We start from the raw sequence: 57671 nt of genomic DNA, 5'->3' as shown, positions 1-57671 counted from the left end.
GGCAAAACGCTGCGGGTCCAGTGCGCTGTTGATGCGGTAGCGATCCTGCATGTAGTACAGGCCGGTGCCCGGCTCCAGCAGGGTATGCAACAGCATGCCTTCCTGCATGGGCGTCAACGGGTAGACGTCTTCGATCTGCGCGGACGGCACCGGCAGGCTGTCGAGCTGGCCCTGGGTCAACTTCGCCAGGGGGAAGTCCGATGGCGTCAGCCCGCCCGCCTCGTCCGTCAGGCAGTGTTCGATGAGGCGTTGCAACTCATCGAGGTAAGCCTCGGCCAAGGCGGCGATGGCCTGGCGCTCATGGCGCTGGGCACTGAAGGTCCAGCGCAGCACCAGTTCGCCGCCGCTGACCTGGCTGTCGACGCTCAACGCGTTGGGTAGCGGCGCATCGGGATCGTGGATGGCACCCAGCGGCGCGTCCAGCGGCTGGAACAGCGCCTCCTGACCCAGAGTCTGGTCAAGCTGGCCCAGGTAGTTGAAGGTGATCGCCGCGTGCGGCAGGCCGGCCATCGCCTCACGTGTCGGCGCGTCCGCCAGGTAACGCAGCACACCATAACCGAGGCCCTTGTGGGGCACCGCGCGCAGTTGCTCCTTGATGGCCTTGATCGAGACGCTGAAATCTTCAACCGCAGGACTCAGGCGCACGGGATAGACGCTGGTGAACCAGCCGACGGTGCGGGTCAGGTCGAGGTCGTCGAACAGCGCTTCGCGGCCGTGGCCTTCGAGCTGGACCAAGGCCGAATCATGGCCGCTCCAACGGCACAGCACCCGGGCCAACGCCGTGAGCAGCAGGTCATTGACCTGGGTGCGGTAGGCACTTGGCGCCTGTTGCAGCAGTTGCCGGGTACGCTCGGCGTCCAGGCGCACGCTGACGGTTTGCCCGTGACGCTCCTGAAGCCCGCCGTCAGGATTCGCGCACGGCAGTTGCACTGGCGCACCGCTCAATTGCGCTTGCCACCAACCCAACTCCTCGCGCAGGGACTCGCTGCCGGCGTAGGCCTGCAAGCGCGCGGCCCAGTCGCGCAACGGGCTGGTCTTGGCCGGCAGTTGCGCCGCCTGCCCGGCGACGAGCTGGCGATAGACGGTTTGCAGATCGTCCATCAGCACCCGCCACGACACACCGTCCACCACCAGGTGATGAATGACGATCAACAACCGTTGCCGGCCATCCGGCAACTGCGCCAGCACGGCACGCAGCAACGGCCCGGTGGCTAGATTGAAACGGCTCTGCGCCTCGGCAAACAACGCTTCGCATGCCTGGGCAGTGTCCACGCAGACCTGCTGCAGCAGCACAGCATCAGCCAGCGACTGGTGCTCGGCGCGCCAATGTCCGGCGCTTTCGTCGAAGCCCAGGCGCAAGGCATCGTGGTGCTGGAAGACGCTACGCAGCGCCTGCTCCAGCCGTTGCGGGTCCAGGGCCGTGGTCGGTTCCAGCAGCAATGCCTGGTTCCAGTGATGGCGGTTGGGGATCGGGCGGTCGAAAAACCAGTGCTGGATCGGCGTCAACCCGGACTCGCCCTGCAACAGGCCCTGCTCGGCATGCACTTGCTGGCTGCGCGTGGCAACGGCGGCCAGAGTCTGTACGGTCTGGTGCTGGAACAAGTCCCGGGGCGTGAAATGAATGCCCTGTTGCCGGGCACGGCTGACCACCTGGATGGACAGGATCGAATCCCCGCCCAACTCGAAGAAATTATCGTTGAGGCCCACCTGCGCCACGTTCAGCACGTCGCACCAGATCGCCGCCAAGGTCTGTTCCAGGGCATTGCTCGGCGCCACGTAATGTTGGCGATTGAGTTCAGGATCGGGCAGCGGCAAGGCGCGGCGGTCGAGCTTGCCGTTGGCGGTCAGCGGCATGCTCGCCAGCAGGATCAGGTGCGTGGGCACCATGTAGTCCGGCAGCTGGGCCTTGAGGTGGTTTTTCAAGGCGTCGCGCAGGGCCGCTTGTCGCTCGTCATCCTGGCTGGCGATGTCGCTCACCAGGTAGCCGGCCAGTTGCTTGCCGCCAGGCGTGTCGAGGGCCAGGACCACGGCCTCGCGCACCGCCTCATGTTCCAGCAGGCGGGTTTCGATTTCCCCCAGTTCGATGCGGAAACCACGGATTTTCACCTGATGGTCGATCCGTCCCAGGTACTCCACCAGCCCGTCGGCACGCTGGCGCACCAGGTCGCCGGTGCGATAGAGGCGTCCACCGTCGGTGGCGAACGGGTCGGCGACGAAACGCTCGGCGGTCATCCCCGGACGCTGGTGATACCCCTGGGCCAGACCGGCGCCGCCCACATACAACTCGCCCGTGGCACCCGGCGGCACCAACGCCAGGTCGGCGTCGAGGATGTACGCCACCCGGGCACCGATCACGCTGCCAATCGGCACACTGGCCGCGCCCTCCTCCAATTGCTCGGGGGCCAGGCTCGCCAGGGGCATGACCACGGTTTCGGTCGGGCCATAGGCATTGAAGAACAGGCTCGGGCTGAACGCCGCGCGAATGCGCTGCAAGTGCTCGCCCGTCAGGGCTTCGCCGCCGGTGATGCACATGCGCACCGGCAAGGTCTGGCCCTGGGTCGCCAACCACTGCGCCAACTGGCTGCCGTAGCTGGGGGTGAACCCCAGGATGTTGATGCGATGCTGGCGAATCAGCCCGCAGATTTCCTCGGCGTCCCACTGGCCCTGGGCCCGCAACACCACGTGGGCACCACTGAGCAACGGCACCAACAAGCGTTCGGTGGCCGCATCGAAGTTGATGGAATAGAAATGCAGCTCGCAGTCGTCCGGGCGCATGCCAAAGCGCTGGATCACCGCCTGGCAATGCATGGCGATTTCACCGTGGGACACCACCACGCCCTTGGGCTTGCCGGTGGAACCGGAGGTATAGATCAGATAGGCCTGGTGTTGCGGCAGGTTGATCAGCGGCAGCGAGTGATCCGGGTACTGCGCCAAGGCCGGCGAATCATCTTCCAGGCACCAGCACTCCACACCCTCGGGCAGTGCACCGAGGGCCTGGAGCATCGCCCGGTCGCTGAGCAGCAGGCTGATGCCACTGTCTTCGATCATGTAGTGCAGGCGATCCAGCGGGTATTCCGGGTCCAGCGGCACGTAGGCGCCGCCGGCCTTGAGGATCGCCAGCAGGCCGATGACCATTTCCAGCGAGCGCTCCAGGGCCAGGCCGACCCGCACCTGCGGCCCGACGCCTGCCTCGCGCAGGCGCCAGGCCAGGCGATTGGCGCGGCTGTCCAGTTGCGCATACGTCAGGGTCTGCCCGGCGAAGGTCAGGGCCGGTGCGTCGGGACGCGCCCGAGCCTGTTCGGCGAACAGTGGGTGAATGCATTGGTCCAGGCGATGCTCACCGGGCTCGACACCCAGGCTGTCGAGCAGTTGTTGCTGCTCGCCGGCATCGAGCAACGGCAGTTCGCTCAGGCGTCGGGCCGGATCGTCCAGCAGCGCTTGCAACAGATTGCGCCAGTGCCCGGCCATGCGCGCGATGCGCGGCTCGTCGAACAGGTCGGAGCTGTAGGTCAGGCAGCAACCCAGGCGCTGATCCAGGTCGGTGACTTCCAGGTTGAGGTCGAACTTGGTGGCCCGGGCATCGTTGACCAGGTATTCGACGGTCATGCCGGCCAGCGTGCGGCTCTGCTGGAATTCCCAGCGCTGCACGTTGCACATCACCTGGAACAACGGGTTGTAGGCCGCACTGCGCGGTGGTTGCAGGGCTTCCACCAGATGATCGAACGGCAAGTCCTGGTGGGACTGGCCTTCGATGACGGTGTGGCGCACCTGTTCGAACAGTTCGCCCACCGACATCTGCCCGTCGAGCTGGCAACGCAGCACTTGGGTGTTGAGGAACGCACCGATCAGCCCTTCACTTTCCGGGCGGATGCGGTTGGCCACCGGCGCGCCGATGCGCAGGTCGGTCTGGCCGCTGTAACGGTAGAGCAGCACGGCCAGGGCGGCGGTCATGGTCATGAACAGGGTCAGGCCCTGTTGCGCGTTGAAGGCGCGGACCCGCGCGGCCAGCTCATCACTGAGATCGAAACGGAACAGTTCACCGCGATGGCTCTGCACCGACGGACGCGGGCGGTCGCCGGGCAGCTCCAGCAGCGGATGCTCGCGGCCCAGTTGCGCGGTCCAGTAGTCCAGCTGCCGTTGGCGCTCACCGGATTCCAGCCACTGGCGCTGCCAGACGCTGTAGTCCAGGTACTGCACCGGCAAGGGTTCCAGGGGTGATTCACGGTCGTCGACAAAGGCTTCGTACAGCGCGCTCAGTTCACGGGCGAAAATGTCCATCGCCCAGCCTTCGGTGACGATGTGGTGCAGCGTCAGCACAAAGTAATGCTCATGCTCGGCGGTCTTGACCAGGCAGGCCCGCAGCAGCGGTCCGGTTTCCAGGTCGAAGGGCTTGTGCGCCTCGCTGTCGGCCAGTTGCTGCACCCGCTGCTGACGAATGTCAGCGGCCAGCATCGAGAAGTCCTTCCAGTCCATGCGCAGGCCCGTCTCGCCGTGCACCTGTTGGCAGGCCACGCCGTCGACGCTCGGGAACGTGGTGCGCAGGGTTTCGTGGCGCAGGATTAACGCCTGCAAGGCCGCCTCGAAGCGCCCGACATCCAGCACCCCGCGCAACCGCGCCATACCGCCGACGTTGTAGGCCGGGCTGTCCGGCTCCATCTGCCAGAGGAACCACATGCGCTGCTGGGAATACGACAGCGGCACCGGTTGGCTGCGGTCGACCTTCTCGATGGGCGGCTGGCGATTGGTCTGGCCGCTGGCCTGGATCAAGCGCACTTGCTCGGCGAAAGCACCCAGTTCACTCGCCTCGAACAGCGCTCGCAACGGCAGTTCCACGTCACAGGCCTGGCGAGTGCGGGAAATGATCTGGGTCGCCAGCAGCGAATGACCGCCGAGGGCAAAAAAATCGTCCCGCAGGCCGATGCGCGCCAGTCCCAGCACGTCGCGCCAGATGCCGGCGATTTGCTGTTGGAGGGCGCTGACCGGCTCGACATGCTCGCGCACCTGCCATTGCGGTTCAGGCAAGGCGCGGCGATCGAGCTTGCCGCTCGGGCTCAAGGGCATGGCGTCCAGGCGCAGCAGTTGGGCGGGCACCATGTAGTCCGGTAGTTCGGCGGCCAGGGCGGCCTTGAGCCGGGTGTTCAATTCGTCCTGGCCGTGGGTGACCTCCGGCGCGGTGTAATAACCGATCAACTGCGGGCCGGCCGAGGTGTCGCGCACCAGCACCGCCACTTGGGCGACGCCGTCCTGGGCCAGCAGGCGCGCTTCGATTTCCTGCGGTTCGACCCGGAAGCCGCGCAGCTTGACCTGCTGGTCGAGGCGGCCGAGGTATTCGATCACGCCGTCGGCGCCCCAACGCGCCCGGTCGCCGGTGCGGTACAACCGCGCACCGGCCGGCCCCATTGGGTCGGCGACGAAACGCTCGGCGCTCAGGCCCGGACGCCCGAGGTAACCCCGGGCCAGGCCCAGGCCGCCAATGCACAGCTCGCCCGGCACACCGGCAGGCACGGGATTGAGGTCGCTGTCGAGCACCCGGCACAGCACGTTGCCCAGGGGACGACCGATGGGCGAGCGCTCGCCATCAGCTTCGGTGCAATGCCAATGGGTGACGTTGATCGCGGTTTCGGTCGGGCCGTAGCGGTTGTGCAATTGCGCCGACGGCAGTTGCACCAACACCCGGTTGCGCAACTCGGCCGACAAGGCTTCGCCACCGCAGAACAGCCGGCGCAGGCTGGTGCAGCGGGCGCTCAGCGGCTCTTCGACAAACAGGCTGAGCAGCGGCGGTACGAAGTGCAGCGTGGTGACGCCAAACTGCTGCACCAACTGGGCGATGCGGTGCGGGTCACGGTGCTCGCCGGGGCCAGCCAGGAGCAGTTGACTGCCGGTGATCAGCGGCCAGAAGCACTCCCAGACCGACACGTCGAAACTGATGGGGGCCTTTTGCATCAGCACATCGGTGGCATCCAGCCCATAGGTCGCTTGCATCCATTGCAGGCGCTCGGCCAGGGCCGCGTGGGTGTTGCCGACGCCTTTGGGCTGGCCGGTGGAGCCGGAGGTGTAGATCACGTAGGCCAGGTGATCGCCGTGCAGGTGCAGGCCCGGCGGGTTGCTCGGCCATTGTTCCAGGTGCAAGGCGTCCATGGCGATGACACTGACGCCGTCGCAGGCTGGCAAACGCTCCAGCAACGCGGTCTGGGTCAGCAGTAGGTCGACGCCGCTGTCGTCGAGCATGTAGGCCAGGCGTTCGGCCGGGTAGTCCGCATCCAGCGGCACATAGGCACCGCCGGCCTTGATGATGGCCAACACGCCGATAAGCAACTGTGGCGAACGCTCGGCGGCAATCGCCACGCACACGTCCGGGCCAACGCCCTTGTCCCGCAGGTAATGGGCCAGGCGGTTGGCCTGGGCGTGCAGCTCGGCATAATCGAGTTGACCACCGTCCCAGCGCAGGGCGATCCGTTGCGGCGTGCTGCGGGCCTGCTCGTTCAACAGCTCCGGCAGCCATTGGCTGGCCGGCGCGCACGGGGCCGCGCTCCAGTGCTGCTGTTGGCTGTGTTCATCGGCGGTCAATAACGGTACATCGCCGATGGCTTGCTGCGGATCGGCACAGACCGCCCGCAACAGGTTGCAGTAATGCGCTGCCAGCCGCTCGATGGTCGCCGCCTCGAACAGTTCGTCGGCGTAGTCGAACGACAGGGTCAACCGGCCGTTGCGATCTTCTTCGCTGTGCAATTGCAGGTCGAACTTGGCTTCGCGGCTGTGCCACGGCAACTCCTCGGCCAGCAGCCCCGGCAGACGGCGCAAGGCACTCAGGTCACGCTGCTGGTGGTTGAACATCACCTGGAACAGACCTTGCTCGCGCGCCTCGGGAAACGCTTCGAGCAGTTGCTCGAATGGCAGGTCCTGGTGGGCCTGGGCCCCGAGCGTGGCTTCCCGGGCCTGGGCCAGCAACGCGGCAAACGGTTGACGGGAATCGACCTGCCCGCGCAGGACCTGGGTGTTGATGAAGAAGCCGATCAGCCCCTGGGTTTCCAGGCGCGGACGGTTGGCGTTGGGTACACCGACGCGGATGTCGGATTGCCCGGTGTAACGCTGCAACAGCGCCTGGAAAGCCGCCAGCAACAGCATGAACGGCGTCGCGTCATGGGCCTGGGCTACGTGGCGCAGGGCCTCGCCGAGGTCCTTGTCCAGGCGCAGGCTGTGCCGCGCGGCGCTGCGCTGGCGTTGAGCGCTGCGTGGATGATCCGTGCCCAGCACCAGGGCCGATTGTTCAGCGCCCAGTTGCTGCTTCCAGTAGCTCAGTTGGCGCTCGGCCTCGCCCTGGGCGAGCCACTGGCGTTGCCAACTGCCGTAGTCGGCGTATTGCAAAGGCAATGGCGCCAGTTCAGCAACCTGGCCTTGGGAGGCGGCGGCGTACACGCGGGAGAATTCTTCGATCAATACATTCATCGACCAGCCGTCGGCGATGATGTGGTGCAGCGTCACCAGCAGTTGATGGTCATCCTCGTCGAGGCGCAACAGGGTGACCCGCAGCAGCGGCCCCTTCTCCAGATCGAACCGCGTGGCCGCTTCGTCTTCTCGAACCTGCCGCGCCCGGGCTTCGCGCCGGTTGGCAGGTTCGTCACTGAGATCGATCACCTGCAGCTTGAATTCGCCGGCCGGATCGACCTGTTGCAAGGCCACCCCATCCCGCTCCAGGAACCGCGTGCGCAAGGACTCGTGACGCTCGATCAGTTGCTGGAAACCGGCCCGCAGCGCGTCTTCGTCCAGCTCACCGCGCAGGTGCAAAGCGCCGGGAATGTTGTAGGCACGGCTCGCCGGGTCGAGCTGCCAGGTGATCCACAAACGGTTCTGCGCCAGGGATTGCGGCAGTGGCGCATGGCGCGGCAATGGGCTGATCGCGCCCTGGGCCTGGCCGCCGTCCCGCTGCTGGTTCGCCACCGTCGCCGCGAACGCAGCCAGGGTCGGCGCTTCGAACAGCAGGCGCAGGTTGAGCGCCAGCCCGAGGGTTTCGCTCAAGCGTGCGATCACCTGGGTGGCGGCGATGGAGTTACCGCCCAGCAGGAAGAAATGATCGTCGGCCCGGACCTGCCCGACCTGCAATTGCTCCCGCCAGACCTGGCCGATGAGGGCTTGCAACGCGGAGGACGGCGCGGATTCGTCAGCCACATCTGCTGCGGCTGACGGGAACTGTGCGTAACTGTCCAAACTGCCGTCGGCCAACCGGATGCGGCAGGCCGAGCGCTGCAACTTGCCGCTGGAGGTCTTGGGCAGCGCGCCGGGATTGAGCAGCACCACCACGCTCGGGGCTTGCTGGCAGGCCTCGGCCACGGCCTGGCGAATGGCGTTGATCACGGCTTCGGGCGGCAGGATTTTCTGCACGCTGCGGCTGATTTCCGCGGCGATGCCGATGCCCTCCTCGCCGCTGTCGTTGACCGCGAACGCCGCCACCCGGCCCTTGCGCACCACCTCCACTTCGCGCTCGATGGTTTGCTCGATGTCCTGGGGATAGAGATTGTGCCCGCGCACGATCAGCAGGTCTTTCAGGCGACCGGTGATGAAAAGTTCGCCGTCGCACCGGAAACCCAGGTCGCCGGTGCGCAGCCAGGTCTGGCCGTCGTGCTGGACAAAGGTTTTGGCGCTGGCTTCAGGGTTGCGCCAGTAACCCAGGGCGATGCTCGGCCCGGCGGCCCAGACTTCACCGACCTGATTGTCGGCCAACGGCTGCAACGTGGTGGGCTCGACGATCAGCACCGCGTGCCCGGGCTGGCTGACACCGCAACTCATCACCGCGCTGCCCTGCCCCGGCTCGGCCCGGTTTTGTGCCAACGCCGCGTCATCCACTCGCAACGAAGGAATGCCGTGGCGGCGCGGCGTGCCGGCGACGAACAAAGTCGCTTCGGCCAGGCCATAGGAGGCCATGAAATTGTCCGGCGTGAAGCCGCACGGAGCGAATTTCTCGGCAAAACGCTCCAGGGTGTCGAGGCGGATCGGCTCGGAGCCGGAATAAGCCACGCGCCAGCCGCTCAGGTCGAGACGTTCCAGGGCCGAATCACTGACCCGCTCGCTGCACAACCGATAGGCGAAATCCGGACCGCCGCTGATGGTGCCGCCGTACTCGCTGATCGCTTCGAGCCAACGCACGGGGCGGGCCAGGAAATAAGCCGGGGACATCAATACGCAGGGGACGCCGCTGAACACCGGCTGCAACAGACCGCCGATCAGGCCCATGTCGTGGTACAGCGGCAGCCAACTGACGATGACATCGTCGGGGTTCAGATCGATGCCAAAGCCGTGGCGAATCAACAATTCGTTGGCCACCAGGTTGCCGTGGCTGACCTGCACACCCTTGGGCAGCGCAGTGGAACCGGAGGTGTATTGCAGGAAGGCAATGTCATCGCCCTGCAGCGTCGGCATCCGCCATTGCCCGGCGTGGGCCGGGTCGAGGGTATCGACGCACAACACCGGCGGCGCCGACTCGATGGCTTGCAACGGCTCGCGCAGATCGCTGCTGGTGAGCAGCAGGCGCGGTTCGGCGTCGGCGATGATCGACAGCAGGCGCTCCTGATGGTGGCGACGGGCGGACTCCGGCGGATAGGCCGGCACCGCGATCACCCCGGCGTAGAGGCAGCCAAAGAACGCCGCGACGTAATCCGGACCACTGGGGAACAACAGCACGGCGCGATCACCCAGCGCCGCTTCGCCCTGCAAGGCGCCGGCGATGGTCCGGGCGCGCAGGTCCAGGTCGCGATAACTCAACACCACACCCTGCCCTGGGGTGTCGGCAAGGAAGCGCAGGGCCACCCGGTCCGGCGTCAACGCGGCGCGGCGCTGGAGGGCATGAGCCAGGGTGCTGGGGAGTTCGAACGCGTCGGTCATGGGGGTTTCCTGCCTGAATTCGGCTTGCAAGTTGTCCCCCATGGAACGGATAGCCGCGGCAAATAATTAGTCCGGCAGCCGACTCACCGAGGCATGCAGCCAAGCAGCCAGCTACCAGGCACCGCGACAATGGGTCGCGGCGCCGAAGCTGGACTTTATTACATCAATAATTCTTTTTCTCAATTGACAATCATTATCATTAAGCCTAATTTGGCGCTCGATGTGTAGGACGGGTCCGGCATCCGGACGTCCCGCTAACTTTTTGCAGCAAGGTGAATTCCATGACGGAACAAGTATCCACAAGCAGGTGCGACTCACCGTTACTCCAGGCGTTCGTCGATAACCGACTGATCCTGGTCAAGATCGCGGCGCGCATTACCGGTTGCCGGTCCCGCGCGGAAGATGTGGTGCAGGACGCCTTTTTCCGGCTGCAATCGGCACCACAGATCACCTCCTCGTTCAAGGCGCAACTCAGTTATCTGTTCCAGATCGTGCGCAACCTGGCGATCGACCACTACCGCAAGCAGGCGCTGGAACAGAAATACTCGGGGCCGGAGGAGGAAGGGTTGAACGTGGTGATCCAGGGTGCTTCGCCAGAAACCTCCCATATCAACTTCTCCACGCTGGAGCACATCGCCGACGCGCTGACCGAACTGCCCAGCCGCACCCGCTATGCCTTCGAGATGTACCGCCTGCACGGCGTGCCACAGAAGGACATCGCCAAGGAACTGGGGGTCTCGCCGACCCTGGTGAACTTCATGATCCGCGACGCACTGGTGCATTGCCGCAAGGTGTCGGGGGTTCGGGGGGATACTTTCGCCCGGCGGTGATAGGGGGTGTTAGTTGCGGCCCCATCGCGGGCAAGCCTTGCTCCCACAGTTTTTTCTGGCAGGCAGATAGTTTGTGAAGCCCGGAGCCTGTGGGAGCAAGGCTTGCCCGCGATGGCGGCCTGATGACCGCCCCTCCCCTTACATCAACCCACACCGATCAAAAAACCGCTCACGCCCCAGGATCATCAGCGCCGCGCGCTTGTGAGGGAAATCGAATTCCTTTTCACAATGGAAGCACTGGTTGTGCAGGTGCCCGATCATCCGCGCATTGTCGGCCCGGGGCTCGGCGACCACGCGCTGGGTGCGCGGGTCGTCCAGGAACAGGTAATGCACCAGCGCCGACAACCAGCTCGCCACCTTGTGCGGCCCGCGGTGCTGCTCTTCGCCCACCAGCATGTGGATGCCGCGATCGTAGTGGTCGGCTTCATAGAACGGCGCGATCCGATCCTCCTTGGCCCAATAGGCTTCGAAGTAAGCGAACGGCTGGTCATCGAAGCAACCGATCAAGGTCAAGACTCGGGGATCGGCCTGCAGCTTGCCCAGGTACTCGCGATGCTGTTCCAGACTGCCCTCCTCCTGCCAGAAGCTCGCCACTCGCGGGCTGTTCTGCCAGCGGTTGAAACGCTCCAGGTCCTGCTCGATTTCCAGGGTGCGCAACGACACCCAGGCCCCCAGCCGCGCATCGAAACGTCGATACACCTCGCCACGCGGCTTCATGGGCCGGCGTGGATGGCGGCGGCCATCGGTGATGACCATCTGTTGCGGGTAACTGCCGCTGAACGACTCCCCCAGCCAGGGCTGCGGCAATTGCCAGAACATCGTGCGCTCGCAGCGGTATTCACCGGCACGCTCCGTGACCGTCAATAAACCGCTGAGCAAGGCTTCGCCGGGGCGCTCGTCGAGGTGCCAGGTCAGGTGCTGACACTCGGGATCGCGGGCAAACAGCCAATAGCAGGCCGCCCACAGCGCCGGCCCCACCGGGCGGTCGTTGATTTCCTGCAAATGCACATGCAACTCGGGGCCACGCACAAGGCGCAGCCGGATCAGCGGCGCGCCTTCAAGCATCAGGCTCAGGTGGCGTTCGGTTTCATCGGCGCCGAGGCGACGACCACCGGGCAAAGGCAGTGTCGTCGGGTGGTTGAGGTTGGACATGGGAGCGGCTCGCGTATTCGTCGGTAGTCAACGTGTGACGTGAGCCGGGGCGGGAAATTTAGGGTCGCCTTCAATGGGAATGCATGGAGACCAGTTGGATCTGATAAGGCTGGAAAATCTTCAGCATCTGACCGTTATCCCGCAGCGTTTGCAGCAACTGTGCGAACGCTTCACTGGAAATGGGCGCCTGTGGCCGGATCAGCGCGTAATGGTGGTAAACCTGATCGATGCGCTCAGACACCAGCAGCTGCGGGCCGACTTCGGGATTGCGCAGCACGTAATCGTTGAGGTACGAACGGGTCACCAGGGCGATATCCGCCCGCCCACGCAAGACCATCAGCAGATTGCTGTCGTGGGAATACGTCAGCGTGGCGTTGTATTGACCGGCGAGAAACTTGGGGTCGGCGTTGAATTCGGCAAAGGCGTAGTGATAGCCGCTGAACAACGCCAGGCGCTTGCCCCTGAGGTCGGCGAAATAACTTTGCTGGCGCTCCGGCTGGCGCTGGGCGACGAAGACTTCCGCATCTTCCAGGCCCATGTCCACCGACGTGTGTGGCACATCCTGCCAACCCCATTCGGGGTTCTCGAAAATGGCCATGTCGACCCGGCCCTGCTTGAAATCATTGAACCGGCGCGGGATCGACGTCGGCACCAGGACGAACTGGTAGTCGCTTTGCGACTGGTTCAAGGCCTCCACCATCTGCGGCAGCAGGCCGGTGTCGGCACCGTTCTCGGGACGAACGGTATAGGGTGGAAAGTGTGCCGCGCCGATCCGCACCAGTTGCGCCGCCTCGATCGGCAACGCCAGGAAAACGGCCAGGGTGGCCAGCAGTACACGGGAGGTCATCCCCATCGGCGAAAACGTCAAGATAACCCACTCCCCAAAAGTCCCCATCACTACAATCAAGCTAGGCGGTTTCAGCCGCTTAGCCAGCCATGCGGCCATTTAAAGCGCCGTTCGATTATTGTTTTTCTTCAAGCACCAGGATCAGGGCCTGCTCGGCCAGTTCATCGAGGCTCAGGCTGCCTTCGGCGCGAAACCAGGTGGTGGTCCAGGACAACGCCCCCGTGAGGAACCGCCGGGTAATGGGCACGTCCCCGCGAATATACCCGGCCTCCTTGGCCTGGCCCAAGACCTCGAGCCACAAGTCTTCATATGTATCACGCAGGGCCAGCACGTGCCGCTGTCCGTCCGGCGAGAGCGAACGCCATTCATAGACCAGCACCGCCATGGCCTCGCCAGTGCCACCCATGATCGACTGCAATTCGCAGCGAATCAGCGCCAGCACCCGTTCGCGCACGTTGTCGGCCTCGGCCAGGGCAGCGCGCATCAATGCGGTGTTGTAGCGGATGGTTTCTTCCATCACCGCCCGCAGGATGTCGTCCTTGCTCTTGAAATGGTGAAAGATGCTGCCCGACTGGATGCCCACGGCGCTGGCCAGGTCGCGCACCGTGGTGCGCTCGAAGCCCTTGTTGCGAAACAGGTGGGCGGCAGTCTGGAGCAGTTTGCCGCGCGCACTGTCCGGGTCGGTCAGTTGCCCGTTGTCGACCAGCTCACGCATCACGCCCTGGGCTTTTTGCTCGTCCACCCATTCTCTCCTACAGTCGATCAACCAACGCATCGCCACTGCACAGCAAACCATCGGTGGCGCGGGCAATTTAAGCCGAGCGAAGCAACCAAGCAAGCGCTCGGCCAGAAGAACCGGCAACCGTTTACAAACCAAGCGCTTGCTTGGTAGTCTCGAGCCACCTTTGCCGGAGGGAACGCCATGCCCAAAACGATCCGAATCGGTTGCGCCAGCGCCTTTTGGGGCGACACCTGCACCGCGGCGGCGCAACTGGTCGAGGGCGGTGCGCTGGATTACCTGGTGTTCGACTATCTGGCCGAAGTCACGATGTCGATCATGGCCGGGACGCGCCTGAAAGATGCTTCGAGCGGCTATGCCACGGACTTCATCGAGGTCCTCACCCCGCTGCTCCAGCGTTTGCATGACGACAGGATCCGAGTCATCAGCAACGCCGGCGGGGTCAATCCCCAGGCCTGTGCGAAGGCTCTGCAAGCAGCCTGCGATCAGGCCGGCGTAGCGCTGAAGATTGCCGTGCTGCTGGGCGATGACCTGCAACCGCAACACGAACGGCTCGCCGCCCAGGGCATCGACGAGATGTTCAGCGGCGAGCCCCTGCCTCCCGCGTGTGTGTCCATCAACGCCTACCTCGGCGCACCCGGCATCGTCGAGGCGTTGCGCCTGGGCGCCGATGTAGTGATCACCGGCCGCGTGGTGGACAGTGCCGTGGTCAGCGCCGCCCTGGTGCATGAGTTCGGCTGGGCCTGGGACGATTACGACAGATTGGCCCAGGCCGCGCTCGCGGGCCATCTCATCGAGTGTGGCGCCCAGTGCACGGGCGGTAATTTTACCGACTGGCGGGCTGTGCCGGATTACGAGCACATCGGCTTTCCCATCGTCGAGGTCAGCGCCGATGGCCAGTTCATTGTCACCAAGACCGAAGGCAGCGGCGGGCTGGTCACGCCGTTGACCGTCGGCGAGCAGTTGCTCTACGAAATCGGCGACCCGCAAGGTTACCTGCTGCCCGACGTGATCTGCGATTTCAGCCAGGTCAGGTTGATCCAGCAGGGCAAGCACGCCGTGCGCGTCCACGGGGCCAGGGGCCTGCCGCCCAGCGACCGGTACAAGGTCTGCGCCACCTGGCTGGACGGCTGGCGCTGCACCGCCACCTGCCTGATCGCCGGCATCGATGCGGTGGCCAAGGCTGAACGGGTCAGCCAGGCGATCGTCGCCAAGACCTCACAGCTGTTGCGCCAACGTGGCTGGGCGCCCTACAGCGACGTGAACATCGAACTGCTGGGCAGCGAAGCCACTTATGGCCAGCACGGCCAGCGCCGGGACAGCCGTGAGGTGGTGATCAAGCTGGCGGTACGGCACCCGGATAAACAGCCGCTGGTGCTGTTTTCCAGGGAAATCGCCCAGGCCGCCACTGGCATGGCGCCGGGACTGACCGGCCTGGTCGGTGGCCGGCCGACGGTGTCGCCGTTGATTCGCCTGTTCTCGTTCCTGATCGACAAAACCACCTGTCGGCTCGCCATCGAACTCGACGGCCAGCACCACCCTTGCTCCCTGCCCGCTTTCGAACCGCTGCACACCACCGATCTGCCGATCGCCCCGGCCCCGCCCAAACCCCAGGGTCAGGCCGACGCCAGCGTGCCGCTGATCAAACTGGCGGTGGCGCGCTCCGGCGACAAAGGCAACCACAGCAACATTGGCGTGATCGCCCGGGAACCCGAATACCTGCCCTGGATCGCCGAGGCGCTGACCCCGGAGGTGATGGTCGACTGGATGAGCCACGTGCTCGACCCGCTGCTGGGCCGGGTCGAACGCTGGTACCTGCCAGGCACCCACAGTTTGAATTTCCTGCTGGAAAACGCCCTCGGTGGCGGCGGTGTCGCCAGCCTGCGCATCGATCCCCAGGGCAAGGCGTTCGCCCAGCAGTTGCTGGAGATTCAGATACCGGTGCCGCAAAGCATTGCCGATCAGGTCGGCTAAGGGCGGTCGCCATGGCAAATAAACGATCAGCAGCCCCTGTGGCGAGGGAGCTTGCTCCCGCTGGGTTGCGCAGCGACCCCGGCTTTTGCGATTGCGGCGCAATCGAGCGGGAGCAAGCTCCCTTGCCACAGGGCTTCGCTGATCCGTTCCAACACGAGGAGTCTGCATGCCGGTCATCGAATCGCACCTGGATCCCCACAGCGCTGACTTCGCACGCAACCACGCGGCGATGCTGGCCGGTGTCGAACAACTGCGCCAACTCGAACGGGCCGTGCTGGCGAAAGCCGCCCAGGCCCAGGACAAGTTCGACCAGCGCGGCCAACTGTTGCCACGCCAGCGCCTGAACCTGCTGCTGGACCCCGGCGCACCGTTCCTCGAGTTGGCGAGCCTGGCCGGCTACAAACTCCATGACGACAAGGACGGCAGCCAGGCCGGCGGCGGCCTGATCGCCGGGATCGGCTACGTGTCCGGGGTGCGGGCACTGGTGGTGGCCAACAACAGCGCGATCAAGGGCGGCACGATTTCCCCCAGCGGTTTGCACAAGACCCTGCGCCTGCAACAGATCGCCATGGAAAACAAACTGCCGGTCATCACCCTCGCCGAAAGTGGCGGCGCCAATCTCAATTACGCGGCGCGGATTTTCGTCGAAGGCGCGCGCTGCTTCGCCAATCAGGCACGTATGTCGGCCATGGGCCTGCCGCAGATCACCGTAGTGCATGGCTCGGCCACGGCCGGCGGCGCTTATCAGCCGGGTTTGTCGGATTACGTGGTGGTGGTGCGCGACAAGGCGCGGCTGTTCCTGGCCGGGCCGCCGTTGCTCAAGGCCGCGACCGGCGAAGTGGCCAGCGAAGAGGAACTGGGCGGTGCGCTGATGCACGTGCAGGTGGCCGGCACTGCCGAATACCTGGCGGAGAACGACGCCGATGGCATACGCCTGGCCCGGGAAATCCTCGACTTGCTGCCCTGGAATGCACAATTGCCGCCACAGCCCGAACGGACCTGGACGGAGCCGCTCTACCCCGCCGACGAATTATTGGGACTGGTGCCCGACGACCCGAAGAAACCCTATGACGTGGGGGAAATCATCGCCCGCATCGCCGACGGCTCGTATTTCCTGGCCTTCAAAAGCGAATTCGACACCCAGACGATTTGCGGTCACCTGCACATTCGCGGCCATGCCTGCGGCCTGATCGGCAACAACGGCCCCATCACGCCACAGGGAGCGGCCAAGGCGGCGCAGTTCATCCAGTTGTGCGATCAGAGCCGCACGCCGTTGCTGTTTTTGCACAACACCACCGGGTTCATGGTCGGCACCGAGTCGGAGCGACAAGGGGTGATCAAGCATGGCGCCAAGATGATCCAGGCCGTGGCCAATGCCCGAGTGCCCAAGCTGACCGTCGTGGTAGGCGGCTCCTATGGTGCTGGCAACTACGCCATGTGCGGCCGCGGGCTTGACCCGCGCTTCATCTTCGCCTGGCCCAACAGTCACACCGCCGTGATGGGCGGCGCCCAGGCCGGCAAGGTCCTGCGGATGGTCACCGAGGCCACGCAACTCAAGAACGGCCTGAGCCCCGACCCGAAGATGCTGGACCTGCTCGAGCAAACCACCGCGCAGAAACTCGACAGCCAATCCACCGCCCTCTACGGCAGCGCCAGCCTGTGGGACGACGGGCTCATCGACCCGCGCGACACCCGCACCTTGCTGGGCTTGCTACTGGACATCTGTCACGAGTCCGAGCAGCGGCCACTGCAAGCCAACAGCTTCGGCGTGGCCCGCTTCTGAGCGCAACCTCCAGGAGAACAATAAAAATGATCTTCACCCAGGAACACGAAGCGCTGCGGCGCACCGTCCGCCAGTTTGTCGACCACGACATCAATCCCTACGTCGACGAATGGGAGCGGGCCGGACGTTTTCCCATCCACGAGATTTTCCGCAAGGCCGGCGAGTTGGGCCTGCTGGGTATTTCCAAGCTGCAGGCCTTCGGCGGCATGGGCCTGGACTACAGCTATTCGATCGTCGCGGCCGAGGAATTCGGCACTATTCATTGCGGCGGCGTGCCAATGTCCATCGGCGTGCAGACCGACATGTGCACCCCGGCCCTGGCCCGTTTCGGCTCCGACGAGTTGCGCGAAGCGTTCCTGCGCCCGGCTATTCGCGGCGAACAGGTGGGCTGCATCGGCGTCTCGGAAGTCGGTGCCGGCTCCGACGTCGCCGGCCTCAAGACCACGGCGCGCAAGGACGGCGACGACTACGTCATCAACGGCAGCAAGATGTGGATCACCAATGCGCCGAGCGCTGACTTCATTTGCCTGTTGGCGAATACCTCGGACGACAAGCCCCACATCAACAAATCGCTGATCATGGTGCCGATGCGCAGCGCCGGCATCAGCCTCGGCCAGCATCTGGACAAACTCGGCATGCGCAGCTCGGAAACCGCCCAGGTGTTTTTCGACGACGTGCGGGTGCCACAACGCAATCGCATCGGCCAGGAAGGTGCCGGGTTCATGATGCAGATGCTGCAATTCCAGGAAGAACGCCTGTTCGGCGCGGCCAACATGCTCAAGGGCCTGGAGCATTGCATCGACAGCACCATCGAGTACTGCAAGGAGCGCAAGACCTTCGGCACGGCCCTGATCGACAACCAGGTGATCCACTTCCGCCTGGCGGAACTGGCCAGCGAAATCGAATCCCTGCGGGCGCTGGTCTACCAGGCCACCGAGCAGTACATCCACGGCCAGGATGTCACGCGACTGGCCTCGATGGCCAAGCTCAAGGCCGGACGCCTGGCCCGGGAAACCACCGACAGTTGCCTGCAATACTGGGGCGGCATGGGCTTCATGTGGGACAACCCGGTCGCCCGCGCCTATCGCGACGTACGGCTGGTGTCCATCGGCGCCGGCGCGGACGAAATCATGCTGGGCATCATCTGCAAGCTCATGGGCATTTTGCCAGGGAAGAAAAACTGAGTACATCGCCTGTCAGACCGCCATCGCGAGCAAGCTTTGCTCCCACAGGCTAATGCACTCACTGGGTATTGTGGGAGCAAAGCTTGCTCGCGATGAGGCCCAAACAGACACCACAAGACTCCAGGAATGCCCCCATGCCCGCCTTCAGCAAAATCCTCATCGCCAACCGCGGCGAAATCGCCTGTCGCATCCAGCGCACCGCCCAGGCCCAGGGTTATCGCACGGTGGCGGTGTTCAGCGAGGCCGACGCCGATGCGCTGCACGTGCGCATGGCCGATGAAGCCGTGCTGATCGGCCCGGCCCCGGTGCAGCAGTCCTACCTCGACCCCTTGGCCATTCTCGAGGCGGCCCGGCGCAGCGGCGCCGATGCGATCCACCCCGGCTACGGCTTTCTTTCGGAAAATGCGCGGTTCGCCCACGCCTGCGCGCAGGCTAGCCTGGTTTTCATCGGCCCCAGCCCCGAGGCCATCGAACTGATGGGCAGCAAGCGCCGGGCAAAAATCGCCATGATCCAGGCCGGTGTTCCCTGCATCGCCGGTTACCAGGGCGCCGCCCAGGACGACGACACGCTGCAGCGCGAAGCCGGGCGCATCGGCTACCCGCTGATGATCAAGGCCAGTGCCGGTGGCGGCGGCCGCGGCATGCGCCTGGTCCAGCGCGCCGAGGACCTGCTGGAGCAGTTGCGCAGCGCACGCTCGGAAGCCCTGCACGGCTTCGGCAGCGACGAGTTGATCCTCGAACAAGCCTTGATCGATCCGCGGCATGTGGAAGTGCAGATCTTCGGCGACCACCACGGCCAGTTGATCCACCTGGGTGAACGGGACTGCTCGATCCAGCGGCGCCACCAGAAAATCATCGAGGAAGCGCCCTGCCCGGTCATGACCGCCGACCTGCGCCGGGCCATGGGCGAGGCGGCACTCAAGGCGGGGCGCGCAGTGCATTACGTCGGTGCCGGGACCGTGGAGTTCCTGCTCGCGGCGGACGGTCGGTTTTACTTCCTGGAGATGAACACGCGCCTGCAGGTCGAGCACCCGGTCACCGAGTTGATCACCGGCCTGGACCTGGTGGCCTGGCAATTGGACGTCGCCGCCGGCAGGCCGCTGCCCCTGTGCCAGGAGCAGGTGACGCTCAGCGGCCATGCCCTGCAAGTGCGGTTGTACGCCGAGGACCCAGCGGCGGATTTCCTGCCCCAGACCGGGCGCTTGGTTGGCTGGGAGCCCCCCATCCGCGACGGTGTACGAGTCGACCATGGCCTGCAGCAGGGCCAGGCCATCACGCCGTTCTACGATTCGATGCTGGGCAAACTCATCGTCCACGGCGCCACCCGCGACGAAGCACGCCGCAAACTGTTGCGAGCGGTGGAGGATTGCGTGCTGCTTGGGGTCCAGAGCAACCAGCGCTTGCTCGCCGGCTTGCTGGCGCATCCGCGGTTCATCGACGGCGACTTCAACACCGGCTTCATCGGCCAGCATTTTGCCAATCATGCGGCGCTTCTACCCCTTGAGCCCTCGGTCGAACAACTGGCCATCGCCACCGCGGCGTTTTATCAGGCATCGCAGGCACGGCATGCACCCGGCCTGGGCGGGTGGCGCAACAGCATCGGCACGGCGCTGCATTATCGGATCGGCGTCGGGGAGCGCGACTGGGTGCTGAGCCTTGAAACCGAAACCGACGGGACACTGAACATCCGCAGCGCCGGGCGCTTGATCGAGCTGAGGCTGCTCGACGTTGATGCGCAGGGCGCAACGCTGGTCATCGACGGGATTGGCCAGCGCCATGCCTGGCGCCTCGAAGGCCACGATCTCTGGCTGTCCACCCGCCCCGGCGGCCTGCACCTGCAAGACCGGACCCTGGCCCCCGTCGCCAGCAAGGCCAGTGCCAGTGCCAGTACGCTCCTGGCGCCCATGGACGGTGCCATTGTCGAGGTACTGGTCAGCGAAGGCAGCCCGGTGCGCCAAGGCCAACTGCTGATGGTGCTCGAAGCGATGAAAATGGAGCACCCACTCAAGGCAGGCATCGACGGGGTGGTCAGGCAATTGCAGGTCACACAAGGTGATCAGGTGAGAAAACGCCAGCTTTTGTTGCGCGTTGAAACAGCCCACTAGTCGGATGCCTGGGGTTTGACTACGCTCAAACCCATCAGCACGCCGATACCGGGAACCCTGCAATGCCTCACTGGCTGGTGATTGATCTGGAGGCCACCACCGATGAGGGTGGCTGGCCGGTAACCGAAATGGAAATTATCGAAATCGGCGCCACGCTGGTGAATCGTGACGGCCGCGAAGTGGATCACTTCCAGCGCTTCGTGCGGCCCCTGAGACGACCGCTGCTCACGCCTTTCTGTCGCGAACTGACCCACATCACCCAGGCCAATATCGACGGCGCCGCGCCCTTGACCGAGGTCTGGCCGGCGTTCGAGCGCTGGCTGGCGCCGTATCATCCGAAGCTGGAAAGCTGGGTCAGTTGGGGCGACTACGACCGCAAGCAACTGCTTCAGGAATGGCAGCGCCAGCAGTTGCACAGTGTCCTCGCCCAGGTGTCGCACATGAACCTCAAGCAACGCTTCGCCAAGGCCCGTCGACTGGAACGACCGCTGGGCCTCAATGGCGCGCTGCAACTGGCGGGCCTGCAATTTTGCGGGCAACAGCACCGCGCCCTGGAAGATGCCCGCAATACCGCGCGATTGTTGCCCCTGGTGCTTCCGGGTTGAGCGGCGTCCACTTCCCGGCGCGGCAGATGACGAATGTTGCAGCCTTGTGCATACTGGCCGGCCTTTTTCAGCCCCTTTTTCGAGGAATCGCCCATGTTTAAAGTCAACGAGTACTTCGACGGCACCGTCAAGTCGATCGCTTTTGGCACTGCCGAAGGCCCCGCGACCATCGGCGTCATGGCACCGGGCGAATATGAGTTCGGCACGGCCCAACGGGAAATCATGCACGTCGTCTCCGGCGCCCTGACCGTGAAGCTGCCCGACAGCACCGATTGGGAAACCTTCGCGGCCGGCAGCCAGTTCAATGTACCGGCCAACAGCAAGTTCCAGCTCAAAGTGGCCGTCGACACCGCTTACCTGTGTGAGTATCGCGGCTGATTAAGCGCACTACAAAGCGGGGACACAGTTCCCTCGCCACAAAAGCCAGAAAAGCTGTTACCTGATAAACAAAAATGCCCGGGTCATTGGACACGGGCATTTTTGTTCACGGTTCTTTTTATTCGAGCACTTCAACCGGCATGCCGACTTCAAGCCGACCGTTGCTGTCGTTGACCAGGTTCTGGCCGAACATCGCACCGTCCGGCGTCGAACGGTATTGCTGCAACGTGGCAAAGGGTTCGCGATTCGGATCGCGTTCGCCGGTGTGCGGATCGACCGTGGTCATGATGCAACGCGAGCAGGGCTTGACCAGCCGGAACTCCACCTCGCCGATACGAATACGCTTCCAACCGTCCTCGGCAAACGCCTCGCCGCCCTCCACCACCAGGTTGGGACGAAAGCGCAACATCTCCAGCGAGCGGCCGACCCGGGTCGACAGGTCCTGCAATGAGGCCTGGCCAATCAGCAGCAGGGGGAAACCATCGGCAAAGGCGACCTTGTCGTCATCCTTGCCATAACCGGCGGCGGTGGTGCGCGCCAATTCCACCGGCACATGCACCAACCGCGTGGGGCTGCCGATGAATTCGCTGACCCAGGCCGCCGCCTCATCACCGGCATCCGGTACACGCAAGGTGTCACGCCAGATGATCACGCCGCGCCGTCGCTCTTGCTGGGTGGGTGGCAGCGGCACGTCGATGGCACCATGGCCCGGTGCGCTGAGCGTCAGGCCACCCGCCTCGTTCCACAAGGCCGAAAGCTGACTCATCTTCGCCACGGCGCGCTGGGTCAGGAACCGCCCCGTGCCCTCATCCACCAGCATCCAGCGCCGATCACCGTCCAGCCCTAGCTTGTCCAGGCCAATCTGCTGCAGGGGCTGGCCCTTGCCGGACTTCAACGGATACCGATACAGCGCGCTCAGCCGCAACATGGTCAACTTCCCCGGTGGCAAAAAAATGCCACCTTATACGAGCCGGCCATTGAAGCAAACCACCATCGGTTTCAGTCGAGCATCAGCCGCTGGCGCACCACGTCGACCAGTTTGTCCGGCTGGAATTTGGAGAGGAAGTTGTCGCAACCGACCTTCTTGACCATCGAATCGTTGAAGCTACCGGACAGCGAGGTGTGCAACACGACATAGAGCCCACGCAGACGCGGGTCGTTGCGGATTTCGGTGGTCAAGCGGTAGCCGTCCATTTCCGGCATTTCGGCATCGGTGAAGATCATCAGCAATTTGTCGGTCATGACCTCGCCGGTATCGGCCCAGGCCTTGAGCATGTTCAGGGCCTTCAGGCCGTCGCTGGCGATGTGCATTTTCACACCCAGTTGACCCAGGGTGTCGCGCAATTGCGAGAGCGCAACGTTGGAGTCGTCCACCAGCAGCACTTCGCGGCCACGGGCGCGTTCCAGCACCGGGTCTTCGAGTTTGTCCCGGGAGACCTTGGCGTTGTACGGCACGATTTCGGCCAGGACTTTTTCCACGTCGATGATTTCCACCAACTGATCGTCCACCTTGCTGATGGCGGTCAGGTAGTGCTCGCGGCCGGCGCTGGTCGGCGGTGGCAGGATGGCTTCCCAGTTCATGTTGACGATGCGGTCGACGCCGCCCACCAGGAACGCCTGAACCGAACGGTTGTATTCGGTCACGATGATGGTGCTGTTGGCACCCGGCACCAGCGGCCGCATGCCAATGGCCTGGGACAGGTCAATCACCGGCAGCGTCTGGCCTCGCAGATTGACCACGCCGCACACGAACGGGTGGCGTTGCGGCATCAGGGTCAACTTCGGCAGTTGCAGGACTTCCTGGACCTTGAATACGTTAATGGCAAACAACTGCCGACCCGCCAGGCGAAACATGAGAATTTCCAGGCGATTCTCACCCACCAGTTGGGTTCGTTGATCTACTGTGTCGAGAATGCCGGCCATCGATGACTCCTGGGCTTGTTCGGATGAATCCAATAAAACCGATATCGGCTGCACAAGCCGAATCTTGACCCCGGATAAAATACAGCACGGGAATTGATATCACATTAACATCATGCTTTACTGGCTTCACGATTTCATCTGCTGTTTATCCCGCTGCGCGACTCCGGTTTGCGCACTAAGTTCCCCTGTCTAAGGGATTCCCCTAGGCACAATCAGGTCCAACCTGATATTCCCGTTATCCAATAGCCATTAATGTGACGCCATTCTCATTGCTGAACGGAGTCAGGCTTTTGTGCGCGACCACAGGACATCGGACCTGCAGCCTTTCGGCCGATCCCACCCGTGCAATCGTTTACGAATTCACCTTCGCTAAACGGCACGGGCGTGTCGTCGCACGTCCGTCCGCGGTCGACCTTGAGATCCAGCCGTTCGCCATACGCGGTTTCCTTTCGCCTGACATGATGTTGTGGAGATAAGCATGCCGAACGATCGTAGGAACTGGAGTCAACGTCTTCCCGAACTTCTGATCGAGGCCGAGACACTGCTGGCCAAGTCGGAGGAATGCCTGAGCCATCTGCAATTGATCAACAATGACAAGGACGCCATCGATTGCATGCTCAGCACCTTGCTGAAACTGGCAAACAAGACCAATGCCCTGGCGCTGGAAGCCGTTTCGGAGTTTTCCCTGCATATCCATGGCTTGCTCAGCCATGCGCAAAACCACATGGAATTGCATGACCAGGCCCTGGATGCCTTGAAGGATTGCTTCACCCTGATGGCCTGGCAATTGGAACTGGTCGATCACACCACCGGCCAGTTGAGCCTGGACAACAGCGAACAAACGTCCTTGATCGAGGCATTCGCTTTCCAGGTCGGCCAGAGTCCCGACCAGGCATTGGCCGCGTCACGTCCGCTGGCGTTGGTGTCTTATCCCCAGAAACAAGCCTGATACGATGGCAATACGCCTGCTCTCTAGTGCTTTCACCGCACCATCCCGAGCGCGACCAACGATAGGCGAAGTGGTACTATCTCCCGCGTCAGCCACTTCCAGGCAGTGCCGTAATAGCCGCCAACCGAAGCTGCCTTCGACCTGAAACGTTTACCCGACCCGGCCTGTCAGATGAGCTGACCGGCCTGCCCGCAGCGAACATTCATTGGCTCCATCCGCTATGCACGCCAGCCTCAAGTCATTCATCACCTGGCCTCCCTCCCGAGAAAACGCCCGTCGCTTCACATTATTATTGTGCATGTGCTCGACCCTCGGCTGCCTGCTGACCTACCTGTACGCCCACACGGTGCCGCTGGGCCTGCTGGCCGTGAATGTCGCGGCCTTGAGCTGTGTCTGGATCCATCATCGATTGTCACGCAAGTCCATCAAGTTCCAGCCCCAGGAGCTGGCCGAGCGGTTGCTCGAGGTCCAGGAGAATGAGCGCCATCGGCTCAGCCGCGAATTGCACGACGACATTGGCCAATTGCTGACCGCAGCGAAACTGCAAGGCGAATGGCTCAAGCGGCGGATGCCGGAAGAATTGCAAGGTCAGTGCGCACTCCTGTGCGAAACCCTGGACGAAACCCTCAACAAGGTCCGCGACGTATCGGCGATCCTCAACCCCAGGGAACTGACCAGCCTCGGGCTTGAGGCCAGCCTGCGGGCGCACCTGCTCAAGACCCTGGCCAACGTCCCGGTGAAGTGGAGCCTCGATTGCCAGCAGCGTATGACGGGTATCCCGGAGGAGATGTCGGTCGCGGTGTTCCGGATCACCCAGGAAGCGGTCACCAATATCTTGCGCCATGCCCGGGCGACGAATCTGCTGGTACGCCTGCAACGCCAGCCCGACGGCCTGACCCTGCTGATCAGCGACGACGGCCAGGGATTTGTCCCGGCCAGCCACCCCGCTCGCGAAGGTCAACGGGGCATGGCCGGCATGTCGGAGCGGGTCGAACAACTGGGCGGCACCCTCAAGGTCGTGAGCGAGGCCGGCAAAGGCACGCACATCGAAGCACGCTTTCCCTGGGCGCCACGTGCCCTGGAGCGAGCCAGTAAGAATAAGGTTCTCCTTTGATTTGTAATTTGCTCCTGGTAGATGACCACTCCCTGATCAGGGCCGGCGTACGAGCTCTGGTCATGGATATCCCGGACTATGCCGTGATCGGCGAAGCCAATGACGGCACACAATTGGTGGAGCTGGTAGAACGACTGAACCCCGACATCGTGCTGCTGGACATTTCCATGAAGGACACCAGCGGCCTGGATGCCTTGCAACAGCTCAAGCGGGTGCGCCCCCACAGCAAGGTGCTGATCCTGTCGATGCATACGGATCCTGCGCTGATCATGCAGGCGCTGGAATCAGGCGCCCATGGCTACCTGCTCAAGGACACCACCGCCACCGAGCTGAAACACGCCCTGGAAGCGCTGCGCAATGACGAACGCTACCTGAGCCCGGCCATCGCCCACACGGTGATCAACCAGGCGCTGACCCGCGTCCAGAAACACCAGCAGGACCCTGCCCAGGCCCATAACCTGACGGCACGCCAGCTAGAAATTCTGCGACTGATCGTACGCGGCAAGTCCACTCGGGAAATTGCCAATGGGCTGAACCTGAGCGTCAAGACCGTGGAAACCCACCGGGCGCAAGTCATGAAGCGCTTGCAGATCCATGACGTGGCCGGCCTTGTGCTGTTCGCGGTGCGTGAGCAAATCATCAGCCTGGATGACTGAGCGCCGTCGCGCCGCCCAACAGCGGCGAATCGGACGGCAGGTGCAGCCGCAGCGCCTTCGGGCGGACAGTGAAGCGCAGGGTATCGACCTGCAACGGCTCGCCATCGAGATTGATGTCCAGGCCTTGCGCGACCTTGATTTCCACCCATGGCAAGCGCGCGCGGACAAACATGTTGTCGATGCCCAGGCCGCCTGCCAGCAAGTCCTTCAACGTACTGACCACTTCCTGGGGCGCCGGCAGGATGCTGATGTCCAGCAACCCATCATCAGCCAACGCTTGCGGGCACAGCACATGGCCTCCCCCCGCCTGCCGGCCATTACCGATGCCCAGCGCGAGCAAATCGCCCTGCCAGTAAAAATCGGGGCCCTGCAACTCACCATAGGCGGTACTCAGTTCACTGAATCGAGACAGGCCCGTGAACAGGTAGGCGGCGCCGCCCAAGACCTTCTTGAGATCCTCGGAGGTGTTCGCCGTCACCTGGCTGCCAAAACCGCCGGTGGCCATGTTCAGGAAAATCCGCCCGCCGACGTCACCCACATCAACGGCCTGGGGCGCAACGTCCAATAGATCCAGGGCCTGCGCGGGTTCCAACGGAACACCAGCCGCCCGGGCGAAATCATTGGCCGTGCCCAGCGGCAGCAGTACCAGGCTGGCATCGCTGGACTTGTGGACGATCGCCTCGGCGATATCACGCAAGGTTCCATCACCGCCGCCGGCGATCAGTCGCGTATAACCGGCATCCAGGGCTTCATCGACGCATCGCTGGGCATCACCGGCTTCCCAGGTCAACCGTACCGCCAGCTCCCAGCCCTGTTCGCGCTTGAGCATCACTGCCGAGCGAACCTCTTCGTTGAGCGCTTGCTTGCCATGCAGAATCAACAGCGCCTTGCCTTTGCTCATCGTGGTCTCCGTCATTGGAAGGTTCAGGCATGGGACCGCTCATTGGCGCGAAAAAGCCCGGCGCGTCTCAATTTATTAAACGAGCAGGACGACTGGTCCGATCGACACGCCCTGATTCGAAGAGTTTTCTTACAAGATCTGGCGAATCAGCTCAATTGACCCTCTAGCGGTATTGAGACACCTTGGCTTCATGTTTTGCTGGATCGCTTAAACCCTCATCACACAAGGAAGCATTCTCCCATGGATGGATACGTCACGGCCCGCAGGGGCCGGATCAGTCGCTCGAACAGTTATGGCCAAGGGGATGGACCGTCCCATGCATAACCGTGAATACAAGCTGTCGCCCCGGCAGCTCGCGTCCTTTGGAAGCGGGCGGGCCGATACTCGAAACGAATGCAAAAGTTGCAGTAATCCCGTTGGAGGAATTGATTTGGAACCGCGCGTCGTTGAACTGGAAACCCACCTCAAATACATCCGCAAAGACATGGATGAAATACGCACCGACGTCAAGGTGATCCGCCACAGGCTGGCCTATTCGGCTGGCGCCGCGGCGGTGGTGCTCGGTTTGCTGGGCTGGATTGCCAACAATCGATTCGATCAGTTGGTGACGCTGCTCACGCGATAAAGGTGAGGCGCGCAAAGGCCCGGGCGTCCAACCCGGGCCGGAGAACACCTGCCAGGTGCTAGCCCAGGACTTCGCTCAAGGGAATGAAGCCCACTTCGTCGCCCTCCACCAGCGTCTGCCCTTCGAGCACCTCGACCAACCCATCGGCCCAGGCCGCGCTGCGCAGGACACCCGAGCTCTGGTTTCGGTAGATGATCGCTCGACCATTCTCCATACGGCCTCGCAGGTATTCTCGGCGACTACCCGCCTTTGGCCAGGCGAAACCGGCCGGCACCTTGAACTTGAGTGGCGCCACCGACTGAACGCCTTGGCGTCTCAATAGGTAAGGCCTTGCCAGCAGGGCAAACGTCACGAGGGTCGAAGCGGGGTTTCCAGGCAGGCCTATGACCGGCACGCCACGGTAATGCCCGAACGTCAGCGGCTTACCCGGTTTGATGGCGAGTTTCCACAGCGCCAGCTCGCCGTCCTCGCGCAAGGCGATCCCCAGGAAGTCCGCCTCTCCCACCGATACCCCCCCGGTGGACAGGATCAGATCGACATCCGATAACTGTGCCAGGCGCTCGCGGGTGGCCGACAAATCGTCGGGCAGGATACCCGCGTCAACCACTTCACAGCCCATGCGTTGCAGCCAGCCACACAACAGCACGCGGTTGCTGTTGTAGATCTGGCCAGGACCCAACGCCTGACCGGGCTCGACCAGTTCATCGCCCGTGGACAGGACGGCGACGCGGGCCTTGCGCACCACGTCCAGCGATGCACAGCCCAAGGATGCCGCCAAGCCCAGCTCGATCGGCCCCAGGCGAGTCCCGGCAGAAAGGACTTGCTCGCCAACGGTGGTCTCCTGTCCCTGGGGACGAATGTTCTGCCCACTGACCATGGGCTCGGTAAACCGCACCCGCTGGTCGCCTTCAACCACGGCGTTTTCCTGCATCTCGACGCAATCGGCTCCGGCAGGGACTGGCGCCCCCGTGAAGATCCGCGCGCAGGTACCAACGGCCAACGGCTCCGGAGCCTGGCCGGCGAAAATCCGCTGGCTGACCACCAACGGCTCGCCATTCCAGTCCGCCAGCCGCAAGGCATAACCATCCATGGCGCTGTTGGGCCATGGCGGCAAATCAAGGGTCGATACCAGGTCCTCGGCGAGCACTCGCCCTGACGCCGCGGCCAAAGGCAAATGTTCGCGCTGAGCGATCGGTGTGGCCGCAGCCATCTCGAGCAGCCGCTCCAACGCCACCTCAACGGCCATCAAGGCGCCGGCCTTGCCCGGTTTACCCACGGGATTCACAAGGGGCTGCCTGTTTCAAATGGGCCACGAAGTTGCACGGACGATGCCGCACATCCAATTGTTCGGCCAGGATCCCATCCCATCCGGTACGCACCGCGTTGGTCGACCCCGGCAGGCAACATACCAGCGTGCCATTGGCCAGGCCCGCCAGCGCGCGGGACTGCACAGTGGAAGTACCGATGTCGGCCACTGATATTTGCCGGAACAACTCGCCAAACCCATCGACCTGCTTGTCCAGCAGACACGTGACGGCTTCCGGCGTGCTATCACGCCCCGTGAAGCCGGTGCCGCCGGTGATCAGCACCACTTGCACCACGTCTTCGGCAATCCAGGTCGCGACTTGCGCCCGGATCTTGTACAAATCATCTTTGAGCAGGACCCGCGCCGCCAGGTTGTGGCCGGCCGCCGTGAGCCGATCGACGAAGACCTGCCCGGACGTATCGGTTTCCAGGGTACGGGTGTCACTGACTGTCAGCACCGCGATATTGAGCGGCACGAAAGGTACATCAGCCTTGGCTTTCATAGGCTCGTCCAGTTGTGGAGGAAACAGCCCGGTGTTATATCACAGCGCTTCATTTTTTCGCCCGTGCGGAGACACGCCATGACCTCGATTACGCCGCTGCCATCCTGCTCCATTCTGCTCTTGGCGGGTGGCCGCGGGCAACGCATGGGCGGTCAGGACAAAGGCCTGGTGCACTGGCAAGGCGAACCGCTGATTGCCCATATCCATCGCCAGACTCGCGCCATGAGCGATGACCTGATCATTTCCTGCAACCGTAATGCGCAACGTTATGCTGCGTATGCCGATCAGTTGGTGCATGACGAGGAAGGTGACTTTCCCGGGCCACTGGCGGGCATCCGGGCAGGTCTCAAGGCTGCGAGGCATCCGTATTTGCTGGTGCTGCCGTGCGACGTGCCGCAGGTCGACGCTAGCCTGCTCGACAACATGCGCAGGACGGCCAGCCAGCACCCCGATCAGCCGTTGATGGTGCGGCACGGCGAGCATTGGGAACCGCTGCTGTGTGTCATCCCGTTGGCCCTGGCAGCGAGCTTCGAAAAAGCCTGGAGCGAAGGCGAGCGCAGCCCCGGTCGGGTTATGCGCGCGCTGCACGCCGTTGCCTTGCAATGCCCTGCCGACGATCCGCGGCTGGCCAATCTGAACACCCCGGAGTTACTGGCCCGACATAAAGGCGTGTCAGATTGACACTAGCCAGGAACTTGCGCGCAATGTATACGTCTGAAGGTCAGTAACTTGAAGAATCCATTCGGAGAAACACCATGATACAACGGACCCTCGCCACGTTCATGCTCGCTCTGGGCCTCGCCACCCTTGCCGGGTGCGCTTCGCCAACAGTGATCACCTTGAATGACGGTCGCGAAATCCAGGCCGTCGATACCCCTCATTACGATGAAGAAAGCGGCTTCTACGAATTCGAGCAACTGGATGGCAAGCAGACTCGCGTGAACAAGGATCAGGTTCGTACCGTTAAAGACCTCTAATCTTCAACGCTACCGCCAGATACGAAAAGCCCGCAGCATTTGCGGGCTTTTTTATGCCTGGTCGAAAACCATGGGCACTACCACTGCAATGTAATCTCGCTCTGGAATACACGTTCCTGGCCAGTGACCGGGTCGATGAAACGCAGCCCCTGTGCCAGTAGCTTGAGCGGGTTGGCGTAGTCGTCCTCGGTGTCCCGAAGCACGTCAGGGTAAAACGGATCGTTGCAGATGCCCGCTCCCAGGGCATTCATATGCACCCGCAACTGGTGTTTCTTGCCCGTGACCGGAGACAACCCGTAGCGCCACAGGTCACCGTGTCTTTCCAGGACTTCGATGGCCGTTTCGGTATTGGGCTCGCCAGGGCCTTCCTGCATCCGAAAGAAAGGTTCACCGTCGATCATCCGGCTTCTATGCACCCGGGGAAAGGTCAACCCAGGCAACGCACGGGCAATGGCCTGGTAGCGCTTCTCGATCTGCCGCGTCGGGAATAACGACTGATACGCCGAACGGGTGTGCGGATTGGCGGAAAACAACACCAGCCCGGCCGTGTGCCGGTCGATGCGGTGCAGGGGCACCAGATGCGGGTTGTCCAGCCGCCGGATCAGCCGTCGCAACAAGGTTTGCTCGACGTATTCGCCTGCCGGAGTGACAGGCAGAAAATGCGGTTTGTCTGCCACCACCAGATGTTCGTCGGCGTACAGGATCGACTCCACCACCGGGATCGGCTTCTCGTCGGCTACTTCACGAAAATAGTGGATGCGCAGGCCTTCGCGGTACGGCAAGTCGACATGGATGGCCTTGCCCTCCCCGTCCAGTACCCGGCCCCGGGCGATCCGGTCCAGCCACTGCTCGCGACTGATGGCGCTGAAATGCTCGCACAGGCACTCCAGCACCGTCGGCCAGGACCCGGGTGGCAAATACAGCGTACTGGCCTGATGATGAGCGGCGGAAAACGATGAACCGGACATTGAAAACTCTCAGGCGTTTTTGCAGGGCGGCATTATCCGACAGTCGCACCGGTCAGCCCAGCGATGATTGCTTTACGCCGTGACTGACGTCGATTTGGCCGCCGCTTCGGTGAACTCCTTCAACCAGCGCAGCACGTCCACCGCCTCCCAGCGGCCTGGATCGTACAGCGCGTACAGCAACCCCTGGTAACCCACCACATCCAACTGTTTGTGATAGCCGGCACGCTGGAACAACGCTTCGATCTCGGCGAAACAGGTGTTGAAATGCAGTTTATTGAAGGGCGTCTTGCCTTCGGTCACCAAGCCATCCAGGCGTAGCTCCAGGACCGCCTCACGCACAACGTCCGCGGACATCCTGTTTACGCTGCTTTTCAGTTGTTCGACATTGACCAAGGGGGTGCACTCCAGATAGCTGTATGAACATACAGTAACCGAAGCTCGCTACTTTCGCCAACCGCTGTCTTGGGAACCGAAGGACGAACCGTTCAACGGAGGAAGGTCACGATCTGTTCAGCCTCGAAGGGCCAGTCCAGCTCGGCACCGGTATCCAGCCTGCGCAGCACGGGGATACGCAGGCCATAATCGTCCACCCAGGCTTGACGTTCCGAAATGTCCACCAGTTCCACCAACAATCCATGTTCGACGAAAGGTATCAGTTCAGCTTCGGCGACCTCACAAAGATGACACCCCAGGGTGCCGAACAACTGGCATTCAGGAAGCATGGCGGGTAGACCCAAAAAAGATAGACGGTCATTCTAGGCCCGCCTCGGAAAACCGTCGAGTCGCTGGCTCGCTTCCGGGTGTTTCGGTAAAACGCTGATGCAAATCACTGAACATAAATGCTTTTCCAGCGACGCTGGTCACGTTTTCCCCTCTACGCTGTGCGTTGTAGCCTTGAAACGGAGTTCCCCTTGTTTGCCAACCTGCTGATCATCCTTGCCTCGTCCCTGGTGGTCATCGCCCTCTTCAGGCGGCTGCGCCTGCCGCCCGTACTGGGTTATCTGTGTGTCGGGCTGGCGGTCGGGCCTACCGCGCTGGACTGGGTCAACGACAGCGAAGAACTGCCAGACCTGGCCGAGCTCGGGGTGGTGTTCCTGTTGTTCTCGTTGGGGCTGGAGTTTTCCCTGTCGAAAATGCTCGAACTGCGTCGGGTCGTGTTCGGCCTCGGCAGCCTGCAGGTGTTGTGTTCGGGGGCGCTGCTGGCGGGATTGCTGGCCGTGTGCGGCGCGCCGGTGATCGCCGCGCTGCTGCTCGGCGCGGGGCTGGCCTTGTCCTCCACCGCCATTGTCAGCAAGGAGTTGACCAGCCTGGGCGAGATCTTCAGCAGCCATGGCCAGAACGCCATTGGCGTGTTGTTGTTCCAGGACGTCGTCGCGGTACTGCTGTTGACCCTGGTGCCGGTCTTCGCCGGCAGCAGCGAGCACCCGTGGTACTGGGCGCTACCGCTGACCCTGGGCAAGACCCTGGTGTTGTTCGGTGGCCTGCTGCTGGCCAGCCGGCTGCTGTTGCCCCGGCTGTTCCATGAGGTGGCGGCGTCCCGGTCCGCAGAACTGTTCGTGCTGCTAGCCCTGGTGATCGTGCTGCTGACGGCATGGCTGACCCACTTGCTCGGCTTGTCGCCGGCCCTGGGGGCTTTCCTGGCGGGCATGTTGCTGGGGGAAAGCCACTACCGGCATCAGATCGAAGCCGACATACGCCCGTTCCGCGACATCCTGCTGGGGCTGTTTTTCGTCAGCATCGGCATGCTGATCGATCTGCAACTGTTCCGCGATGACGGCCTTTTGATCCTGGGATTGACCCTCGGCTTGATGCTCCTCAAGGGCTGCGTGGTCGCCGCCCTGGTGAAATGGCGCGGCAGTGATGGGGAAACCGCCTGGCGCAGCGGCCTGGCCCTGGCCCAGGGCGGCGAATTCTGTTTTGCCTTGATGGCGCTGATGCAACAGAACAGTCTCATGCCCGCCAACATCAGCGGCCTGCTGCTGGCCGCGACATTCTGCTCGATGCTGCTGACCCCGCTGTTGCTGCGTGCGGCACCACGCATCGCCGCGCGCCTGCATCGCAAACCCAACGAAGAGGCGCAACTGGACCAGATCAGCGCACTCAATGCCGGCTTGTCGGATCACGTGGTGATTTGCGGCTACGGGCGCGTCGGCCAGTCCATCGGGCGCTTCCTGCGCCGCGAAGGCCAGGCGTTCGTCGCCCTGGATGACGACCCGGTGATCATCCAGGAAGCCACCGTCGGGGAAAACTGCGTGCATTACGGCGATTCGCGACGGGGCGACCTGCTCGCCGCCGTTGGTTTGAGCCGCGCCAGGCTATTGGTGATCGCGGTGGACAAGACCGACATCGCCATCACCGTGCTCAAGGCCGCCCGGCGGGTCAACCAACAGGTGCCGATCCTGGTGCGCACCCGTGACGACAGCCAACTGGCCGAGTTGCAGGCCGCCGGGGCCAGCGAAGTGGTCCCGGAACTGTTGGAATCGAGCCTGATGTTGGCGTCCCACGCCCTGATCATGCTCGGCCTGCCCGAACAACAAGTCCGGCATCATGTGGATCAGGTCCGTCACGACCGTTATCGCCTGCTCCACGGTTTTTACCCTGGCAACCAGGACAAGGAGCCCTAGTGTCCTGTATCACAAATACTGTGCAACGATCAGTCCTGGCTGACCGCGCCGATCTTGTGAATCGACAGGTCGGCGCCGTAATACTCTTCTTCCTGGGTCAGGCGCAGCCCCAGCACGGCCTTGATCGCGCCATAGACCGCGAACCCACCGGCCAGGGCGACGACAACACCCAGCGCCGTGCCGATCAACTGGCTGATCAGGCTGACCCCACCCAGGCCGCCCAGGGCAGCCTGGCCAAAGATGCCACAGGCAATGCCACCCCAGACCCCGCACAACCCGTGCAGCGGCCAGACGCCGAGCACGTCGTCGATCTTCCACTTGCCTTGGGCCGCCGTGAAGCACCAGACAAACAAGGCACCGGCAATGGCACCGGTGGCCAGCGCCCCCACCGGGTGCATCAGGTCGGAACCGGCACAGACCGCCACCAACCCGGCCAGCGGACCGTTGTGCAGGAAGCCTGGGTCGTTGCGCCCGACAATCAATGCCGCCACGGTACCGCCCACCATGGCCATCAACGAATTGACCGCCACCAGCCCGCTCACCCCAGGCAGGGTCTGGGCACTCATCACGTTGAAACCGAACCAGCCGACAATCAGGATCCAAGAGCCCAAGGCCAGGAATGGAATGCTCGAAGGCGCGAACGCCACCAGGCGACCGTCCCGGTAGCGACCATTACGCGGCCCGAGCAAAAGCACTGCGGCCAACGCCAGCCAGCCGCCCATGGCGTGCACCACCACGGAACCGGCGAAGTCATGGAAACTGGCGCCGAACCGAGCTTGCAGCCAAGCCTGCAAGCCAAAATTGCCGTTCCAGACCAAGCCTTCGAAAAACGGGTAGACAAACGCCACGATCAACACCGTGGCGCACAACTGCGGCGCGAACCGTGCACGCTCGGCTATACCGCCGGAAATGATGGCCGGGATCGCGGCGGCAAAGGTCAACAGGAAGAAGAACTTCACCAGGCTGTAGCCATGATCGGTGCTGAGTACCGCTGCCGGCTGCAGGAAGGTCACACCGTAGGAAATCCAGTAACCGACAAAGAAATAGGCCAGGGTCGAGACCGCGAAATCGCTGAGGATTTTCGACAGCGCATTGACCTGGTTCTTCTGCCGGACCGTTCCCACTTCAAGGAACGCGAAGCCGGCATGCATGGCCAGGACCATGACTGCGCCGAGCAGGATGAACAGCGTATTGGAGCTGTGGACCAGACTGTCCACGGCACTTTGCATATTTTCCATGGTGTTGGCAGACCTGAAAAAGTTGAAAAAAGCACCAAACCGGTTCGCTCGCCCCACGGACGCACCAAGTTGAAACGACTCATTGGCCGCAAACAGGCCATTGAACTGCTTTGGTGCGTAGATCGGGCAAAACGAAGTCCCGCTTCGAGGTGCTTCGCGGGTTTTGATTATTTGGTTAAGGTTTTACGGGCTTTCGCCCAGCTTCAGCGCACTGGAACAGGCTGACGCACCAGTACATGGCAGAAGCCTGAGCAAAAGTTGTACCAGCCACTTGCACTGAACCTTCCGGCAAGGCTCATACTCGAACGCTTCAGACGTCACTTACGGAGATTCACCCATGGCCAGAACCCAGGCAAAGACTGCTCAAGAAATCCTGATGGAAGATTTTCAGACGCTGGTCAGCGACACGGAGCGCTTGCTCGATCACACCGCGACGCTGGCAGGCGATCAAGCCGATGCGCTGCGCGGCCAGATCCATGAAACCCTCCTGCGCGCCCGCGAAACACTCAAGCTGACCGAAGACTCCATGCGCGAACGGGGCCAGGCTGCTGTAGTGGCCACCGAGGAATACGTACAGGCCAACCCTTGGCAATCGGTAGGCATTGCCGCGGGCGTTGGTTTTCTGATCGGTCTGTTGGCGACACGGCGCTGATCATGGGTATCGACGAATCCGGCTCGTCCGAAGCGGGCACACAACCCACAGCACGCCGCCTGGGCGCGGCATTTCTTGGCTTGCTGCACAGCCACGTCGAATTGTTCGGCATGGAGTTGCAGGAACAGAAGGCACGCACCGTCAGCCTCCTGCTGTTCGCCGGCCTTGCGCTGGTGTTCGGCTTGCTGCTGTTGGTCGGGCTTTCGGCGCTGGTGCTGATCCTGGTATGGGACACCTATCGTCTGTCGGGCATTATCGGCCTGTGCCTGTTCTACCTGCTGGCGGCCCTGTTCTGCGGTCTGCGGCTCAAGGCCGCGATCTACGACGAGTCCTCTCCTTTCAATGCCACCCTCGAAGAACTGGCCAATGACCGGGAGCGCCTGCTGCCATGAGCCTGCCTGATATTCCTCAAGCCCGGACACGACAGGAAATGCGCAAGGCACTGGTGCGCCTGCGCATGGAAATGCATCGCCAGGAAATCCGTCAGGAGACACGCCAATTGCTGCAACCCTTGCATCGGGTGCGCGGCTTGACGCAAAGCTGGCACGAAGGTTTCGGCATCAAGCATGCGCCGCTGTGGGGCGTGGCGGCGGTGTCCCTGCTCGGCTTCCTTACCGGCAAACGGACTCGCCATGGCGGTGGCGGTGGCTTGACAGGCCTGATCCGCCTGGCAACGACATTGCTGCCGTTGGTCAAGCTGGCCAAGGACCTGCGCAAACCCTGACGACCGACACCCTGTGGCGAGGGCCACAGGGTTACGTATCCGGTTTGGCAGGCCCATAGGCCTTGCAGGGCGGCCCACGAACCGGGAAGCTAGGGCATCGACATCATCGAACGGAGCAACCGGCCTTGGATTGGCATACCCTGCTGACTCGCGAACGTCTCGGAAAACCGCTGCACAGCCCGCAAGAACTGGGCCGTAGTCCCTTCCACAAGGACCACGACCGCATCATCTTTTCCGGGGCCTTCCGCCGCCTGGGGCGCAAGACGCAAGTACATCCGGTTTCCAGCAACGACCACATCCACACGCGCCTGACCCATTCCCTGGAAGTCAGTTGCGTCGGGCGCTCCCTGGGCATGCGCGTGGGAGAGACCATCCGCAATGCCCTGCCCGACTGGTGCGAGCCCAGCGACCTGGGCATGGTGGTGCAATCGGCTTGCCTGGCCCACGACATTGGCAACCCGCCGTTCGGTCATTCCGGCGAGGACGCCATTCGCTATTGGTTCCAGCAGGCCGCCGGACGGGGTTGGCTTGATGCGATGAGCGAAGCCGAGCGCAACGACTTCCTCAATTTCGAAGGCAACGCCCAAGGCTTTCGCGTCCTCACCCAGCTTGAATACCATCAGTTCGACGGCGGAACCCGGCTGACCTATGCCACCCTCGGTACGTATCTGAAATACCCCTGGACCGCCCGCCACGCCGATTCCCTGGGCTACAAGAAGCACAAGTTCGGTTGCTACCAGAGCGAACTGCCACTGCTGGAGCAGATTGCCCACAAGCTCGGTTTGCCACAGATCGAGGATCAACGTTGGGCGCGGCATCCACTGGTGTACCTGATGGAGGCCGCCGATGACATCTGCTACGCGCTGATCGACCTGGAAGACGGTGTGGAGATGGATCTTCTGGAATACCCACAGGTGGAATCGCTGCTCCTGGACCTGGTGGGCGACGATCTTCCGGACACCTACCGGCAACTGGGGCCGCTGGACTCGCGACGGCGCAAACTGGCGATCCTGCGAGGCAAGGCCATCGAACACCTGACCAACGCCGCCGCCCGGGCGTTTGTCGAGCAGCAGGAAGCGTTGCTTGCCGGCACGCTGCCAGGCGACCTGGTGGAACACATGCACGGCCCGGCCAAACGCTGCGTGTTGAATGCCAAGGACATGGCGCGCCGGAAAATCTTCCAGGACAAGCGCAAGACCCTGCATGAAATCGGCGCCTACACCACGTTGGAAATCCTGCTCAACGGCTTTTGCGGCGCGGCCCTCGAACAGCACGGCGGCCGCACGCCTTCGTTCAAGAATCGCCGCATTCTCGACCTGCTGGGAAACAATGCGCCGGATCCCAATGGCCCTTTGCATGGCGCGTTCCTGCGAATGATCGACTTCATCGCCGGCATGACCGACAGCTACGCCAGCGAAATGGCCCAGGAGATGACAGGCCGCACGCGCCAATAAAAGCACCCTTTGCAGCACCTCGAAAAATGTGGGAGCGAGCTTGCTCGCGATGACGCAGGCACATCCAGCATCGATGCGCACAGGTCCACCGCCATCGCGAGCAAGCGCGCTCCCACACGGATTGCGGTGGATATGGATCGTGCAGCCACCTCGCTCCCACAGGGGACTGGCGGTGCATGTGGGTTTTGTAGCGCCATCCACAAGGAGTTTGAAGTAGATAAATAAATGTATGGTTTACACAAACCGCGATTAGAATGTTTTCTTTGTTTGCATAAACAACACATTCAAAGAAATATCCCTTCACACACTGCCAACACCTCCCCCCTCTTACTGTCATCCACCGACTAAAAAACCGATTACGTCGTAATATCTTGCCTCTTTTTTTGTAGGAAACTTCTGAAATTGAAGTTGCATGCCCGTCTCTTCGTACGACCCTGGCTGTAAGTGGGCTAAGGTGCGCGCTTTATTCAAGTTCGCAGGGTAATTTATTCATGAACTCCGTTTTCATTGTCGACGATCATCCGGTCATCCGCCTCGCCGTTCGCATGCTCCTGGAACATGAGGGCTATAAGGTCGTAGGAGAAACTGACAACGGCGTCGACGCGATGCAAATGGTGCGCGAATGCATGCCAGACCTGGTTATCCTGGACATCAGCATCCCCAAACTTGACGGGCTGGAAATTCTGTCACGCTTCAACGCCATGACCACGCCGCTCAAGACACTGGTGCTCACGGCACAGTCACCGACGCTCTTCGGTATCCGATGCATGCAATCCGGTGCCTCCGGTTACGTTTGCAAACAGGAAGACCTCAGCGAACTTGTCAGCGCGATCAAAGCGGTACTGTCCGGCTATAACTATTTCCCCAGCCAGGCGCTGAACCCGATACGCCCGGATGATCCACGCAGTATAGAGCTGGACCTTTTCAAAAGCGTCAACGATCGGGAACTGATGGTACTGCAACTTTTTGCCCAGGGCCGAACCAACAAGGAAATAGCCAAGGGGATGTTTCTCAGCAATAAGACCGTCAGTACTTATAAGCAACATTTTCATTAGTACACCTTTTGAAAAAGCTGCTGGGATAGGCGACACCACGCCCATTAGCCCCTCGCCTCGACTGAAGGCGCCACCCATCGCCCACCAATTGAAAACCAACCCTTGTACCTATACTGTACATTTGTACAGTATTTGGTGTAACGGCAATGCACGATGATTTGATTGATGATTTGGTGGACGATTCAGGCTTTGAGCTGGGGATGCCCACCTATGAGGAGTTGCTGAAACATCAGTGCGACCTCCTGTGCAGCGACTTGGAGCTAACACGCCGCAACCTCAGAGCAGTCCATAGGGAGCTTGCTGGGTTGATCGTCATGTACCGAGCATCGCTTAAAGAGATAGGCACCCTCAGGGTTGAGAATGAGAGGCTTCGATGGACGCTGAGCGACATTTACCGACAGCGGAGCGAGGAAGAAACATCGCGGATCGGGTATAAATATGGGGACCATACGCTCTAAGGTCCCCCACAGCCTAACGCTTCCAAGCGTGTTAGCACTCTTACTTCGTTAGCAGCGCTTGAACGCCACCAAATGGGAGGATGCATCCTCCCATCGACTTCATCAAAAACCGAACCTTCATCACGCTCCCCTTGGTCAGGTCATAGCCATCCCCCTTACGCATGAAGGTGACGCTAATATCCTGGGTTCCAATGCCATCAACATTCAATGCGACCTTATCGGCTTCAACGATTACCGCTTTTCCTTGCCAAGTCATCCAGTGATTTTTGTACTTGGAATTGAAGATGTCTTCTTTCTTCTCATCGCTAAATTTGCTTTTACAACCCACGTCAGCGTTGACCTGCTCATACGTGGCATCGCTGATCGGATAATCTGGCTCCGGCGAAGCCTTACCAGCCGGAGGGTTGTTCGAAATTCCTTTGATGACTAAAAACGCCAAGCCTAGGGCGAGGACTATGCCTATGGGACGTTTTATCGACATATCGAGCTTTCCTGCGATTTGAAAAGCATTATGATGTCAGGGTGATAGCTCACCTGTCCAATAGCAAAGTATTGGCTGCATCAGGACCGGGTGCCAGGGGTGAGAGGTTATGACCACAGTAAGCAGCGCCTAACCTTGGAAAATGGACAGGATATGGACCCACTGAACGCAAAAATCGAAAGGCTCTCGACCCAGCATCTAGATGCGTCTAGCAAACTCGACTACTTTACCCTCGGTGCCACGTTAGCTATCTGCGCATACCTTGCTCAAACAAACCCATACGCAAAGCTTGGCATCAACAAGGAAACCTTCCTGCTCGTAAGCCTGCTGATATTTGCCGCAAGCGCTGTATGTGGCTTCAAAAGACTTGAGGTAGTTGTTCGGGCATTGCGTGCGAATGCCCTTGCCTTAAAGGAAGAAGTGCCACTCAACAGGGATTTGAAATTACTGATCACCCAACAGATCACCCTAAGAGCGAGTTGGTACTATCACGCCCGAAATATTCTCTTAGCTACCGGCCTCCTTTGCTACTTAGCTACGAAGGTGTGGGCCACCTACCAAAATAATGGCTGGATACTGGTTTAACGGCCCGTAGCAGCTACGCTGAAAGTTTCTCGGGCTAGGAGGACAACATGAAACCAAGGATTGCCATGGCGGTTGCTTTGGTGGCGGTACTGGGATGCGACCGTGTAATGGCGCTAACTGGAAATGAGTTCCTTGACTGGTGCGAAACTGCTTTATCCAATGAGGCTTCCCAGAAAGTTACATTCACATCTGGATACTGTGTCGGTGCCATTCAAGCAACTAGCGATACAATACCTTTAGCAAACGCAAGCATGGAAGAGCACAGAATCTGCCTACCGCCATCGACTACAAACAAACAGATAATTCGTATCGTGGTTAAAGACATGCAAGAGCATCCGTCAAATCTGCATTTGAATAGCACTGTTTTGACCATTGGTGCGCTTCAACGAGCTTTCCCTTGCCAAAAGTGACAGACCACGTTTTTCAGAAACTGGCCCCCGCCAAAATCCACTGAGCACACTTGCTCAGTTTCCGCGTTTCCGTCTGAAAAATAAGATTGGCTCAGTTTTGCCCGTGGTGCTTAACGGTGTGCAACCCGGGTCAATGGAAGCGCCAGCTTTTCCAAAATAACCCTGGGCCTCAGGTCGCTCTCAGAGGCTGATTCAGACCAGCAATCGGCTCAGCTTCGCCAAGTATGCAAAGAAGACGAAACCCGCACTGGGCAGCCTCTTGAGGCGTTATGAGTGGTGGTTACGCAGGAAGAGACAAACCTAGGCGGGCCATCAAGCGCGATACTGTCATAGGCTGGAAGGCACTACCCCGCTCCGTTACCACACCTCTTGCATTCAGGCATTTGGCGATTGCGCTGTAAGACGGAGTGCCATCGTAGAGACAAGCTTTCAACTCAGCTTCCAGAGACTTTGCACGATTGGTTGCGTTGGCGGCCTTAGCAGCTACAGCAGCGCCGTTGCCAACAGCCCATGCGGCCTCTCGGCCAGCATCACGGCGGGCGATCTTGGCCTGAGCCTCACTATCGCCATTGGCAGCCAGCACCTTCAGTTGGGCCAGACCATCCTTTGTCCTCTTGCGAATCTTGAGTAGTTCCTCCTCAGCGAGAAGACTCTTGATGTTACGAACGAGGCCAGTGCCATGCACGTCTTCGGCTTCGATGAAGGTGTATTTCTTTTGCAAGGTGACGAAGTGGGCGTGATCACGCGTGAGACGATCAACACGATGCACGACAATAGGACAGCCCAGCGACTTTGCCATGTTGAGAGCCAATCGGCACTGCTGACGTTCAAGAGGATCGATACTACCTGACACACCATCGTCGGTGAACTGGGCAACTATCTCCCAGCCGTTTGCCTCAGCGGCGATCCCGATAGCGGCGAACTGCCCAGCTACCGAAAGACACTGGTCGTCGGTGCTCATCCGTGCGTAAGCGATTACCTGTTTCATCGTCTGAGCCCTCAATCAACCTAGTGAGAGCACATCTTAACATATCGTTGACGTTCGACTGCAATATGTTAAGACCAGTGGAACGACCGCCTGTCAGAGTTGAATTCGCGTTAAAGGGTCAGTGACCACGGAGAATTCTGATTGCACTGTTAATGCCCTGGGCGTTGGTATCGAGCGTGGTTAGCGCACCCTCAATGTTAGCGTGTAACTCCTGCTCACCTGTTCCCATGAGGTGAAGAGCTATTTCCTCAACGCACGCCGACAGCGCCTCTTGGTTGAGGATGATCAGTTCTAACGCATCAGCAACGGTTTGAGCATTTTGGTCGTTCATGGTGGCCTCCCTGAGAGTAGTGCAGGAAGCCTAGACCAGCTCTGAACAGGCTGACGCTGGGTGGGCTTATTTTGAAGAAGTCGATGATTCCGGCTCAAAACTGACGTTTTGGTGCGAAACTTAAAATCGAGACGTCCTCACCGTGTCCAGCTTATCCATGGGATAAGGGAAGCCCCGGAAATGCTGGCTTATAAGCTAGTGATCTACTTTTCAATGTGCTTATAACCGGCTACAGGAGCACGTTTTAGAAGGGGTTTCGGGTGGGTTTTCCGAGGTTACTGACCACCTATAGCGACCCGCCACCATGTACAATCACGTCATGTGATCAATTAGGCAATGGCGAATAATAACGAGGTGACAATGGATTTCTCACAGCGCATGGGCTTATTGCCGGCATCTAAAGTCATACAAAGCGACTCAATAGACATGGATCTGCGCAATACCGTCTGGAACATTTTGTCAGAATGCTATTGGAATACGTTCTACCCAGACTTTAGCGGACACAAAATACTTAGAGGATCGAACTTCGAAGAATTCTCTAGGTTACTATATTCAAAATTCTATAAAACCACTCTTGATGATCTGCCTTGGGGGTGGCAAACAATTCTCGATCAACTAAAAAAAGAGATAATCTCGGGAGTCTGGCACAGAACATACAGCCTACTAGAGTTCATAATTGAAAACGCTCCTAACGGCGCTGAAGTTCATGAGTACTGCATCAACATGTGCAACGAAGCCTTTACTAGAGAGAACTCAGCATATCGCTTTGTAGCGGGAAAGCTAACAGAGATTACATCGCCTGAAGAAATTGAAGCAATTGAAACAGCGATATCTGGGACATCCAAATACGCCGGAGTTACTACACACCTTCAAACTTCATTGACCCTCCTGACCGATAGACAGAATCCTGACTATCGCAACTCAATCAAAGAAAGCATCAGTGCTGTTGAGTCTCTAGCGAAAAAGCTCGTTGGTGATGACAAGGCTACGCTAGGGCAGGCCCTCAAGATCCTTGAGACCAAGCACAACCTTCACGGAAGCTTGAAGTCAGCTTTCCTTACTCTCTACGGCTATACCAGCGATGCTAGTGGCATCAGGCATGCACTGTTAGATAATGCCACTGCACCAACCAAAGCTGACGCTCGGTTTATGCTTATTTGTTGCTCGGCGTTCATCAACTTCGCTATAGACAGTATTGAGGACTGAAAAGGCAGGATGTAGGCCCTACAACGTAGGGCCAGGAACATGCCACGAACTTTACCCCCATAGATCTGGATCATTCAAACTAACAGGGAGGCCCTTAGGTAGCACAGGAACAGCGTACGCAATTTCTTCGTCCAATGTATCAGCAAATCCACGCAGCGTTTCATGTACGATTACAGCAGGCTTCGCTGGCTTATCGATATACGCCTCTAGCGGAATATCTTCAAACATCGGCTCTAGCTTTCTTGGAACATCATGAGCGGCGATTGCAGGCACGCTAGAAGACAAAGACACCGAAGCCGCACCCATAGCCTCATCGCTCTCTAGAGGCCGTACGGAGGCGGTATTAGCGGCATATTTGTTATGTAGTTCTAGCGGGGCAACGATGTTGTAACTATTAGAGTGCACATAGCCTCTAAGCTTCTTACGCTGCACCACGATATATCCATGGTCCACTAGCAGCCTTATGAAAGCTTTTACGGTGCTAACGTCGCACCCTGTATCCCTTGCAATATCGTTTTGATCATCGAACCATTCTTTCCCTAAAGAGCGGAAGAACTCGTAGCGACTGCTCATGTGCACCCAAATAATCTTCTGCGTTCCAGATAGTTTAAATAGCTTTCCAGTGGTTCTGCTTATCCAGTGTGTAGCACGCATAATTTCATGTGTAAGCTTGCAAAATGTCTCGGTCATCGTATTCCTCGTATTCTCCATTATAGTTTCTTTATTTGGTCCAAGAATTTGGACTCTTCCATTGCCCCAGTTCGGTAGAGGGCAATCATTTCAACCATCTGTGCAACACGAGCGGCTGCACTGGGACCACCATTGCCATTACCGGCCTTAAGCCATTCAAGACTGTGTTGACGGAACTGAATGTTCATTTCATTTTCTCCTTGCACGGTAAAATCTCACAGAGGTCAGGATGACCGATGTGATTCAATCTAACTCCAACAGGGGTATGCACACCGATGAATCAAGATCCTTGCACGGTAAAATCAATTACCCTACACAAAACAAGAAAAGCTCTTCTGCTTTTACAGTGCAAAAAATCCCGAAGGGATTACTCGGTGCAACGAACGCAGTGAGCGAACTCACGCACAGCATTCAATATTCAATCTTGTTATTTCATTCTTGTTACTATCAATCTTATTAGTAGTGGATTTTCCACCGTGTACGTAGTGGATTTTCCACCGTGTACATAGGGGAATTTCCACCGTGTACATAGGGGAATTTCCACCGTGTACATAGGGGAATTTCCCCTGCGTTGATATCTGGTGCAAACGCTTGGGTCAAATCCCAGACAGCACAAAACCGCCGCCTGACGTTACCTTGCGGGTATGTCGAGAGCGTTCGTTGGGGACTGCTGGAAAGAGCGTCTTTATACGCCTTTTGACCAAATTTGTCAAGCTGTTTAGTTACGCCCCATCAAACTACCGCTACAAGCCCCTACAGTGCGTTCTGGGCGACTTTATCCAGGCTTACCACCCAGACTGGCAGGCCGCGCCTGTTAGCTGCGATGTAACGCATCACAGGACGTCGTAGAAGACAAGATATATTGTGAGCAGCTTTCATTGCCTCCATTGCACTTGTATAAACTCGCTGCATTATTAATCTCCTTGCTTTGGTGGTGGTAAACGGTGATCAGTGAAGATGGCGATATGTGCCATCTCCTCTGGCATACGAAACAGAACACAATCCCACAACGTATCTAACACACCCGGTAATTGATGCACTACAGCATCTCCGTACACCTCTGAGATATAGAGGCCGCAAGCGGCCCTATAGTCTGTTTGGCTGGCAATTTCATCGTATTTCATCACTGCGTCTCCTGTTGATTTGCTCGTGCTGTCAGCAGCACCTGTTTAAGTCTCGCATCGACCTTTTCAGAAACAGCATCGCCGATAGCATTACCAAGCTCCCTGCCATTTGGATCAAGAGCATTGACAGTGACATCAACTTTGATATCTGTGTGCGTGGATTGATCAACGTTGCCAATAGGCTTATTGAGGACGTTACTGTTGGGATCAGAGGGCAATAACCAGTCACTTGGCAACGCTGTTTGTCTACGCTGTTGCTGGGTTGCTGCATCCATAATGTCTTCAGCTGTATACGCAGGAGGTAAACGAAACTGTTTCATCTTTCCGGTTTCGTCCGGTGGTTCAGCACCAAACTTTGAAGCATCTAACGATGAAAACTGAAGACCGGCAATATTCATTTCCAAAGCTTTCAATTTATTGGCTTCGCCGCCTTTACTATAATCTTCAACGCTTAGCAGCCAGTTCCAAAATTTACCAATTGGCCCGCCCTGATGCTGAACATCCCCATTGATACCGCTGTAGTCGCCCACTCCCACCATCTTTGTATCGACGGCAATGTCACTGGTTGACATTCGGTCTTGTAGCTGTTGCTGATCTGTCTTCTCTGTGCCATCCACGTTACGATTAGCTGCAAGGCGAAGCATTGACGTAGCTACTTTAGTCAACCCGAGGTCAAACAGCGCCAGGGTTTCTTTGAATGGCTGCATTGCTGTATTCAAATCACGTTCAGCCTGAATCCTTTCCAGAATCACACCCTTTAACTCTTGGCTTGAGTTGATAGCATTGTCATTCAAATAGCTTTGATTCTCTGCACGTTGTTGAGCCGCTGAAATAGATCCCATTTGCTGAGCAAGAATGTCTTGGTTAGCCTTTAGGAAATTAGACATACCCGTGTCAAAATCCTTAGCTAGGATCTTCCCGTCAGTAACAGCTTTCTTGAACCATCCTGCTTGCTCTTCTATCTTCCCCTTAAAGCCCAAGCGAGTTGCAGCAGCTTGACGAATGGAAGCAGCAACTACACCACCAACCGCATCAAACAAATCGTTGACGTCGCTTCCTTCCGGCTTTCCTTTTGCACGGATCTGATTGAGCTGGTAAGCAGCCCGCTTTTGGGCTTCTTTATCGAGTGCAGCAGCACGGAATGTTGCTGATTGATCTTCAAACATCTTGGTAGCTTGAGTTAGACTTTTACCAAGTGCAAGCTGCCCCTGTACAAACAATGCAAATGCTTTAGCGCTTTCCACGCTGATTTCTTGACCATATTTGTTTGAAATATCGATATAGCGATCACGAGCAAACTTCTGATTAATTGGATTCTTACCACCAGACTGTTGAAGAGCGGTATCAAACTGCTCCGCACCACTTGCATCTTCCTGGCGTTGTTTGACTCGCTCACTCAGATAGCTAACACCCCGGACAAGCCCGTACAACGCTGCTGAAGCCGCTGTAACGCCTACAGCGAGACCACCGAAGTCCATACTCTTTGGCTCAGCCTGACGAGCCTTCCAAGCCTCGTGGCGCTCAGCAGCAAAGCTGAATCGCTGAGCCTGTTGTTGGTGACGCTCAGTAGCACGAGCTTCACGAGCAGCGGTCGTGGCTTTAGTTGTTGCCCAACGCTCAGCCTGACGAATGCCAGCTTGACGGGCATTGTTTAATGCCATTTCGGCACGCTGAAACTTGGTTTGCTGGAGCATGGCTTGTTGCTGAAGCTGCACAGTCCGAGCCTGTCGCTTCTGGAGTATATCGGCCAACCGAGCCTGACGGAGTTGGGATTGCTCAGCAGCCCCTTGCAGCTTAGCTTCGCCTAACTTTGTTTTAAGATTCTCTTGTTGGATACGTTGCTGTTTAGCCGCAACTACTGCACGTTGAATTTGATCTTTGAGTGCAGCACTTTGTAGCCATGCCTCTTGTTTGGTGCCAGCGGAAATTAGCTTCTGATGTTGAAGCTCGGTTGTAAACTGTTGACGGCGAAGCTTAGACAACTTCGTTTCTGTAGCCAGCTCTTTGTCGAGAGATCTACGAATATCAGCATCAAGCTTAAGTTTACCTGCGTTCTTGCCAGTGACATTAAATGCCTTACCAAGTTTAGTTTGGAGTTGTTCAGCCTGTTTACCCAATCTAGCCATCTGGCTTTCGGCTGTTTTCATCATCTGCGTGAAACGCTGTAAGCCGCTTGAGTCTACAGCGAACTTAAGGACGCCAACGAGCTGAGCAATAATCTCTTCGTTCATCGTGAGGCCCCTTCACGAAGACTTAGACGGCGACCGTAAAAATAATCAACGTGGCTTTTAAAGGTTTTAGCCCCACGCCCACGATAAATAACTTCATGTCCATTAGGAAGGGGGTGCCGATACTGAGAGATATATTCAGCAATGAACGTTAGACTGTTACGACTGCCGTGCATAGCGACAACGGTTGAGTTTTCGTCGTAAACAAACCAGTGATATCCAAAGTTGCTCTCGCCACGACGCTGGACATACATCGAGACAAGTCCAACGAAATTTGGCACATTTGCTGGGTGATGGACACGGAGAAGAAGAAAGTATTCGGGCTCTTTATTCAGAGCTTGTTGCAGTGTAGCGGCTTTTTCCATTAAATATCCTCGTATGAAAGGTAGACCCACGTACCAGCGGGAATACCTTCGAATGTTGCTGGCAATTGAAAGCTGTTGATCATCTGTTCGGGGTGAACCTTGTTAAACTCGGTGCAAGCCTTGGTAATAACAGCGTCGCTATATTTGGTTGAATCCATCAAAACAGTAATTACACCAGTGCGACCGCTCGCGGCCTTATATACGGCTTCTTGAGAGCCTGTAGGAGGCGTTATGTTAGGCTGCTGATGCGTATGTGGCGCCTCGCCATTAGAAGCGCTTACAGGGGCTTGTAGGAGCTTATTAGTTGGATCATACTTCTCAAGTAAGATCCTGGTAGTTGCATCGAGTGTCATGCTGCACTTCCATCGGCGTTTAGCTTGCCGGACTTGATTAGCTCTTCACGGAGCTTTGCACGACTTGCAGCGAGTTCATCTCGAACTTGTTGCTCACGGCTCAAGCGGTGTTTTTGTTCGGCCTGCTGACGGTCACGTTCATCTTTGGCAAGTGACATTATGACTTGACGATCTACCTCGGCATCCAACGCCGCTGCAAGTTCGGCCTCGTAATCAGCTTTTACCTTATTGCAAATCTTGGCGAGATCTTTCTCTTGTTCGCATTCTGGCTTTCTCAGATGCATTGTGATGAACGATGCCTGTCCACTCTCGATTAACATTGCTCCGGGATAAGCGGACATCGGATCAAGCGGAGTCCAACCGACTGCACGCTGCTGGTGATAAACTTCAAGTGCTTCTACCAAAGTGGCAGGAGTGAACTCGACGATTGCACCGAGAATGCCTGTATGTGGTTTCTCGATTCGGCTTTCGTAGAATGCTTTTTCATTTTGGCAGCGAGCTTGGAATTCAGACTCGGAAAAGACGAACTGCATTGGAAGTGTTGCAGACGTTTGTTTTGATGCACTACTCATGGTGTTATTCCCTTCTGTTTTGATTTGTTGTTCTTTCTTTTCTTGTCGATGATGCTGCATTCTGCACTTGGTAGAACAGAACTTCGCATGTGGTGCTTGGGGTCTTACTGGAAATTTTGTGGTGCAAACAGCGCAGGGCTGATAGGTGACTCTCGCCATAGTTGATTCCTGTGTTTTTGATTGTTGGGTTTGGTTACGCGGTTAATAGGGCACGTAAAAAAGGCCAGATTTTTTAGGCTCTGGCCGAAGTAGTTACATCGTTCGTTTGAATTGGTGACGGAGTATCGACCACCGTACCCCATCGGACGGCCCTAAGGCTCCACAGCCTTGGTCTAGCAAGTGTTCGGCCCCGGACTTGCTAACCGGTGTGGAAGGCATCCTAAAACCTTCGGCCACGCGAAAACCAACCTCAGCGGACTGGGTCGGTCTTAGTGTTTGGAATGGGGGTGTAATTGGTGTTGGGGAGAGAGGGGATGACAAAGGCAAACTTTTCTCATCCCTTGTGCCTTATGGTAACATGACTTCAGCAAACTGTCAAGCACAATTACACTTAAATAGCAAGCAATCTTATGCAATTGTCTTATATATCTTATATTTTGTCGCTTTTATCACATTTAAGGATATCTAACGTTGGGATTGAAGACTTTCGTAGTCTGCCTCCGTCCAAATCGCCTCGCCCGTCATAGTGTCCCCTTCAAGTGGTTCCGCTTCTAGATGTTCATCAGCCGCTTTAAGGACGAGCAATAGCTTTTCCCCTACATAGAGCCGATACCGGTTCGATTTCCGATCAACACCGGCATAACGGTAAACAGCATCCGAATGAGACGAAGTGATACGGCGATCCGCGTATATGGTGATGGCGTAACCAACATTGCGCAGCATCGCTGCAAGCCGTTGGGGGTCGCCCCGCTCTAGGTTCCAGACGTCCCCCTGCTTTTGCCATACCTGCCCCTGGGAGGGCACTACGGTAGCTTTAAGCAAGGCGAGATTACGCTTGAGCGCCTCCCTCTCTTCATTAGCCCGACTGACCTGTTCTATAAGCTCCGCAATAGGGCCCGTGGAACGTATGGCAGCCCCTAGGGATTCGATTCCCCGCGAAAGCTCTAGTAACCTCGCCTCGGCTGCGATAATTGCTTTCTCGTTTACGCCCACGCTCTGTCGGGCTACCGCCTCCCGTGCAGCCTTTACACTAGTGTGACGATAAACCGTATCGATGATTTCCTTTGGAATCACTTTCTTGTTTTCACAACCCTTCAGTTCCTGGCGCCTCCGGCACCGCATCGATACCTGCACGCCTCGAATGGTTCTCATGATGTAGTTGTGACCACAACTCCCGCATTTCACCAAACCGACATAGAAGTGAGCAGCAGTTTTCTCCCTTGGGAGGGTCTTACGTTTCTCGCCTTCAATCTGAGCCAAGTGAAATGTGGATATGTCCACGATTGGCGGATACACCTCCGAACCGTCCCAGCGGCCTATCGCCGCTTCATTTCGAAGCCATCCTTCAACACCCGGCCCGGAGCACTTAGCAAGCGCGGCAAGGCCACTCTCACGCATGCGTCTTGCGATGACAGCTTTACCTAGACCCGAGATGTAAAGCTCAAATGCCCGCTTTACCTGGGCTGCAATCTCTGGAATCACTACACCATTCGAGGTGAGCCAAACAGGGGTATTCCGCTTGGGCGTCTTACCCTCCTTCGCCAGCCTACGGCGGGAATCGTAAGATCCGGTGAGGCGACGACTGAGGTTGTCACTGTACTGGCGGGCTGACTGAATCTTCCCCAACAGGATGTAGATATGCCCGCCATCCAGACTCTGGCGTGTGTATCTTATGCCATCGTCTAGAGTGATGATCTCGACGCCTTTACGGAGTATCGGACCTAAGATGTCCAACATTCCTAGGGTATCCAGACGGCCAGCTCTATCTACCGACTCGACTAAAACCGCGTCTCCCGATGCAATCGCGCCAGCTTCGACGGCAGCCAATAGATTTGCGAAGCCCCCGCCCTCCTTGATGTGTTCCCCCTTCCAGCCGCTTTTACCCAGGTCTTGAAACGTCAACTCGCTAAGGGTGTAGCCGGGGTTTTGGGCCAGCCAGTTAGCAACCATGGATTTCTGGCGCTCCAGGCTTGAACCCTTTGCCTGTGGGGCGCTTGAGAAGCGTGCGTAGCTGAATGCGGTAGCCATATTTCCCCCTAATGTAGATATCAATCTAATTCTACATGTGTGAAATATCTACAAAAAACGCCTGATGCAGAAACTCAAGGTCAAGTCCTTGGTCGAGCTGATTGAAATGGCGAAGCGCAACGCGCTGGTGTGAGAAAACAGGATGCTCAGACGCATAACCGAATGTCTCCTGCTGATCAGCGCAGCGTTATATACCGGAGTGCTCGCGGCGACACCGGATGCGCCCGGGCAATACGCGCTGCTGGGGCGCTCGTCCATGGCCCAGGCCGAGATCAAGCTCGATGATGTTCACCGCGCCTGGCTAAAAAACCGGCAAGAACTGGTCCTGGGCACTTCCGCACCGGATTACCCGCCCTTCGATCTCTCAGCCAGCGGACGCGACTACGAAGGCCTGACCGCCGACTATGCCGACATCCTCGCCAAGTCCACCGGCTTGCCCATGAGAGTCCTGCGCTTCGCCTCCCGTGAGGCAGCCATGGCGGCGCTCAAGGACGGGCAAATCGACATGCTTGGCACCGCCAACGGTTTCGAAGCCCGCGACCCCGACATTGCGCTTTCAACGCCGTACGCAGTGGACCAACCCGTTCTCGTCACCCGAACGAATGAAAGCCGATCCCTGAATGAAGACCTCAAGGGTTTGCGGCTGAGCATGGTCTATCACTACCTGCCGCTGCGGGAAATCGAAAAACTCTACCCAAAGGCAATCATCACCACCTATCCTTCCTACCAGAACGCCATCAATGCCGTCGCTTTTGGCCAGGCCGATGTATTTCTCGGCGATACCCTGTCCACCCACTACATGATCAGCAAGGGTTACTTGAGCAATATCCGCATGGCCAGCTTCGGCAAACATGAATCCTATGGCTTCGGTTTCGCCGTACGCCGTGGCGATACCCGCTTGCTGGAGGTCATCAACGCGACGCTGAACCAGATCCCCATCGCCGAACAGACGGCCATTGCCAAGCGCTGGAGTGCAGGCAGCGACCTGTACCTCACGGACCACCGGGTACAACTGACCGACCGCGAGCAACGCTGGCTGGCCAGGCATCCGGTGGTCAGGGTGGTGGTGAACGAAACCTCCGCCCCCTTCACCTTCTTCGATCCGGACGGCGATTTTCGCGGCATCAGCGCCGACCTGCTGGAGCTGATCCGGCTGCGCACCGGCCTGCGCCTGGACATCCAGCGCCGCCAGAACGACAGTGAAATGATTGCCGCGGTCCTCAACGATCAAGCCGACATGATCGCCGCGCTGTTGCCCAGCAGTGAACGGCAACGCCAGTTGAAATTCAGCCGCCCCTACGTCGACAGCTCGTTCGTCCTGCTGACCCGCAAGCCGTCCGACACGCCCACCACGCTCGATCAGTTCGGCCACGCCAGCCTGGCGATCGCCAAGGGCAACCCACTCATTGAATGGCTACGCAGCCAGTACCCCAACATCCGGATCATCGAAACGGACGGCCCCTTGCGCGCCGTGGAAATGCTCGCCCATGGCCAGGTCGACGGCAGCGTGAACTCGCAGGTGATGGCCAACTACTTCATCTCCTCCCAGGCGTGGCGGGACAGGTTGCAGATCAGCAGCACGGTAGGCACCCAACAGGCGCTGTTCGCGCTGGCCACGGCCAAACACGCCAGCGAGTTGAACGCCATCCTCGACAAGGCCCTGACCAGCATCGACCCCGACGAACTGGGCATCATCAACAACCGCTGGCGCGGTTACGTCTCGCCCTCGGAACACACCTGGCGCACGTATAACCGCCTGTTCTTCCAGGTCGTCGCGGGCGTCGGCCTGTTGCTGCTGCTTTCCCTGACATGGAATGCCTACATGCAGCGCCAGATCAGGCAACGTCAACGGGCGGAACTGGCCCTCAACGATCAACTCGAATTCATGCATTCGCTGCTCAATGGCACCCCCCACCCTATCTACGTGAGGGATCGCAACGGCATCCTGCAGAGCTGCAACGACAGTTACCTGGAAACGTTCAACGCCAGGCACGAAGACGTCATCGGCAAGGACTCGATGCCAGGTTCCATGAGCAATGCCTTCGAAGCGCAGGAATACCAGGCGGACTACCAGCGCGTCATGGCCGAAGGCACCGCGCTGATCGTGGACCGTCCCCTGCACATCGGCGACCGGAAACTGACGATCTATCACTGGATCCTTCCCTACCGAAACTCCGCCGCGCAAGTGCAAGGCATCATCGGCGGCTGGATCGACATCAGTGAACGACGGCAGCTGTTCGAGGAGCTGCGCGCATCCAAGCAACGAGCCGATGACGCGAACCGCGCCAAAAGCACGTTCCTGGCCACCATGAGCCATGAAATCCGCACCCCGATGAACGCGGTGATCGGCATGCTCGAGCTGGCCCTGAAACACGCCGACAAGGGCCACGTGGATCGCTCGACCATCGCAGTCGCCTACGAATCGGCCTCCGGCATGCTCGAACTGATCGGCGATATCCTGGACATCGCCCGTATCGAATCCGGCCATCTGAGCCTGGCCCCCGAACGCGTCAATCTCAGGGCCCTGCTGCAATCGGTCATACGGGTCTTCGAGGGCGTGGCCCGGCAGAAGAACCTGGCGTTGTCGCTGCAGTTCGATGCGGCCGAGGGCAACCCTGACGTGTTGATAGACCCCTTGCGATTCAAGCAGGTGCTGTCGAACCTGATCAGCAATGCCCTCAAATTTACCGAGCAGGGCCAGGTCGTGGTCAAGGTCCGGCTAGCGCCAACCGAGCGGGACGACGTCCTGCACATGCATCTGGAGGTCAACGACAGCGGCATCGGTATCGGCCCGGCAGACTTGCAACGCTTGTTCGAGCCGTTTGCCCAGGTCGATAACACCAGCCGAATGGCCCGCAAAGGCGCGGGGCTGGGGTTGGTGATCAGTCGCAACCTGTGCCGGATGATGGGCGGCAGCCTGCACATGAGCAGCCAACCCGGCGTCGGCACCCAGGTCCAGGTCCACCTGCAACTGACCGTCCTGTCGACGGCGCCGGTGAGCATCCCGCTCGAACCGGTCATCGAAACGGCCCAGGCTGACTTGAACGTCCTGATCGTGGACGATCATCCCGCCAACCGCCTGCTGATGTCCCAGCAATTGGAATACCTCGGCCATCACTACCAGGTCGCCCACGATGGTGCCCACGGGCTCGAGGTCTGGCGCAAAGGCCATTTCGATCTGGTCATTGCCGATTGCAACATGCCCATCATGAGCGGTTACGAACTGGCCCGCTCGATTCGTCGCGATGAGTCCGAACAGCGACGGCCGCCCTGCACCCTCCTGGGGTTCACCGCCAATGCTCAACCGGAGGAAAAACAACGCTGCCAGGACGCCGGAATGGATGACTGCCTGTTCAAACCGATCAGCCTGAGCGCCTTGAGCCAGTGGATCAAGACGGTCAAACCCGTCGGTCACCCAACGGCTTTCAGCGTGCACAGTCTCCAGGCGTTGACCGGCGGCGACCCTTCGTCCAACCGGCGCCTGCTGGCGGAGTTACTCAACAGCTGCCGCGCGGACCGCCAGGAGTTGCTCGACGTCGCCCAGGGCGCAAACCGCCAAGCGCTGACCGAAACGGCGCACAAGATAAAAGGCGTCGCCCGCATCGTCCAGGCGACCACGCTGATCCAGCGGTGCGAGGGGCTGGAGCAGGCGTGTCATCTGGCACAGGCCCCTGAACGAATCAGCGCCTGCATCGACGCCCTCGACCGCGCCATGAGCGAACTGGAGCGGGCCCTGGAAACGGAGATCGCCAAGGCAAAATAATCCAGCGTTTACTATGCTATTCGCTCAGCAGTGCGTACCTGGGGTGTTCTCGATCGGTTTCCCTTGCACGCGGGAACACCCATCGAGAACACCCCCTGACACTTGGAGTGACTGCAATGCCCAGCGCACCGCGTCCGGACAAACGCCGGTTCCCCCTGCATGTCCACATCAGCGTGATGTTTACCCTGCTTTTGTTGTTGACCGGGGTGGTGCTGGGTATTTTCAACTACCGGCAAACCACGCAAATCATCCTGTCCAGCAGTGAAAAACTGTTCAATCGCATTGAACAGGAGGTGCGCCTGGACTTGTATGACACCTACGAACCCATCCGCCACCTGCTGAGCCTGCTGGCCGACTACCCGGCGACACGCACACCGCAGATGGCGCAACGCCTGGCCCTGCTCGTGCCCTTCAGCCAGGCATTGCGGGACAACCCGAACCTGGCGTCGTTGTACCTGGGCGATCAGCACGGCAATTTCCTGATGGTCCGGCCATTGCGCACCCCGGCCCTGAAAACCGCCCTGCGGGCCCCCACCGAGGCGGCCTATCAGGTCTGGACCGTGGAGCGGGCCACCGAGCAGGGCCCGGTCCACTCCCAGTCGCTGTTCTACGACGAGACCCTGACGCTCATCGATCGCCGGGACATGGCCGACGAAACCTACGATCCGCGCAGCCGTGGCTGGTTTCGCAGTGCCGCCGGCAGCGCCGAGCAGATCACCACCGAGCCCTACGTTTTCTTCTCCACGCATAACGTCGGCACCACCCTCGCCCGGCGCAGCGGCGAGCAGGCAGTCATCGGCGCCGACCTGACCCTGGCAGCCCTGTCCCAGACCCTGGCCAAGCACAAGGTGACCACCGGCACCGAGATCGTGTTGCTCGATCCCAAGGGCAACGCGGTGGGTTATCCCGACAGCGACCGGCTGCTCGCCGACGCCCAGTCGGCGCGCCTGATCAAGGCCCGCGACCTCAACCCGGCCATCGCCGCCGTCCTCGACGACAACACCGACACGACCCGACTGGAAGCGGCCGGACGCCAGTGGATCGTGTCGCGCAGCCATATGCAGGAAGGCGGGCCCCAAGGCCTGGAACTGGCGCTGCTGGTGCCTGAGGACGAGCTGCTGGACAACGCTTATCGCATGCGCTGGCAAGGCGCGCTCATCACCCTGGCCACCCTGCTGCTGTGCCTGCCCCTGGGCTGGCTGACGTCCAGGATCCTGGTCAAGCCCTTGCGCGAACTGGTGCAGGAGGCCGACGCCATTCGCAGCTTTGACTTCAACTACCCGGTGTCCCGCCGCTCCCCGGTGCTGGAGGTCGATCAGTTGAGTGTCTCGATGGCACGCATGAAAGAGACCCTGGCAAGCTTCTTTGAAATCACCGCCAGCCTGCGCGCCGAAACCCGCTTCGCCCCGTTGCTGGAACGGATGTTGTTCGAAACCGTGAAAATCGGCCAGGCCCAGGCCGGCCTGATCTACCTGCGCGAGAACGACGAAAACCGGCTCAAGCCCTATGGGCTGGTGATCGATGGAACCCCCAGGGACCTCGCCGCCTTCAAGCTGCGCAGTCATGAGCTACAGGCGGGCGACAGCCCGCAATGGCTCCAACAACTGGTCGTTGCGGACAATCTCGTGACCTCCCTGGGCTTCGAGCAGGCGGCCGACCTGCAAGGCATCCTGCAGGCACTGGACTCGCCTCGGGTCCACCTGATCGGCATCCGCCTGCGCAATCGCCACCAGGAAACCGTCGGCGTATTGGTGTTGCTGATCACCGACAGCGGCACCGAAGCCGACCTGGAAAAACTCCAGCCCGACCGCATCGCCTTCCTGCAAGCCGTGTCCGGCGCCGCCACCGTGAGCATCGAGGGCCAGCGCCTGCAAGCCAAGCAAAAGCAGCTACTGGACGCCTTCATCCAGCTGCTGGCCGGCGCGATCGATGCCAAGAGTCCCTACACCGGTGGCCATTGCCAGCGGGTGCCGGTCCTGACGCTGATGCTCGCCCAGGCCGCCGCTGCCAGCCAGGCCCCGGCGTTCAGCGCCTACCGGCCCACGGAGGATGAATGGGAAGCCCTGCACATCGCCGCCTGGCTGCACGATTGCGGCAAGGTCACCACCCCCGAGTACGTCGTCGACAAAGCCACCAAGCTGGAAACCCTGAACGACCGGATCCACGAGATACGCACCCGTTTCGAAGTACTCAAGCGCGACGCCTGGGTCGACTACTGGCAGGCCGTGGCAAACGGCGGCGAGTCGTCATCCCTGGCGCGACAGCGTGATGCGACATTGACGGCACTGGATGACGACTTTGCTTTCGTCGCCCGCTGCAACCTGGGCTCCGAAGCCATGGCCGAGGCCGATCTGCAACGCCTGCGACACATCGCGCAACGCCCGTGGACCCGGACCCTCGATGATCGCCTGGGGGTTTCCTGGGAAGAAAATCGGCGCCAGGCCCGCACGCCCAAGCCGACATTGCCGGTCACCGAGCCGCTGTTGGCGGACAAGCCCGAACACTTGTTCGAGCGCCACGCGGCCGAGCTGATCCCGGCGGACAACCCATGGGGCTTCCAGCTCGATGTGCCGGCCTGGAAATACAACCGCGGCGAGCTCTACAACCTGAGCATCACGCGAGGCACGCTGACTCGAGAGGAACGCTACGTCATCAATCACCACATGGTGCAGACGATCCTGATGCTCAGTCAGCTGCCCTTCCCTAGCCACCTGAACAACGTGGCGGAGATCGCCGGCGGTCATCACGAGAAAATGGACGGCAGCGGTTACCCCAAGCGCCTCAAGCGC

The 57671-nt window shown here is 59.9% G+C and carries 48 protein-coding genes and 2 pseudogenes (2 of these 50 only partly in view); 26 read left to right on the top strand and 24 right to left on the bottom strand.

All coding sequences use genetic code 11. From position 1 onward, the window contains the following. A protein-coding gene (locus tag IB266_RS01270) for a non-ribosomal peptide synthetase (protein WP_192259668.1) crosses the window boundary here: on the bottom strand, positions 1-9876 show its 5' portion. The gene continues 3111 nt to the left of window position 1, outside the view; only the first 9876 of its 12987 coding nucleotides appear in the window; its start codon is at positions 9874-9876; its stop codon lies off the left edge, out of view. A gap of 281 nt (positions 9877-10157) precedes the next feature. Between IB266_RS01270 and IB266_RS01265 the strand changes: the two genes are divergently transcribed. Then, a complete protein-coding gene (locus IB266_RS01265; RefSeq protein WP_024619408.1) occupies positions 10158-10706 on the top strand; it encodes an RNA polymerase factor sigma-70 in 549 nt (182 codons plus the stop codon). A 138-nt stretch (positions 10707-10844) separates the two neighbouring features. Here the strand turns inward: IB266_RS01265 and IB266_RS01260 are convergent, their stop codons facing one another. The 3 genes from IB266_RS01260 to IB266_RS01250 form a co-directional block, all read right to left on the bottom strand. Further along, positions 10845-11858 (bottom strand): GNAT family N-acetyltransferase, encoded by a 1014-nt coding sequence (locus tag IB266_RS01260; RefSeq protein WP_060738506.1) that lies wholly within the window; start codon positions 11856-11858, stop codon positions 10845-10847. 70 nt (positions 11859-11928) lie between these two features. Beyond that, positions 11929-12705 (bottom strand): substrate-binding periplasmic protein, encoded by a 777-nt coding sequence (locus IB266_RS01255; protein WP_192260110.1) that lies wholly within the window; start codon positions 12703-12705, stop codon positions 11929-11931. Between the two features lie 115 nt (positions 12706-12820). Beyond that, positions 12821-13447 carry a TetR/AcrR family transcriptional regulator gene (locus IB266_RS01250; protein ID WP_192259666.1) on the bottom strand — a complete coding sequence of 209 codons (627 nt, stop codon included), beginning with the start codon at positions 13445-13447 and terminating at the stop codon, positions 12821-12823. Between the two features lie 180 nt (positions 13448-13627). Here IB266_RS01250 and IB266_RS01245 point away from each other — a divergent pair, with 180 nt between their 5' ends. The 6 genes from IB266_RS01245 to IB266_RS01220 all read left to right on the top strand — a co-directional run bounded on the left by IB266_RS01245 (position 13628) and on the right by IB266_RS01220 (position 21473). Further along, on the top strand, positions 13628-15418 hold the full coding sequence (locus tag IB266_RS01245) for an acyclic terpene utilization AtuA family protein (RefSeq protein ID WP_192259664.1): 1791 nt from the start codon (positions 13628-13630) through the stop codon (positions 15416-15418). A 166-nt stretch (positions 15419-15584) separates the two neighbouring features. Then, positions 15585-17201 carry a geranyl-CoA carboxylase subunit beta gene (gene atuC, locus IB266_RS01240; RefSeq protein ID WP_192259662.1) on the top strand — a complete coding sequence of 539 codons (1617 nt, stop codon included), beginning with the start codon at positions 15585-15587 and terminating at the stop codon, positions 17199-17201. Between the two features lie 26 nt (positions 17202-17227). Next, complete coding sequence (atuD, locus tag IB266_RS01235; RefSeq protein WP_192259660.1) at positions 17228-18385, top strand: citronellyl-CoA dehydrogenase; 1158 nt, start codon at positions 17228-17230, stop codon at positions 18383-18385. 134 nt (positions 18386-18519) lie between these two features. After that, positions 18520-20490 carry an acetyl/propionyl/methylcrotonyl-CoA carboxylase subunit alpha gene (locus tag IB266_RS01230; RefSeq protein WP_192259658.1) on the top strand — a complete coding sequence of 657 codons (1971 nt, stop codon included), beginning with the start codon at positions 18520-18522 and terminating at the stop codon, positions 20488-20490. A gap of 62 nt (positions 20491-20552) precedes the next feature. Then, a complete protein-coding gene (locus IB266_RS01225; protein WP_192259656.1) occupies positions 20553-21095 on the top strand; it encodes an exonuclease domain-containing protein in 543 nt (180 codons plus the stop codon). 93 nt (positions 21096-21188) lie between these two features. Beyond that, a complete protein-coding gene (locus IB266_RS01220) occupies positions 21189-21473 on the top strand; it encodes a pyrimidine/purine nucleoside phosphorylase (RefSeq protein WP_003183665.1) in 285 nt (94 codons plus the stop codon). 118 nt (positions 21474-21591) lie between these two features. On the opposite strand, the gene IB266_RS01215 is transcribed toward IB266_RS01220, so the two are convergent. Further along, positions 21592-22401 (bottom strand): MOSC domain-containing protein, encoded by an 810-nt coding sequence (locus IB266_RS01215; protein ID WP_192259654.1) that lies wholly within the window; start codon positions 22399-22401, stop codon positions 21592-21594. A 71-nt stretch (positions 22402-22472) separates the two neighbouring features. After that, a complete protein-coding gene (locus IB266_RS01210; protein WP_053120553.1) occupies positions 22473-23396 on the bottom strand; it encodes a chemotaxis protein CheV in 924 nt (307 codons plus the stop codon). A 478-nt stretch (positions 23397-23874) separates the two neighbouring features. On the opposite strand from IB266_RS01210, the gene IB266_RS01205 reads away from it, so the two are divergent. The 3 genes from IB266_RS01205 (at position 23875) to IB266_RS01195 (ending at position 26115) form a co-directional block, all read left to right on the top strand. Next, positions 23875-24345, top strand: coding sequence for a hypothetical protein (locus IB266_RS01205; protein WP_060738514.1), 471 nt, complete (start codon positions 23875-23877; stop codon positions 24343-24345). A 220-nt stretch (positions 24346-24565) separates the two neighbouring features. Beyond that, entirely contained in the window at positions 24566-25459 is an 894-nt protein-coding gene (locus IB266_RS01200; RefSeq protein ID WP_192260108.1) for a sensor histidine kinase, read from the top strand. After that, positions 25456-26115 carry a response regulator transcription factor gene (locus IB266_RS01195; protein WP_192259652.1) on the top strand — a complete coding sequence of 220 codons (660 nt, stop codon included), beginning with the start codon at positions 25456-25458 and terminating at the stop codon, positions 26113-26115. Before IB266_RS01200 ends, IB266_RS01195 begins: the two co-directional genes overlap by 4 nt. Here the strand turns inward: IB266_RS01195 and yegS are convergent. Next, positions 26099-27016 (bottom strand): lipid kinase YegS, encoded by a 918-nt coding sequence (gene yegS / locus IB266_RS01190; RefSeq protein WP_060738517.1) that lies wholly within the window; start codon positions 27014-27016, stop codon positions 26099-26101. The two genes, IB266_RS01195 and yegS, sit on opposite strands and share 17 nt — an antisense overlap. A gap of 316 nt (positions 27017-27332) precedes the next feature. Here yegS and IB266_RS30625 point away from each other — a divergent pair, with 316 nt between their 5' ends. Continuing rightward, positions 27333-27641, top strand: coding sequence for a hypothetical protein (locus tag IB266_RS30625; protein ID WP_225613369.1), 309 nt, complete (start codon positions 27333-27335; stop codon positions 27639-27641). 58 nt (positions 27642-27699) lie between these two features. Here the strand turns inward: IB266_RS30625 and glp are convergent, their stop codons facing one another. Both glp and moaB read right to left on the bottom strand, forming a co-directional pair. Beyond that, on the bottom strand, positions 27700-28887 hold the full coding sequence (glp, locus tag IB266_RS01180; protein WP_192260107.1) for a gephyrin-like molybdotransferase Glp: 1188 nt from the start codon (positions 28885-28887) through the stop codon (positions 27700-27702). A 22-nt stretch (positions 28888-28909) separates the two neighbouring features. Then, positions 28910-29449 carry a molybdenum cofactor biosynthesis protein B gene (moaB, locus tag IB266_RS01175; protein WP_053120541.1) on the bottom strand — a complete coding sequence of 180 codons (540 nt, stop codon included), beginning with the start codon at positions 29447-29449 and terminating at the stop codon, positions 28910-28912. 78 nt (positions 29450-29527) lie between these two features. On the opposite strand from moaB, the gene mobA reads away from it, so the two are divergent. Together mobA and IB266_RS01165 are read left to right on the top strand one after the other, a co-directional pair. Continuing rightward, entirely contained in the window at positions 29528-30130 is a 603-nt protein-coding gene (mobA, locus tag IB266_RS01170) for a molybdenum cofactor guanylyltransferase MobA (RefSeq protein WP_192259650.1), read from the top strand. Between the two features lie 74 nt (positions 30131-30204). Then, positions 30205-30426, top strand: a complete 222-nt coding sequence (locus tag IB266_RS01165; protein ID WP_092197592.1) for a YgdI/YgdR family lipoprotein — start codon at positions 30205-30207, stop codon at positions 30424-30426. 77 nt (positions 30427-30503) lie between these two features. On the opposite strand, the gene IB266_RS01160 is transcribed toward IB266_RS01165, so the two are convergent. The 3 genes from IB266_RS01160 to IB266_RS01150 all read right to left on the bottom strand — a co-directional run bounded on the left by IB266_RS01160 (position 30504) and on the right by IB266_RS01150 (position 32116). After that, entirely contained in the window at positions 30504-31394 is an 891-nt protein-coding gene (locus IB266_RS01160) for a pseudouridine synthase (RefSeq protein ID WP_192259648.1), read from the bottom strand. 72 nt (positions 31395-31466) lie between these two features. After that, positions 31467-31787, bottom strand: a complete 321-nt coding sequence (locus IB266_RS01155) for a hypothetical protein (protein ID WP_060738522.1) — start codon at positions 31785-31787, stop codon at positions 31467-31469. Positions 31788-31879: 92 nt separating this feature from the next. Continuing rightward, entirely contained in the window at positions 31880-32116 is a 237-nt protein-coding gene (locus tag IB266_RS01150; RefSeq protein WP_060738523.1) for a glutaredoxin family protein, read from the bottom strand. 189 nt (positions 32117-32305) lie between these two features. On the opposite strand from IB266_RS01150, the gene IB266_RS01145 reads away from it, so the two are divergent. Beyond that, entirely contained in the window at positions 32306-34018 is a 1713-nt protein-coding gene (locus IB266_RS01145; protein WP_192259646.1) for a cation:proton antiporter, read from the top strand. Between the two features lie 29 nt (positions 34019-34047). Here the strand turns inward: IB266_RS01145 and IB266_RS01140 are convergent, their stop codons facing one another. After that, entirely contained in the window at positions 34048-35256 is a 1209-nt protein-coding gene (locus IB266_RS01140) for an ammonium transporter (RefSeq protein ID WP_103309175.1), read from the bottom strand. A 337-nt stretch (positions 35257-35593) separates the two neighbouring features. Here IB266_RS01140 and IB266_RS01135 point away from each other — a divergent pair, with 337 nt between their 5' ends. From IB266_RS01135 to IB266_RS01110, 6 genes and pseudogenes are all read left to right on the top strand, one after another. Continuing rightward, complete coding sequence (locus tag IB266_RS01135) at positions 35594-35908, top strand: DUF883 family protein (protein WP_060738526.1); 315 nt, start codon at positions 35594-35596, stop codon at positions 35906-35908. Positions 35909-35910: 2 nt separating this feature from the next. Then, the gene (locus IB266_RS01130) at positions 35911-36300 is read left to right on the top strand and encodes a phage holin family protein (RefSeq protein WP_060738527.1); all 390 of its coding nucleotides are present in this window, start codon (positions 35911-35913) and stop codon (positions 36298-36300) included. Continuing rightward, entirely contained in the window at positions 36297-36632 is a 336-nt protein-coding gene (locus IB266_RS01125; protein WP_060738528.1) for a hypothetical protein, read from the top strand. Before IB266_RS01130 ends, IB266_RS01125 begins: the two co-directional genes overlap by 4 nt. Before the next feature lie 125 nt (positions 36633-36757). Then, positions 36758-38086 carry a deoxyguanosinetriphosphate triphosphohydrolase gene (locus IB266_RS01120; RefSeq protein WP_053183171.1) on the top strand — a complete coding sequence of 443 codons (1329 nt, stop codon included), beginning with the start codon at positions 36758-36760 and terminating at the stop codon, positions 38084-38086. 491 nt (positions 38087-38577) lie between these two features. Further along, positions 38578-39129: pseudogene (locus IB266_RS01115) on the top strand (response regulator); the annotation flags it as partial. Positions 39130-39287: 158 nt separating this feature from the next. Continuing rightward, a complete protein-coding gene (locus tag IB266_RS01110) occupies positions 39288-39599 on the top strand; it encodes a hypothetical protein (protein ID WP_225613368.1) in 312 nt (103 codons plus the stop codon). Between the two features lie 40 nt (positions 39600-39639). On the opposite strand, the gene IB266_RS01105 is transcribed toward IB266_RS01110, so the two are convergent. Beyond that, entirely contained in the window at positions 39640-40080 is a 441-nt protein-coding gene (locus IB266_RS01105; RefSeq protein ID WP_192259643.1) for a hypothetical protein, read from the bottom strand. A gap of 153 nt (positions 40081-40233) precedes the next feature. On the opposite strand from IB266_RS01105, the gene IB266_RS01100 reads away from it, so the two are divergent. Then, the gene (locus IB266_RS01100; protein ID WP_192259641.1) at positions 40234-40665 is read left to right on the top strand and encodes a hypothetical protein; all 432 of its coding nucleotides are present in this window, start codon (positions 40234-40236) and stop codon (positions 40663-40665) included. Positions 40666-40712: 47 nt separating this feature from the next. Then, the gene (locus IB266_RS01095) at positions 40713-41075 is read left to right on the top strand and encodes a Rap1a/Tai family immunity protein (protein WP_192259639.1); all 363 of its coding nucleotides are present in this window, start codon (positions 40713-40715) and stop codon (positions 41073-41075) included. 280 nt (positions 41076-41355) lie between these two features. Here the strand turns inward: IB266_RS01095 and IB266_RS01090 are convergent, their stop codons facing one another. Further along, a complete protein-coding gene (locus tag IB266_RS01090; protein ID WP_192259637.1) occupies positions 41356-42063 on the bottom strand; it encodes a recombinase family protein in 708 nt (235 codons plus the stop codon). Positions 42064-42181: 118 nt separating this feature from the next. Beyond that, a complete protein-coding gene (locus IB266_RS01085; RefSeq protein ID WP_192259635.1) occupies positions 42182-42394 on the bottom strand; it encodes a hypothetical protein in 213 nt (70 codons plus the stop codon). A gap of 360 nt (positions 42395-42754) precedes the next feature. On the opposite strand from IB266_RS01085, the gene IB266_RS01080 reads away from it, so the two are divergent. Further along, positions 42755-43600 carry an AbiJ-NTD4 domain-containing protein gene (locus tag IB266_RS01080; protein WP_192259633.1) on the top strand — a complete coding sequence of 282 codons (846 nt, stop codon included), beginning with the start codon at positions 42755-42757 and terminating at the stop codon, positions 43598-43600. Between the two features lie 51 nt (positions 43601-43651). Here the strand turns inward: IB266_RS01080 and IB266_RS01075 are convergent, their stop codons facing one another. The 8 genes from IB266_RS01075 to IB266_RS01040 all read right to left on the bottom strand — a co-directional run bounded on the left by IB266_RS01075 (position 43652) and on the right by IB266_RS01040 (position 51119). Continuing rightward, positions 43652-44290: a helix-turn-helix domain-containing protein gene (locus IB266_RS01075; RefSeq protein WP_192259631.1), complete on the bottom strand. Its 639-nt coding sequence runs from the start codon at positions 44288-44290 to the stop codon at positions 43652-43654. A gap of 20 nt (positions 44291-44310) precedes the next feature. After that, positions 44311-44478 (bottom strand): hypothetical protein, encoded by a 168-nt coding sequence (locus IB266_RS01070; protein ID WP_192259629.1) that lies wholly within the window; start codon positions 44476-44478, stop codon positions 44311-44313. 726 nt (positions 44479-45204) lie between these two features. Then, positions 45205-45414: a hypothetical protein gene (locus tag IB266_RS01065; RefSeq protein WP_192259627.1), complete on the bottom strand. Its 210-nt coding sequence runs from the start codon at positions 45412-45414 to the stop codon at positions 45205-45207. Further along, a complete protein-coding gene (locus tag IB266_RS01060) occupies positions 45414-47645 on the bottom strand; it encodes a tape measure protein (RefSeq protein ID WP_192259625.1) in 2232 nt (743 codons plus the stop codon). Before IB266_RS01060 ends, IB266_RS01065 begins: the two co-directional genes overlap by 1 nt. Further along, a complete protein-coding gene (locus IB266_RS01055) occupies positions 47642-48007 on the bottom strand; it encodes a hypothetical protein (RefSeq protein WP_192259623.1) in 366 nt (121 codons plus the stop codon). The genes IB266_RS01060 and IB266_RS01055 overlap by 4 nt, the downstream gene beginning before the upstream one ends. Beyond that, on the bottom strand, positions 48007-48360 hold the full coding sequence (locus IB266_RS01050) for a hypothetical protein (protein ID WP_192259621.1): 354 nt from the start codon (positions 48358-48360) through the stop codon (positions 48007-48009). The genes IB266_RS01055 and IB266_RS01050 overlap by 1 nt, the downstream gene beginning before the upstream one ends. Beyond that, positions 48357-49091: a hypothetical protein gene (locus tag IB266_RS01045; RefSeq protein ID WP_192259619.1), complete on the bottom strand. Its 735-nt coding sequence runs from the start codon at positions 49089-49091 to the stop codon at positions 48357-48359. Before IB266_RS01045 ends, IB266_RS01050 begins: the two co-directional genes overlap by 4 nt. A gap of 465 nt (positions 49092-49556) precedes the next feature. Next, the gene (locus IB266_RS01040) at positions 49557-51119 is read right to left on the bottom strand and encodes a recombinase family protein (protein WP_192259617.1); all 1563 of its coding nucleotides are present in this window, start codon (positions 51117-51119) and stop codon (positions 49557-49559) included. A 49-nt stretch (positions 51120-51168) separates the two neighbouring features. Between IB266_RS01040 and IB266_RS01035 the strand changes: the two are divergent. The 3 genes and pseudogenes from IB266_RS01035 to IB266_RS01025 all read left to right on the top strand — a co-directional run. Beyond that, positions 51169-51252 (top strand): annotated as a pseudogene (locus IB266_RS01035) (DNA-binding response regulator); the annotation flags it as partial. Between the two features lie 9 nt (positions 51253-51261). Next, entirely contained in the window at positions 51262-54882 is a 3621-nt protein-coding gene (locus IB266_RS01030) for a transporter substrate-binding domain-containing protein (protein ID WP_192259615.1), read from the top strand. 116 nt (positions 54883-54998) lie between these two features. Next, positions 54999-57671: the 5' portion of an HD domain-containing phosphohydrolase gene (locus IB266_RS01025; protein ID WP_192259613.1), read on the top strand. It continues 276 nt past the right edge of the window; only the first 2673 of its 2949 coding nucleotides appear in the window; it begins with the start codon at positions 54999-55001; its stop codon lies beyond the right edge, outside the window.

The organism is Pseudomonas sp. Pdm06 (assembly GCF_014851795.1).
Taxonomy (GTDB): Bacteria; Pseudomonadota; Gammaproteobacteria; order Pseudomonadales; family Pseudomonadaceae; genus Aquipseudomonas; species Aquipseudomonas fluorescens_AA.
This window is presented reverse-complemented; position numbering and strand designations above follow the sequence as displayed.

What these genes read in the sequence shown, in the direction of transcription:
- IB266_RS01265 (WP_024619408.1), top strand. Translation starts at nt 10,158, where the DNA reads ATGACGGAACAAGTATCCACAAGCAGGTGCGACTCACCGTTACTCCAG.
- IB266_RS01260 (WP_060738506.1), bottom strand. Translation starts at nt 11,858, where the DNA reads ATGTCCAACCTCAACCACCCGACGACACTGCCTTTGCCCGGTGGTCGT.
- IB266_RS01255 (WP_192260110.1), bottom strand. Translation starts at nt 12,705, where the DNA reads ATGACCTCCCGTGTACTGCTGGCCACCCTGGCCGTTTTCCTGGCGTTG.
- IB266_RS01245 (WP_192259664.1), top strand. Translation starts at nt 13,628, where the DNA reads ATGCCCAAAACGATCCGAATCGGTTGCGCCAGCGCCTTTTGGGGCGAC.
- atuC (WP_192259662.1), top strand. Translation starts at nt 15,585, where the DNA reads ATGCCGGTCATCGAATCGCACCTGGATCCCCACAGCGCTGACTTCGCA.
- atuD (WP_192259660.1), top strand. Translation starts at nt 17,228, where the DNA reads ATGATCTTCACCCAGGAACACGAAGCGCTGCGGCGCACCGTCCGCCAG.
- IB266_RS01230 (WP_192259658.1), top strand. Translation starts at nt 18,520, where the DNA reads ATGCCCGCCTTCAGCAAAATCCTCATCGCCAACCGCGGCGAAATCGCC.
- IB266_RS01225 (WP_192259656.1), top strand. Translation starts at nt 20,553, where the DNA reads ATGCCTCACTGGCTGGTGATTGATCTGGAGGCCACCACCGATGAGGGT.
- IB266_RS01220 (WP_003183665.1), top strand. Translation starts at nt 21,189, where the DNA reads ATGTTTAAAGTCAACGAGTACTTCGACGGCACCGTCAAGTCGATCGCT.
- IB266_RS01215 (WP_192259654.1), bottom strand. Translation starts at nt 22,401, where the DNA reads ATGTTGCGGCTGAGCGCGCTGTATCGGTATCCGTTGAAGTCCGGCAAG.
- IB266_RS01210 (WP_053120553.1), bottom strand. Translation starts at nt 23,396, where the DNA reads ATGGCCGGCATTCTCGACACAGTAGATCAACGAACCCAACTGGTGGGT.
- IB266_RS01205 (WP_060738514.1), top strand. Translation starts at nt 23,875, where the DNA reads ATGCCGAACGATCGTAGGAACTGGAGTCAACGTCTTCCCGAACTTCTG.
- IB266_RS01200 (WP_192260108.1), top strand. Translation starts at nt 24,566, where the DNA reads ATGCACGCCAGCCTCAAGTCATTCATCACCTGGCCTCCCTCCCGAGAA.
- yegS (WP_060738517.1), bottom strand. Translation starts at nt 27,016, where the DNA reads ATGAGCAAAGGCAAGGCGCTGTTGATTCTGCATGGCAAGCAAGCGCTC.
- IB266_RS30625 (WP_225613369.1), top strand. Translation starts at nt 27,333, where the DNA reads ATGCATAACCGTGAATACAAGCTGTCGCCCCGGCAGCTCGCGTCCTTT.
- glp (WP_192260107.1), bottom strand. Translation starts at nt 28,887, where the DNA reads ATGGCCGTTGAGGTGGCGTTGGAGCGGCTGCTCGAGATGGCTGCGGCC.
- moaB (WP_053120541.1), bottom strand. Translation starts at nt 29,449, where the DNA reads ATGAAAGCCAAGGCTGATGTACCTTTCGTGCCGCTCAATATCGCGGTG.
- mobA (WP_192259650.1), top strand. Translation starts at nt 29,528, where the DNA reads ATGACCTCGATTACGCCGCTGCCATCCTGCTCCATTCTGCTCTTGGCG.
- IB266_RS01165 (WP_092197592.1), top strand. Translation starts at nt 30,205, where the DNA reads ATGATACAACGGACCCTCGCCACGTTCATGCTCGCTCTGGGCCTCGCC.
- IB266_RS01160 (WP_192259648.1), bottom strand. Translation starts at nt 31,394, where the DNA reads ATGTCCGGTTCATCGTTTTCCGCCGCTCATCATCAGGCCAGTACGCTG.
- IB266_RS01150 (WP_060738523.1), bottom strand. Translation starts at nt 32,116, where the DNA reads ATGCTTCCTGAATGCCAGTTGTTCGGCACCCTGGGGTGTCATCTTTGT.
- IB266_RS01140 (WP_103309175.1), bottom strand. Translation starts at nt 35,256, where the DNA reads ATGGAAAATATGCAAAGTGCCGTGGACAGTCTGGTCCACAGCTCCAAT.
- IB266_RS01135 (WP_060738526.1), top strand. Translation starts at nt 35,594, where the DNA reads ATGGCCAGAACCCAGGCAAAGACTGCTCAAGAAATCCTGATGGAAGAT.
- IB266_RS01130 (WP_060738527.1), top strand. Translation starts at nt 35,911, where the DNA reads ATGGGTATCGACGAATCCGGCTCGTCCGAAGCGGGCACACAACCCACA.
- IB266_RS01125 (WP_060738528.1), top strand. Translation starts at nt 36,297, where the DNA reads ATGAGCCTGCCTGATATTCCTCAAGCCCGGACACGACAGGAAATGCGC.
- IB266_RS01110 (WP_225613368.1), top strand. Translation starts at nt 39,288, where the DNA reads ATGCACGATGATTTGATTGATGATTTGGTGGACGATTCAGGCTTTGAG.
- IB266_RS01105 (WP_192259643.1), bottom strand. Translation starts at nt 40,080, where the DNA reads ATGTCGATAAAACGTCCCATAGGCATAGTCCTCGCCCTAGGCTTGGCG.
- IB266_RS01100 (WP_192259641.1), top strand. Translation starts at nt 40,234, where the DNA reads ATGGACCCACTGAACGCAAAAATCGAAAGGCTCTCGACCCAGCATCTA.
- IB266_RS01095 (WP_192259639.1), top strand. Translation starts at nt 40,713, where the DNA reads ATGAAACCAAGGATTGCCATGGCGGTTGCTTTGGTGGCGGTACTGGGA.
- IB266_RS01090 (WP_192259637.1), bottom strand. Translation starts at nt 42,063, where the DNA reads ATGAAACAGGTAATCGCTTACGCACGGATGAGCACCGACGACCAGTGT.
- IB266_RS01085 (WP_192259635.1), bottom strand. Translation starts at nt 42,394, where the DNA reads ATGAACGACCAAAATGCTCAAACCGTTGCTGATGCGTTAGAACTGATC.
- IB266_RS01080 (WP_192259633.1), top strand. Translation starts at nt 42,755, where the DNA reads ATGGATTTCTCACAGCGCATGGGCTTATTGCCGGCATCTAAAGTCATA.
- IB266_RS01075 (WP_192259631.1), bottom strand. Translation starts at nt 44,290, where the DNA reads ATGACCGAGACATTTTGCAAGCTTACACATGAAATTATGCGTGCTACA.
- IB266_RS01070 (WP_192259629.1), bottom strand. Translation starts at nt 44,478, where the DNA reads ATGAACATTCAGTTCCGTCAACACAGTCTTGAATGGCTTAAGGCCGGT.
- IB266_RS01065 (WP_192259627.1), bottom strand. Translation starts at nt 45,414, where the DNA reads ATGAAATACGATGAAATTGCCAGCCAAACAGACTATAGGGCCGCTTGC.
- IB266_RS01060 (WP_192259625.1), bottom strand. Translation starts at nt 47,645, where the DNA reads ATGAACGAAGAGATTATTGCTCAGCTCGTTGGCGTCCTTAAGTTCGCT.
- IB266_RS01055 (WP_192259623.1), bottom strand. Translation starts at nt 48,007, where the DNA reads ATGGAAAAAGCCGCTACACTGCAACAAGCTCTGAATAAAGAGCCCGAA.
- IB266_RS01050 (WP_192259621.1), bottom strand. Translation starts at nt 48,360, where the DNA reads ATGACACTCGATGCAACTACCAGGATCTTACTTGAGAAGTATGATCCA.
- IB266_RS01045 (WP_192259619.1), bottom strand. Translation starts at nt 49,091, where the DNA reads ATGGCGAGAGTCACCTATCAGCCCTGCGCTGTTTGCACCACAAAATTT.
- IB266_RS01040 (WP_192259617.1), bottom strand. Translation starts at nt 51,119, where the DNA reads ATGGCTACCGCATTCAGCTACGCACGCTTCTCAAGCGCCCCACAGGCA.
- IB266_RS01030 (WP_192259615.1), top strand. Translation starts at nt 51,262, where the DNA reads ATGCTCAGACGCATAACCGAATGTCTCCTGCTGATCAGCGCAGCGTTA.